We start from the raw sequence: 56924 nt of genomic DNA, 5'->3' as shown, positions 1-56924 counted from the left end.
ACTCGTCCACGATGCTGCGCCGCAACCTGCTGCACGCCCGGCGCTACCCGTCCCTGACGCTGAATCTGCTGCTCACGCCGGTCGTCCTGCTGCTGCTCTTCGTCTACGTCTTCGGCGACGTGATGAGCGCGGGCATCGGTGGCGGCGGCGCGGACCGCTCCGCGTACGTCGCCTACCTCGTGCCGGGCATCGTGCTGATGACGATCGGCGGCACCGTCGTCGGAACCGCGGTGTCCGTCTCCAACGACATGACCGAGGGCATCATCGGCCGCTTCCGCACCATGGCCATCCACCGCCCCTCCGTGCTCGTCGGGCATGTGGTGGGGAGCGTGGTGCAGTCACTCGTCAGTGTGATGTTCGTCGGCGCCGTCGCGGTGGCCGTCGGCTTCCGGTCCGTGGACGCCACGCCCCTCGAATGGCTGGCCGCGTTCGGGCTGCTCGCGCTCGTCGCCCTGGCGCTCACCTGGATCGCCGTCGGACTGGGCATGGTCAGCCCGAACGCCGAAGCCGCCGGCAACAACGCGCTGCCGCTCATCGTCCTGCCGTTCGTCTCCAGCGCCTTCGTCCCGGTGGACGCGATGCCGGGATGGTTCCGGCCGGTCGCCGAGTACCAGCCCTTCACCCCCGCCATCGAGACCCTGCGCGGGCTGCTGCTCGGCAGCGGGACCGGGCACAACGGGTGGCTCGCGGTCGCCTGGTGCCTGGGGCTGACCGTGCTCGGCTACTGCTGGTCGAAGGCCGTGTTCGAGCGCGATCCGCAGTAGCCGGACGACACCGCGGCCGCTCGCGCCGCTCCGCTTCCCCGGGCGGCGTACTCCGACATCACGTCGGCGTACGCCGCCCGTTCGCGTTGCCGGACCTACGGCAGCGCGTACCGTGGGACGCATTCCCGCCATGTCACACTTTGCTGGATCATTCCGCCCCAGGGGATGCCCCGATCGACAACAGCACAGGAGAGCACCATGGAACCCAGGCTGAACCTCCTCGCCGGCCCGGTGACAGCCCAGTTCGTCAAGCAACTGGTCGCGGCGTCGAAGACCCTCGCGGGCTCGACACTGCCGACCGCGACACGGCACCTCGTGAACATCCGCGCCAGCCAGATCAACGGCTGCAGCGGCTGCGTCGACATGCACACCAAGGAGGCCGCGCACGCCGGGGAGGACTCGACCCGCCTCCACCTGATCGCGGCCTGGCGCGACGCCACGGTCTTCACCGACGCCGAGCGCGCCGCCCTGGAGCTGACGGAGGACAGCACGCGCCTCGCCGACGGGCGCGGCGTGTCGGACGAGATCTGGGAGAACGCCGCCAAGCACTTCGACGAGGAGCAGCTGGCCGCCCTGGTGTGCACCATCGCTCTCATCAACGCGTTCAACCGCGGAAACGTCATGGTGCAGCAGCCCGCCGGTTCCTACCAGCCCGGCCGGCACCCGTAGCGCCACGAGCGGCCGCCGTGCAAGCGTGGCGTCCGTGACGACCAACGACTACGACCGCGTGCGGCTCGGTATCGAGGCCATGACCGCCTACGTGTCCGGAAACGACCTCATGGCGCAGTACATGGCCGACCGCCGTGTCTCCGACGGCAATCTCGACCAGGTCGCCGACGGCGCCACCGCCCTGTGCGCGCTGCTGTTGCAGCAGATGGGCCGCATGACCGGGCGGTCCGAGCAGGAGATCCTCCAGGAGGTCGCCCGGGGCCTCAGCCGCGCCGAACGGCAGGAGGAGTAGCCGGCGGTCGCACGGCCGACCGCGGGCCCCCCGGCCCGCGGCCGTTGGCGACGCTTCCCCAGGACGGTCCGTGGCCACGGGCCGCCTGCCCCGGTGACACGGCCGGGCGCTGCCCCTCCCCTTCCGTACGGTCTCCCCCGGCACACCGTTCGGCCCGTACGACCCGCTCGGCGCCACCGTCCGGCGGGGCAGCCGCCTGCCGGAGCGGTCCTTCTGGAACCACCGCTCCGCCTGGGACAGTCTTCTCTCCCGTGGCCAGCGTTCCGAATCAGGGTGTTCCAGGTGTACCGGGTGTCCCGTCGACGCACATGGTGGTGTGCGGCGACGACGGGCTCGCGCACCGGCTCGCGGCGGAGCTGCGGGGCGTGTACGGCGAACAGGTCACCCTCGTCGTACCACCCACCGCGGGCGGTGTCCCCCGGCCGGTCGCCGGGCGGGCCCGTGCCGCTTCCGCCGCCTTGCTCGACCGGATGAACGCCGCGCGCGGCCGGGCCGCCGGACGCCTGGGCGGCACCAGCGCCGAACCCGGCGCGAACGGGCGCGTCCTGGAGGCCGCCGAGCTGTCCGAGGCCGTCCTCGCCGAGGCGGGCGTCGACCGGGCCGCCGCGCTGGCCCTCGTGTGGGACGACGACGAGACCAACATCCGCGCCGCCCTCACCGCCCGCCGGCTCAACCCCCGTCTGCGGCTCGTCCTGCGCCTCTACAACCGCCGCCTGGGCCAGCACATCGAGGAACTCCTCGACCAGGCCGCCTCGCTGGCCTCCGGCAACGGGCCCGAGGCCGACGCGTCGACGACCGTCCTGTCCGACGCCGACACCGCCGCGCCCGCCCTCGCGGCCACCGCGCTCGCCGGCACCAGCAAGGTCGTCCAGACGGACGGTCTGCTGCTGCGCGCGGTGGAACGGCACCCGCCGCGCCCCGGCGAGGTCGCCGACCCCGGCCTGTGCACGCTGGCGCTGCTGTCCGCGACGAGCAACGACCCGGCCGGTGCGGACGGTTCGGAGAGCAGCGGCGAGCAGGGTCCTCAACTGCTGCCCGACGCGGCGGCCGTGGCGGCGGCGACCGGCCGCGGCACGGTGGTCCTGGAGCAGGTGTCGTACTCCGGCCCGCCCCTGCCGCCCACCCGCACCGGCGTGCCGCCCTTCGCCTCGCTGTTCTCGCGGCGGCTGCGCTGGTCACTGGCCGGGCTCGTGGCGTGTGTGGTCGCGCTCGCCGTCGCCCTGACGGTCGTCACCGGCGACCACCCCCTGCACGCGACGTACGAAACCCTGCTCGACCTCTTCGCCATCAACGAACCCGCCCTCAACCGGGACGCCGGCCGCCAGATCCTCCAGCTCCTCTCCGGACTCGTCGGACTGCTGCTGCTGCCCGTGCTGCTGGCGGCCGTACTGGAGGCGCTGGGCACCTTCCGGAGCGCCTCCGCCCTGCGGAAACCGCCACGCGGACTGGGCGGTCACGTCGTCCTGCTCGGCCTCGGGAAGATCGGCACGCGCGTGCTGACCCGGCTGCGGGAACTGCACATCCCCGTGGTGTGCGTCGAGGCCGACCCCGAGGCGCGCGGGATGGCCACCGCGCGGCGGCTTCGGGTGCCGGTGGTGCTCGGCGACGTCACGCAGGAGGGCGTACTGGAGTCCGCCAAGATCCATCGCGCGCATGCCCTGCTCGCCCTGACCAGCGCGGACACCACCAACCTGGAGGCCGTGCTGTACGCGCGCTCCCTGCGGGCCGACCTGCGGGTGGTGCTGCGGCTGTACGACGACGACTTCGCGACCGCCGTGTACCGCACCCTGCGCGCCGCGCACCCGCACGCGCTCACCCGCAGCCGCAGCGTGTCGCACCTGGCGGCGCCCGCCTTCGCCGGGGCGATGATGGGCCGGCAGATCCTGGGGGCGATCCCGGTGGAGCGGCGGGTGCTGCTGTTCGCGGCCGTGGAGGTGGCCGGGCTTGCGCAACTGGAGGGGCGGACCGTGGGCGAGGCCTTCCGGGCGGGCGCCTGGCGGGTGCTCGCGCTGGACGCGAACGCGCCCGACGAACGGCGGGACGACCTCGCGGGGGACGCGGCCGACGGCACCGGCCTGGCGCCGGTGTCCGGGCTGGTGTGGGACCTGCCCGACACCTACGTCCTGCAGAGCTCGGACCGCGTGGTCCTGGCCGCCACCCGGCGCGGTCTCGCGGAACTGCTCGGACGCCGGGGCGCACGCGACCGGGCCGGGCGCGGGACGGGGACGGGGACGTAGGAAACGCCCGTAGAGCGGCGAGCCCCGGCAACCGAGCACCGGACCCGGGCCGGTCACCCGCAACCGCCGAAAGCCGACGACCCGGCCGCCGGGACGTAGGAAACGCCCGTAGAGCGGCGGGCCCCGGCAAACGAGCACCGGACCCGGGCCGGTCGCCGCCAAACGCCCGAAGCCGGCGACCCGGCTGCCCCCATCCCGCCCGGTGTCGGCCCGCGTGCCGCCCCCGGCCACGGGATGTCCGGGTCAGCCCAGGTGCTTCGCCGCGAAGTCCAGCTCCAGCCCGACCTGCTTGATGCGCTCCTCCACCACCAGGGAGCCGTGGCCCGCGTCGTAGCGGTAGACCTCGTGCGGAGCACCCCGCTGTTCCAGGCGCTTGACGTAGTTCTCGATCTGGCGGATCGGGCAGCGCGGGTCGTTGACCCCGGCCGAGATGTAGACCGGCGCCTTGACGCGGTCGACGTAGGTGATCGGGGACGACGCCTCGAAGCGCTCGGGGACCTCCTCCGGGGTGCCGCCCAGCAGCGTGCGGTCCATGGCCTTCAGCGCTTCCATCTCGTCGTGGTACGCCGTGACGTAGTCCGCGACCGGCACCACCGCGATGCCCAGCGTCCACGCCTCCGGCTGCACACCGAGGCCGAGGAGGGTGAGGTAGCCGCCCCAGGAGCCGCCGGTGAGGACCAGGCGGTCCGGGTCGGCGAGGCCGGACTCGACGGCCCACTCGCGGACCGCGGCGATGTCCTCCAGCTCGATCAGGCCGACCCGGTGCTTCAGCGCGTCCGTCCAGGCGCGGCCGTAGCCCGTGGAGCCCCGGTAGTTGACGCGGACCACCGCGTACCCGTGGTCCACCCAGGCCGCCGGGGCCGCGGCGAAGGCATCGCTGTCGTGCCACGTCGGGCCGCCGTGGATGTCGAAGACCGTCGGCAGCGGTCCCGTCGCCCCCGCCGGCCTCTGGACCAGGGCGTGGATCCGCCCGCCCGGGCCTTCCACCCACACGTCCTCGACCGGCACCGAGCCCGGGGACTTCATGCCGGGCGGGTCGAGGACGACCCGGCCGCTCGTGGACCGCACCACGGGCGGCTGCGCGGCCGACGACCACAGGTACTCCACGCTGCCGTCGGGGCGGGCCGTCGCACCCGACACCGTGCCCGCCGGGGTGGGGATCTCGATCAGCTCGCGCTGGGCGAAGTCGTAGCGGAACAGCTCGCTGCGTGCCTCGAAGCTGTGCGCGACGAGCAGGCCCGAGCCGTCCGGATACCACTCGGCGCTGACGTCGCCGGGCAGCTCCAGCGCCAGGTCCGTCTCCTCGCCCGAGGCCACGTCCCACACCAGGGGCTCCCAGCGGCCCCGGCGCTGGTGGCCGATCAGCAGCCGGGTGTCGCCGTCGACCGGCGCGAAGCCCAGCACCTCGAGGCCCAGCTCGCGGGTGCCGCCGTCGGTGTCGTCCAGTTCGGCCACGCGCGTGCCGTCCGGGCGCATCACCCGCAGCGCGGAGTGCATGGCGTCGCCGTGCTCCGTGTGCTCGACGGCGATCAGCGTGCCGTCGTGCGAGAGGTCGCCGACGCCCGCCGACTCGCGGTGCCGGTAGATCTCCACCGGCGGCTCGCCCGCGCGCGCGAGGTGGATCGTCGTACCGTCCTCGTCCGTGGAGCGGCCCACCACCGCCGTACGGCCGTCCCTGCCGAGGGCCAGGCCCGCCGGGTACGACGCGTCGACGCCCGGCACGGCGCACTCGTCCTCGCCGCCCCCGAACGGCTGGCGGCGCCACACGCCGAACTCGTCACCGTCCTTGTCGTCGAACCACCAGATCCACCGGCCGTCGGGGGAGAGCACACCGTCCGTCGTGCCGTTCGGCCGGTCGGTCACCTGGCGCTGCACGCCCGTCGACCGGTCCCACGCGTACAGCTCGTACGTCCCTGTCGCGTTCGACACGAACAGGGAGCGGTCCGGGGCGTCCTCCGCCCAGTCGGGCAGCGACACCCGGGGCGCCCGGAACCGCTTCTCCCAGTTCGGCATGTCCTCGTCCTGCTGCTGATCCCGCGCCGCGGACCCGTTGCTCTCAGTCATGGCCCCATAGTGCCCGTCCCCGGTGACAATCCACGCCCGAGGTCCTCAGCCTGTGGACAAACTTGCACCGGTCCCCCACCGTGCCCCCGGCCGACCCCGCGCCGGGGAACCCGGACGGCCCCCGTACCGTTGACGGCGTGTACCGCTTCCTGCTGACGCCCCGCTGGTGGGGGATCAACGTCTTCGTGCTGCTCGCCATCCCCTTCTGCGTGTTCATGGGGTCCTGGCAGCTGGGCCGCTTCGAGGACCGCGTCCAGGAGGACCGGAGCGTCACGGACCGGGCCGCGGCCAACCGCGCGGAGGCGCCCGCCCCGCTCGACGCGCTGCTCCCGGTGGACAGGGCGACGTCGGGACGGCAGGCCACGGCGACCGGGCGGTACGCCGAGCAGTTGCTGGTCCCGGACCGCGACCTGGACGGCGAGCCCGGTTTCTACGTCCTGACGCTGCTGCGCACCGACACCGGCAAGGCCCTGCCCGTCGTACGGGGCTGGCTGCCCGGCGACGCCGACACGGACGCCGCGAGGGCCCCCGCCCCGCCGAAGGGCGAGGTCAGTGTCACCGGCGCGCTGCAGGCGTCCGAGACCCCCGGCGACAACGGCGTCGGTGCCCGCGGCGGACTGCCGGCCGGGCAGACCGGCGCGATCAGCGCGGCGTCCCTGGTGAACCTCGTGCCGTACGACGTGTACGACGCGTGGGTCACGCTGGCCCGCGCGGACGCCGGGATGACGGCCGTGCCCGCCGCCGCGCCGCACGGGACGGGGCTGGACCTGAAGGCGTTCCAGAACCTCGGGTACACCGCGGAGTGGTTCGCCTTCGCCGGGTTCGTGGTCTTCATGTGGTTCCGGCTGCTGCGGCGCGAGGCGGAGTTCCTGCGCGACGCGGAGCTCGGCCTCACCGGGACCGGGACCGGGTCGGCGGGCGGAACCGAGGGCGAGAGCAGGGCCGAGGGCGGGGCCGCGATCGGGGCCGAGGGCCCGGACGGGAGCGGGGACGCCGAGCGCGTCACCGCCTGAGAGCCCGGGGGCACCGCTCGTGCCCCCGCACCCGCCGTGTCCTACTCGGCCGCCAGCACGCCCGTCCAGTAAACCGTTCCGGCACAGGCGTTGGAGATCACCACCGAGGCCGCGGCGCCCGCGGCCGAGGTGTAGGCGACCGTGACGCTGCCGTCGGCCATGCCGTCCTCGGTGATCAGCTGGGCCGACGTGCCCGTGTCGCCTCCGGTGGACGTGCCCGACACCGGCTCGTCGGTCGGCGTCGGGTCCGGCGTCGGGTCCACGTCACCGCCGCTCGTGCCGCCGCTGCCGTTGCTGGGGCACGTCTCCGACGGCACCCAGGCGAACTTCACCTCGTACGCCGCCCCCGGCTCCAGCGCCAGCGCGGGTGCCTCCGCCGACGGGTCGGGCAGGCCCGCCGCCGCGTCCCCGGCCTGGTGGCGCTGCGTGCCCAGCTTGGCCTGGTCGGCCGCGCCGCCCGCCAGCGCCTCCACACCGCCGGGGCCGCCGACCGTGCAGGCCGCGGCGGAGACGTTGACGACGCGGAAGGTGCCCTGGACCCCTCCCGTGGAGGCGGGGGCCTCGCTGCTGCCGCTCGCGCCGAGCTGGTCGGGCGTGCACAGGCCGGCACCGCCGGCGGCGGTGCCGGCCGACGGGTCGGCGCCCTCGGTGGCACCCGTACCGGCGTCGGTGCCGCCGTTGTGCGTCTCGTCGGTCTTGCCGTCCTGGCCCGTGCCCTCGGTCTGGCCGGCGGACGTGCCGATGCCGCTGCCGCCGTTCGGGTCCTTGCCCTGGGTGGCGCCGCCCTGCATCTGGGAGGTGTGGCCGATGGCGGAGGGGTCGGCGTCGGAGCCGGTGGAGTTGGAGACGTGGACGAGCGCCGGGACCGCCGTACAGACGAACAGCGCGGCGGCCGCCATGCCCACGGCCGCCTGGCGCTTGCGGGCCCGCCGCGCGGGGACGGCCCGCCGCAGGAAGTCCAGGGTGCCGTCACGGGGTTCGACGTCCTGCACCACCTGGTGCAGCAACGTGCGCAGCGCCGCCTCGTCCGGGCCGAAGCCGTCGGACTCGTCGAGGCTTTCGGGCGCCCGGCCGGCGCTCGCGTGGCCGGCGGGTTCCCGCTTCGTCTCGGAGCCCGAGTCGGCGGGCTCCCGCTTCTCGAAGCCCGGCTCGTCGGGGCCCTGGTCGTCGGGGCCGTGGTTCACAGTTCCGTTCCCAGCGTGCGATTGCGTCGGATCGTGTCGATCATGCCCGGTCGGCCGCGTCGGCTCGTGCCGCTCCCGCGGCTCGCCCCGCGCGTCGTGGCCCTCGCTCATACCGGTGCCTCCATGGCCACCCGGAGCGCCGCGATGCCCCGCGAACCGTACGCCTTCACCGAGCCCAGGGAAATCCCGAGCGTCTCGGCGACCTGCGCCTCGGTCATGTCCGCGAAGTAACGCAGCACGAGCACCTCGCGCTGACGGCGTTGCAGGTTCTTCATGGCCTTGATCAGCGAGTCGCGCTCCAGCTGGTCGTAGGCACCCTCTTCCGCGCTGGCCATGTCGGGCATCGGCTTCGACAGGAGCTTCAGGCCGAGGATGCGCCGGCGCAGCGCCGAACGGGAGAGGTTGACGACCGTCTGGCGCAGGTACGCCAGGGTCTTCTGGGGGTCGCGGACGCGTTTGCGCGCGGAGTGGACGCGGATGAAGGCCTCCTGGACGACGTCCTCGCAGGAGGCCGTGTCGTCGAGGAGCAGCGCGGCGAGACCGAGCAGCGAACGGTAGTGCGTGCGGTACGTCTCGGTGAGGTGGTCGACGGTCGTGCCGGCGGCCGCGAGATCGTCGGCCCCCTCACGCTGGTTCGGGACGCGGGCGGGCCGCGCTGCGGGCATGGGCGCGATCACCGGCATGCCACCGGCCACGCCGGCCGTACGAGGCCGGACGGGCCGGGGGCGCAGGGCCGGGCCGCGGGACGCCGCCACTGAAAAGTCGAGTACCTCTGCCACGCCTGTTGGACACGCCCACCCCCATGAGGGTTGTACGCGCCGGGGGTCACGTTCCCGCGGACCGGCGCCGCGGGTTGCGTTCCCGCGGCGGACAGCACAGCTGACGGTGCATCGTATGCCCTCATGCGTCCCGCTCTTCCCCTATGTCCCATAAGAATCGGACGTCCCGTCGCCCGATCCGCGACGCCCCCACGCCGCGTCCCACGCGCCCCCGCACCCCGTCCGGACCGACCGCAAAGACGCTCCCCACCCTCCGCGCGGTTGCGGGGGGCGGGGAGGAAATCCTCGGATGCCGAAGGTGCACCGGACAAGGGGTCCGGATCATCGACCGGCTCACCTCGTGTGCACAGATCCTACAAACGTTTTTCGCCGGGACTCGCAGTTTTCCCGCCACCTCCCGAACAGGAGGGAAAGTCAGACGTCGAGTCGTACTCCGCTCCGGCGGGAGGGCCGGCCGTCGAGCGGCACTCCGCCCGGGTGGCGGCCGGCCCGCTAGGAGAGTTCGGCCGCCACCAGTTCGGCGATCTGCACGGTGTTCAGCGCGGCGCCCTTGCGGAGGTTGTCGCCGCAGACGAAGAGTTCCAGCGCGGTCGGGTCGTCGAGGGCCCGCCGGACCCGGCCCACCCACGTCGGATCGGTGCCGACGACATCGGCGGGCGTGGGGAACTCGCCCGCGGCCGGGTTGTCGAACAGGACGACGCCTGGGGCGGTGGCGAGGATCTCGCGGGCCCGGTCGACGGTGACCTCGTCCTCGAAGCGGGCGTGCACGGTCGCCGAGTGCGTGGTGATCACCGGCACCCGTACACAGGTGACGGCGACGGGCAGCCGGGGCAGGCCGAGGATCTTGCGGGACTCGTCCCGCACCTTCATCTCCTCCGAGGACCAGCCGTCCTCCCGCGCCTCACCGGCCCACGGCACGACGTTCAGCGCGACGGGCTCTGGGAAAGGCCCCGTGCCGTCGCCGACGGCCCGCCGTACGTCACCGGGGTTCGTCCCCAGCTCCGTGCCCGCGACCAGGGACAGCTGACTCCGCAGCGTCTCCACGCCGGCCCGCCCGGCACCGCTGACCGCCAGGTACGAGGAGACCACCAGCTCGCGCAGCCCGAACTCGGCGTGCAGCGCGCCCAGCGCCACGATCATGGACAGCGTCGTGCACTCGGGGCCGGCGATGATGCCGCGCGGCCGGCTGCGCGCCGCGTGGGCGTTGACCTCGGGCACGACGAGCGGCACGTCCGGGTCCATGCGGAACGCGCCGGAGGTGTCGACCACCACGACGCCCTTGGCGGCGGCGAGCGGCGCCCACCGCGCGGCGACCTCGCGGGGTACGTCGAACATGGCGACGTCGACCCCGTCGAAGGCCTCCTCGGTGAGTGCGACGACCTCGGTCTCCGCGCCGCGCACGGCCAGCTTGCGGCCGGCCGAGCGCGGCGAGGCGACGAGTCGGATCTCGCCCCAGATGTCGGCGTGCTGGGACAGGATCTGCAGCATGACCGCGCCGACGGTCCCGGTCGCCCCCACGACCGCGAGCGACGGTCGCCGTCCGGACCGCTCCATCAGCGGCCGGTGCCTCCGTAGACGACGGCCTCGTCGCTGTCGGAGTCCAGACCGAAGGCGGTGTGGACGGCGCGGACGGCCTCGGCGACGTCGTCCTTGCGCGTGACGACCGAGATGCGGATCTCGGAGGTGGAGATCAGCTCGATGTTCACGCTCGCGTCGGACAGCGCGGTGAAGAAGTCGGCGGTGACACCGGGGTTGGTCTTCATCCCGGCGCCGACCAGCGAGATCTTGCCGATCTGGTCGTCGTAGCGCAGCGAGTCGAAGCCGATGCCCGCGCGGTTCTTCTCCAGCGCGTCGATGGCCTTGCGGCCCTCCGCCTTGGGCAGCGTGAAGGAGATGTCCGTCAGGCCGGTGGCGGCCGCGGACACGTTCTGCACGACCATGTCGATGTTGATCTCGGCGTCGGCGATCGTGCGGAAGATCGCGGCGGCCTCGCCCGGCTTGTCCGGCACGCCGACGACGGTGATCTTGGCCTCGGAGGTGTCGTGTGCGACACCGGAGATGATGGCCTGCTCCACCTGCTTGTCCCCTTGCTTGATCGGCTCGCTGCTGACCCACGTGCCCTGCAGCCCGCTGAAGGACGAGCGGACGTGGATCGGGATGTTGTACCGGCGGGCGTACTCCACACAGCGGTGGAGGAGCACCTTGGAACCGGAGGCCGCCAGTTCGAGCATGTCCTCGAACGAGATCCAGTCGATTTTCCGGGCCTTCTTCACCACCCGCGGGTCGGCGGTGAACACGCCGTCGACGTCGGTGTAGATCTCGCAGACCTCGGCGTCGAGGGCCGCGGCCAGAGCGACCGCCGTGGTGTCGGAGCCGCCGCGGCCCAGCGTGGTGATGTCCTTGCTGTCCTGGCTGACGCCCTGGAACCCGGCGACGATGGCGATGTTGCCCTCGTCCACCGAGGCCCGGATGCGGCCCGGCGTCACATCGATGATCCGCGCCTTGTTGTGGACCGAGTCGGTGATGACACCAGCCTGGCTGCCCGTGAACGACTGGGCCTCGTGGCCCAGGTTCTTGATGGCCATGGCCAGCAGCGCCATGGAGATCCGCTCCCCGGCGGTCAGCAGCATGTCGAGCTCGCGTCCGGCAGGGATCGGGGAAACCTGCTCGGCGAGATCGATCAGCTCGTCCGTCGTGTCGCCCATCGCGGAGACCACGGCAACCACCTGGTTGCCGTTCTTCTTGGCTTCCACGATCCGCTTGGCGACGCGCTTGATGCCTTCGGCATCGGCTACGGAGGAACCTCCGTACTTCTGCACGACAAGGCCCACGTGCGCTCCTCGCTCAGTCCGTCTCGGTCCGCGCATACGTACCCGTACAGCGGTCGGCTCAGTTTATCGAGCGGCCGGAAACACCCCTGGTCCTACCGCATCGTGAGATGTCCCGCTCACGACACGATCACCCGGATGTTCCCGGACCGCTCCGGGAGGGCACCTGCCCGCCTCTGATCGGGGCACTCCGAAAAGTGGGCCAGGTCACCACGTACGGATGACACGTCACCCGTACGCCGACGGTTGTCACCGGGGCCGGCGTCACGGTGACGGTGTCACCGCGCCGGTGTCACTTGACGGTGCGCAGTCCCAGCGGGCCCGCGATCTCCTCCGCCATGACCCGGCCGGCCTCCGCCTCCAGCGCCTCGTCGCCGAGGTCCTCGTCGGTGTCCAGGCCGTCCAGCTCCTCCAGGGGCTGGTTCAGGCGGACGTGGGCGACCACCGACTGCAGCGCCCGCAGGGCGGCCGACGCCGTGGAGCCCCAGTTGGAGAAGTACGAGAACTGCCACCACCACAGGGCCTCCGTGGTGCGGCCGGCCCGGTAGTGGGCCATGCCGTGGCGCAGGTCGGTGATGACGTCGGTCAGGTCGTCGGAGATCCGGGCCGGTACGGGCGCCTTGCGCGGCTCGTACGGGTCGAAGACCTCGGAGTAGACGTCGATGGGCTCCAGCAGCCGGGCGAGGTTCTCGCGCAGTTCGTCCGCGTCCGGCTCCGGGCCCAGGTCGGGCTCGTAGCGCTCGTCCGGCACGATGTCCTCGTGCGCGCCGAGACGGCCGCCCGCGAGGAGCAGCTGGGAGACCTCGAGCAGCAGGAACGGGATGGCCGATTCCGGCTCGTCACCCTTCGCCACCTCCGTGACGGCCACCAGGAAGCTCTCCACCTGGTCGGCGATCTGGACCGCGAAGTCGTCCGGGTCGGGGCTGGTCGCGTGCAGTGTGGCGTCAGACATCTAGGAGTCGTCTCCCCTCGAAGGCACGGCCGAGGGTCACCTCGTCCGCGTATTCCAGGTCGCCGCCCACCGGGAGGCCGCTGGCCAGGCGGGTGACCTTGAGGCCCATCGGTTTGATCATGCGGGCGAGGTACGTGGCCGTGGCCTCGCCCTCCAGATTCGGGTCCGTGGCCAGGATCAGCTCCGTGACCGAGTCGTCCGCGAGGCGCGCCAGGAGTTCCCGGATGCGCAGATCGTCGGGGCCGACGCCGTCGATGGGGCTGATCGCGCCGCCCAGCACGTGGTAGTGGCCACGGAACTCACGGGTCCGCTCGATCGCCACGACGTCCTTGGGCTCCTCCACGATGCAGATGACGGACGGGTCGCGGCGCGTGTCGCGGCAGATTCCGCACAGCTCCTCCTGCGCGACGTTGCCGCAGGTCGCGCAGAAGCGGACCTTCGCCTTGACTTCCATCAGGGCGTGCGCGAGCCGCCGTACGTCCGTCGGTTCCGCCTGGAGGATGTGGAAGGCGATCCGCTGCGCGCTCTTGGGCCCGACGCCGGGCAGCCGCCCGAGCTCGTCGATGAGGTCCTGGACCACGCCTTCGTACAACGGACTGCCGCCCTTCCTGGGGTTCCTTCAGTTCATACGCTAGTTGGCCCGGCCTGTCCGAGAAAGGCGGGGAGGACCCCTCAGAAGGGGAGACCCGGGATGCCTCCGCCGCCCAGGCCCTGGGCCAGCGGGCCGAGCTTCTGCTGCTGGAGCGCCTGCGCGTTCTCGTTCGCGGCGTGTACGGCGGCCACCACGAGGTCGGCGAGCGTCTCCGCGGTCTCTTCCCTCGATCCGCCCTCGGGGTCGACGGCCTTCGGGTCGATCCGCAGTGCCCGCAGTTCGCCGGAGCCGGTGACGGTCGCCTGCACCAGGCCGCCGCCCGCCTGTCCCTCGACCTCTGTCCGCGCCAGTTCCTCCTGCGCCCGCTGCAGGTCCTGCTGCATCTTCTGGGCCTGCTGGAGCAGTTGCTGCATGTTGGGCTGGCCACCACCGGGGATCACGATCAGCTCCTCTTCGGGGCACGTGCGGCACGGGGCGTCCGCGCTTCCCGTCACGCTTCCGTTTCCCCGTCGCGCTTCCGTTGCTTTTCCGTTCGGCACGAGCCTACGTGGTCACCGAGGGCAGCGCCCCGACACTCTTTCGAGTGAAGGAAATCGAGCACCTATACCCGACCAAGCGGCATTTCCCAGAGTAAAAGTAGTGAAACCCACCGCATCGCCACCCATTGGGCGGTAGGAAGGTGGCCGTCGCAACGGCATCAGGTGTCACAGCAGCGCCATACGAGCGTCACGCACCGTGATCAGTAGGGAGAGCCGGGTGGGCAAGCCGGAGATACAGCCCGAGGATCCGCCTCACAACGACCGTGGCGAGGACACCGTCCGGATACGGCCGGGTGACCTCACCGGCCGGGCCTTCCCGCTCGGCGACTGGGAGGACCCGGCCCAGCGGCTGGACGAGCTGTACCGGTGGGTGGAGCGCGGCGCGCTGGACACGGCCGCCTGGTACCTCACCGACCGGGTGGGAAAGCGGCGCGGGGCCCGCGCCCTGCGCTGCGGCACCGCCGTGGGCGCGGTCGCCGGGGCCACGCTGCCGCTGATGGACCTGACCGGCGTACTGGGCGGGGTAGCGCCCTGGGGATATCTGGCGCTGCTGCTGGCGGTGGCGTGCGTCGCGGCCGACCGGTACTTCGGGGTGACGTCCGGCTGGACCAGGGACGTCGCGACCGCGCAGGCCGTGCAGCGACGGCTCCAGGGGCTCCAGTTCGACTGGGCCTCCGAGTGCGTACGGGAGGTCCTCGGCCCCACGGAGGGCACCGCGGGCGAGGCCGCCGAACGATGCCTGGGAGTGCTGCGGCGCTTCTCGGAGGACGTGACGGAGCTGGTGCGCACGGAGACCGCGGACTGGATGGTGCAGTTCCGCGCGGGGGCCGCGCCGCTCGGCATCCAGGCGGCCGTGCCCGGCGCGTCCCGATCGGAGCCGGGCACCGTCAGCGGCCGCTTCGGCCTCCCGACGGGGGCCGTGACCCGCCCGAACATGCCGCGCCAGCGCCCGCCGGAGCCGCGCTGAGGGCGGCGGGCGCGGCAGGGGGCATCCCCGGAGAACCCGGAGATGCCCCCGGGAGATCCAACGACGATTACGGAGCGTGTTTCACGTGAAACGTCCGGTCGGCCTGACGGCGGACCGGTGTCGTGACGGCCGGCATCGCGGCGACGGGTGTCGGGACGGCCGGTGCCGCCTCGAACAGTGGCCCTGAACAGTGCCGCCTCGAACGGTCGGCCGGTCACTCCTTCCGGTAGACGAGGCGCTCCCCGGTGCTCACGTTGACCCGCTCGAGCGTGCCGTCCGGCAGAAGGGTGACCTCGGTCTCGGAGCCCGGGGAGCACGCGGTACCGGGCCCGGTCCGCACGAGGGACGGCCCGATGGCCAGCGGTCCCTCGTCGCCGGGATCCTCGCTCAACTCGGCGACGAACACGCAGCGGTAGTCGCTGCCGCCGTCGGAGGGCCCTTCGGCGACGAGGGACAGGACCGTGTCCCCCACCTCACCCTGCTTGATGGTCAGCTCCCGGGTGTGACGGCCGGACGCGTTGTCGATGGTGGTGGTCCAGGTGCCGAGGTACGCCGCCGGGACCGCCCCGTCCGTGGACGCCGAGGGGGAGTCTTCGGTGGTCGGCTCGGGGTCCGGCTCCGAGGTGCCGGGATCGGCGGACTCGTGCTCGCCGGTGACGGCCGGGGAGGGCGCGGAGCTCCCGCCCGTCCCACCGTCCCCCCTGTTCATCAGCGCGTACATGGTGCCGCCCGCGGCGAGCGCGACGATCAGTGCGATGACGACGAGCAGCACCGTGGAGCGGCTGTTGCCGCCGTCGGCGGGAGCCTGCGGGTGGCCTCCGTAGGCGGGGCCGGCGGCCGCGTGCGGGTGGGGCGGGATGCCCGGGGCCGGGGTGCCGTACGGCGACGGCGCGGCTCCCGGACCGTGGCCACCCGGCCAGCCGGGAGCGGAGCCCGGGGCGTGCGCGGGCTGATGCGGGAAGCCGTAGGCGGGAGCGGGCCCCGGGCCGGGGGCGGACTGGTGGGGGAAGCCGTAGGCGGGGCCGGGGGGTGGGGCGCCGGGGGCGGGGGGCGCCGGCTGGACCGTCGCGCCGGGAGCGGGGCCGGGGCCGGGAGGCGCGGCGGCGGTGAGGCCCGGGGGCGTGGCACCGGGGGTGGGCGGGGGCGTGGAGGGCTGGGCGGCCGGGGCCGACGGGGGCGTCCGGCCTGCCCGTGCCGCCTGGCCCGCGGCCATCGTCGGCAGGTCGTTCAGCCGGCCTGGACCGGCCGCCGGCGAACCCGGGGCGGGCGGGCCCGGCGGGCGGGCCGGGCCCGCCGGAGCCCCGGCGGCATCCGCGCCGGACGTCTGCCGGGGGTCCCCTTCCCGCGCTGCGGCTTCCCGGCCGTCGGCCGTCTGCTCGGGCCGCGGCGCAGCGGCGCTCTCCGACCGCGCAGCCGGTACCGGACCCGCCGGGCCGACGGGAGCCACCGGACCTGCGGAACCCGCAGGACCCGCAGGAGCCACCGGACCCGCAGGACCGACCGGAGCCACCGGACCCGCAGGACCGACGGGACCGACGGGGCCCGACGGAACCACGGGCGCACCCGGCGCCGATGGCGCCGCAGCCCCGGCCCCCGCCGTCCCCGGTGGCGCCGGTGCCGTCGTCGTCGGGTCCTCCGTGTCCAGCAGCCGCACCGCGTGGCGCCCCAGTTGGGCGACCAGGGGGGCCGGGAGCCATGGGTCGCGCGAGCGGCCGTCGGTGACGGTGTCCTCCGCTCCGGTGCGTTCCAGGATGCCGTCCAGGGTGGGCCGGTCGCCCGGGTCCTTCTGAAGGCAGTCGCGGACCAGTTCGGCGATGCCCTCGGGCACCCCGTCCAGGTCGGGTTCCTCCTGGGCGATGCGGAACATCAGGGCGTGGACGCCGCTGTTGGCCGTGCCGAAGGGGAGCCTGCCGGTGGCGGCGTAGGCGAGGACCGAGCCGAGGCAGAAGATGTCGCACGCCGGTGTGATGCGGTCCCCGCGTACCTGCTCGGGGGCCATGAAGCCGGGCGAGCCCACCACGACGCCGGTACGGGTGAGGCCCGCGTCCGTGACGGTCTCCAGGGCCCGTGCTATCCCGAAGTCGATGACGCGCGGCCCGTCGATGGTCACGAGCACGTTGGACGGCTTGAGGTCGCGGTGGACGATCCCGGCGGCGTGGATGTCCTTCAGCGCGTGCGCGAGTCCGGCGGCGAGGATGCGCACCGAGCGTTCCGGCAGCGCGCCGTGGTCGCGGCCCACGATCCGCTCGAGGCTGGGCCCGGCGACGTACCCGGTGGCCACCCACGGCACCACGGCCTCGGTGTCCGCGTCGAGGACGGGCGCGGTCCAGAACCCGCCGACCTGCCGCGCGGCCCGTACCTCCTGCCGGAAGCGCGCCCGGAACTCCTCCTGGCGGGCCAGTTCCGCGCGCACCAGCTTGACGGCCACGGTGCGTCCCCGGTCCGACCGGGCCAGATAGACGTACCCCATGCCCCCCGCGCCGAGCCGCGCCAGCAACCGGTAGGCACCGATCCCCTGCGGATCTCCGGGTTCGAGCTTCTCCAACGCCCCGCCGCCTCCCCCTACACGAGCAACAGGCCGAGGATAGTGCCGATGTGGGGCGGCGCGCGGGTGGGGCGGCGGCCAGGTTTCGGGCCGCTCTGTCGACAACCTGTCGCGGAATCCCGCGCACCGCAGACAGGACGCCCATACCGCGCCCGTACGACGGACATCTACGCTCGCCCGCATGACTCCTCAGCCCAGCCCCGAGGCCGGCGCCGCCGTGAAGGCGGCGGACCGCGCGCACGTGTTCCACTCCTGGTCCGCACAGGAGCTCATCGACCCGCTCGCCGTCGCCGGCGCGGAGGGGTCGTACTTCTGGGACTACGACGGCAAGCGGTACCTGGACTTCAGCAGTGGACTCGTCTTCACGAACATCGGCTACCAGCACCCGAAGGTCGTCGCCGCGATCCAGGAGCAGGCGGGGCGGATGGCGACGTTCGCGCCCGCGTTCGCCGTCGAGGCGCGTTCCGAGGCCGCCCGGCTGATCGCGGAGCGGACGCCCGGCGACCTGGACAAGATCTTCTTCACGAACGGCGGCGCGGACGCCGTCGAGCACGCGGTGCGCATGGCCCGGCTGCACACGGGCCGCCCGAAGGTGCTGTCGGCGTACCGCTCGTACCACGGCGGCACCCAGCAGGCCGTGAACCTCACCGGTGACCCGCGCCGCTGGGCCTCCGACAGCGGTTCGGCCGGAGTCGTGCACTTCTGGGCGCCGTTCCTCTACCGCTCGCGTTTCTACGCCGAGACCGAGGAGCAGGAGTGCGCCCGGGCACTGGAGCACCTGGAGACGACGATCGCCTTCGAGGGCCCGGCGACCGTCGCCGCGATCGTCCTGGAGACCATCCCGGGCACGGCCGGGATCATGGTGCCGCCGCCCGGTTATCTGGCCGGGGTCCGCGAGATCTGCGACAAGTACGGCATCGTCTTCGTGCTGGACGAGGTGATGGCCGGGTTCGGGCGGACGGGTACGTGGTTCGCGGCCGACCTGTTCGGCGTCGTACCGGACCTGATGACCTTCGCGAAGGGCGTGAACTCCGGATACGTGCCGCTCGGCGGGGTGGCCATCTCGGGGAAGATCGCGGAGACGTTCGCGAAGCGCCCCTACCCCGGCGGTCTGACGTACTCCGGGCATCCGCTGGCGTGCGCGGCGGCCGTCGCGACGCTCAACGTGATGGCCGAGGAGGGGGTCGTCGAGAACGCGGCCCGCCTGGGCACCGACGTCCTCGGCCCCGCGCTGCGCGCTCTGGCGGACCGGCACCCGTGCGTGGGCGAAGTGCGCGGCACCGGCATGTTCTGGGCGCTGGAACTGGTGCGCGACCGGGAGACGCGGGAGCCGCTGGTGCCGTACAACGCGGCCGGAGAGGCGAACGCGGCGATGGCGGCGTTCGGCGCCGCCGCGAAGGCGGGCGGTGTGTGGCCCTTCGTGAACATGAACCGTACGCACGTGGTCCCGCCGTGCAACGTGACGGAGGCCGAGCTGAAGGACGGCCTCGCGGTGCTGGACGCGGCCCTGACGGTGGCCGACGAGTACACCGGATAGGAGAGCACCGGAGGTCAGCAAGCTGTCACCGGCCGATCGCGGGCACCTCGAACGCGTAAGGTGGCGTGCTCGAGAACATGACCATGTACGCGGATGTACGTGGACATGTACGTGGACAGGTGCGTGGACAGGTCCGCGCACGCCGCCGAACGCGACGGGAGAGAACCCCGAACATGCCCGGCCTCCGCGGCCCCGGTGCCGTGACGCGTAGCACCCTGCGGCAGCAGATCGCCGACGCGCTCCGTGACGAAGTGCTGGCGGGGCGGCTGAAACCCATGCAGGCCTTCACGGTCAAGGAGATCGCCGAGCAGTACGGCGTCTCCGCCACCCCGGTCCGCGAAGCGCTCGTGGACCTGGCGGCGCAGGGACTGCTGGAGGCCGACCACCACCGCGGGTTCCGGGTGCCGCTGTACTCGGCCGAGGACCTGCGCAACATGCTGGACGCCCGCCGCCTCGTCACCGAGGGCATCTTCCGGTCGATGGCCGAACGCACCGACCTGGACGCCTCGGCCGTGCCCCACATGGTCGCCGCGCTCGCCGTGGTCCGCCGACGCGGCGAGGAGGCGCAGCGCGCCGCCATGGCCGGTGACCTCACCGTCCTCGTCGGCTACGACCTGCGGTTCTGGCGCGAGCTCAGCACCCTGTTCGGCAATCCCTACCTCGGCGACTTCCTGCACCGGCTGCGCAGCCAGACCTGGGTCTGCGTGGTGCAGCAGCTGCGCCGGGCGCCCGACCTGCGCGGCCGGCTGTGGTCCGGCCACGCGGACCTCATCGACGCGATGGCACGCCTGGACACCCAGGGGGCGTACGAGATCATCAAGTCGTACAACAGTCACGCCCTGAAAGACCTCGCCCTGTTCGACACCCCGGAGTCCGAGCCCGACGCTCCCGCGCGGTGACGACGGCGGACGAGGACACGGCCCGGGCGGGGCGGGGACACGTGCGGGGGCGGGACGGCGCGCGGGGGCCCGGTGAGCGCCGGCGCGCGTCATCGGCAGCCGGGCGGGTAAGGAACGGGGCACGGGGGAACCACGCGAAGAAGCGGAACACGCGGAGGAACCGCCGCCGCCCGCACCGATACCCTGCCAGGACCCACGTCCCCGCGACCACGTGCTGTGCGCTGATGAGGAGCCCTCTTTGGCCTGTGACCTGTGGCTGGTACCGCTCGTCGACGTGTTGTGCCACACGCCCGACAACCCGTTCGCCGAAGAACTCGCGCAATACGACAAGGTGTTGACCGAGGCCGGGCTGCCGCCGGTGCCGGTGTACCAGTACATGCCGGGCCTGTCCGGTGACGTCGCCCCGGTGGCGGGCTTCGACTACGACGCGCTGCACTTCCTGCGCCGCGCCTACCTGCTCCAGGTGTGCGGGCTGCCGGTGACACCGGTGGACGAACTGGGCGGCGACTACGAGCAGTTGCTGGAGATGTTCGAGGCGACGGCCCAGCAGTCGCACCTGGTGTGGCACTACGACCACGCGGGCACGTACGTCCCCGTCGACTTTCCGCACCCTCTCGCCGACGACGAACTCCTCGCGGGCGGCGGCCCGTTGGGCTCGTCCCAGGCCCTGCTGAGGGAGCTGGAGGCGGTGGCGGCGTCCATCGGCATCGACCCGGCCAACCCGCCCCCCGCGCCCGACCCTCCGAAGTCCCCCACGGAACTGGAGGAACCGGCGGTCCCGGCCCCGCACGACCCGAGTCCCTTCGCCCGCGAACGTCACGTCTGGCTGAGCCTGCACGCGGCGGCGACCCGGAGCCTGGCCCAGGGTTCGATGATCGTCTTCAGCTGAGGGCGCGGACGGGGTCAGCGCAGCTCGGAGAGTCCCTTCTGCAGGTCGTCCGCGTTCATGACCGGGTTCACTTCGACCTCGGCGTTCATCTGGGTGAAGAAGGGCTCACCGGTCGGGGGCAGTTCCGAGCTGTCCTGCATGTCGAAGAACAGCAGCGCCGTCCGCCGTCCGCCGATCGGCCCGAAGTAGGCCGCCTCCGGCTGGATCCGCTCCAGGGTCTCCTTCATGAGCTCGGGCAGCTTCCCGCTGCGGATGAGCTCGTTCGCCTTCTCCGTGTCCATCGTCGCCTTGAGCATCACGCGCATCGCACTCACCTTCTCCGGTCGACGCACGCGGGGTAGGAATCTCAGCCTATGCCCGCCCGTCGCCGCCCGCGCGGGCAGCGGCGATGAACTCCGGTCAGGCCCCCGGCATGCTCGTCCTGGCCACCTCGGCGCGTTCGTCTTGCGAGCAGGGGCGGTGACGGAGGAGTGACGCCCCGCGGGACGGCCGGCGCCCGCACCGCACCGGCCGTCCCGCATCGGGCGCTCAGAGGAACGAGTTGATCTCGATCGTCTCGTCCCGGCCCGGCCCCACGCCGATCGCGGAGATCGGCGCGCCGGACAGGTCCTCCAGGGCCTTCACGTACGCCTGCGCGTTCTTCGGGAGGTCCGTGAAGGTCTTGGCCCGGCTGATGTCCTCCGTCCAGCCGGGCAGCATCTCGTAGACCGGCTTGGCGTGGTGGAAGTCGGTCTGGGAGTACGGGAGTTCCTCGACGCGCCTGCCGTCGATCTCGTACGCCACGCAGACCGGGATCTGTTCCCAGCCGGTCAGGACGTCCAGCTTCGTGAGGAAGAAGTCCGTCAGGCCGTTCACGCGGGTCGCGTAGCGGGCGATGACCGCGTCGAACCAGCCGCAGCGGCGGTCGCGGCCGGTCGTGACGCCCCGCTCGCCGCCGATGCGGCGCAGCGCCTCGCCGTCCTCGTCGAAGAGCTCCGTCGGGAACGGGCCCGCGCCGACGCGGGTCGTGTACGCCTTGAGGATGCCGATGACCCGGTTGATCTTCGTCGGCCCCACGCCGGCACCCGTGCAGGCGCCGCCCGCGGTCGGGTTCGAGGACGTGACGAAGGGATACGTGCCGTGGTCGATGTCCAGGAGCGTGCCCTGGCCGCCCTCGAAGAGGACCACCTTGTCCTGCTCCAGGGCCTGGTTCAGGACCAGGACCGTGTCGGCGACGTACGGCGCCAGCTTGTCCGCGTAGCCCAGCAGCTCCTCGACGACCTGGTCGACGGCGATCGCGCGCCGGTTGTAGAGCTTGGTGAGGACCTGGTTCTTGACGTCGAGCGCCGCCTCCACCTTCTGGGTGAGGATCGACTCGTCGTACAGGTCCTGGACGCGGATGCCGACGCGGTTGATCTTGTCCGCGTAGGTCGGGCCGATGCCGCGGCCGGTGGTCCCGATCTTGCGCTTGCCGAGGAAACGCTCCGTGATCTTGTCGACGGTCACGTTGTACGGCGTGATGATGTGCGCGTTTCCGCTGATCAGGAGCTTGGACGTGTCGACGCCACGCTCGTTCAGTCCGCTCAGCTCGGAGAACAGGACCGACGGGTCGACGACGACGCCGTTACCGATGACCGGCGTACAGCCGGGAGACAGGATTCCGGAAGGGAGCAGGTGCAGGGCGTACTTCTGGTCGCCCACGACCACCGTGTGGCCGGCGTTGTTGCCGCCCTGGTATCGCACCACATAGTCGACGGAGCCGCCGAGCAGGTCCGTCGCCTTTCCCTTGCCTTCGTCACCCCACTGAGCACCGAGCAGCACAAGTGCGGGCACGCGCGTACACCCCTTCCGGGCGGGGCATGTCCTGGGTCAGGGGCTTACGCGGAGGGTTTCCGCCGCGTGCCCCGCGGCCGTCGTTGGCCGCGACCGTCGGACCGGATGCCCCGGAATAGACGAAGCCCCTGGCGCAATAGCGCAAGGGGCTCTTGCACAAAGATGCTACCCGAGGAAGCGAGGCAGGACCGAGGTGGCGACTTTCGCGACGTCCGACCAGCTGCTCGTGGTCATCGACCCGGTGGCCCGTCGAACGGACGGAGAATCGGTACGGATCGCGAAAGACGTGCTCAGCGCGGGTGCGGCGGCGAAGGTGTGTCTGCCCGACGGGCCGGAGGATTTCGCCCGCGCCCTGTCCCGGCGCGGCTCGCGGAGGCCGGTCGTGATCGGTGACGACCGGACGCTCGTCCACGTGGTGGCGCTGCTGCACCGGCACCGGGAGCTGGCCGGATGCGCCCTGTCGATGGTGCCGGTCGGCCGCGAGCTGGGCCTGGCCCGGTCGCTGGGCGTGCCGGCGGGCACGGTGGCCGCGGCGCGGGCCGTGCTGGACGGCGCGGCGCGGCGGCGCGACCTTCTCGTGGACGACAGTGACGGGGTGGTGCTGGGCGCGGTCGGGATACCGCCGTTGTGGGACGGGCCGCCGGGCGACGACGACACCGACGCGTCGTCCGATCCGGCCCGGCCCTGGCTGCGTACCTGCCAGTCCCTCGTACGGACCCTGGTCCCGGCGCGTCCAACCCGGCTCGTGCACGCGCCCGTCCCGGGCCCGTCCCGGCTGCGGATCGAGGTCGACGGCAGCACCCTGGTGGACCTGGACCAGCCGGTGACGGGGATGTCCGTCCGGCCCGGCACCTCGGGGATGGCCGGGATCGAGGTGCGGCCGGTGTCGGTGGGCGCGAAGGCCTCCCCGGTGCTGGCGAAGGGCCGCACGGTCACGGTCTCGGGTGCGGACTTCCACTACCGGGCGGACGCGTCGGTCTCGGGGCCGGTCCGCCGCCGGACGTGGACGGTGCGGGAGGGAGCCTGGGCGCTGACTCTGCCGTCGGCGCCGTGAGGGGTCGGGGCGCTTCGGCGGGGTGGGCCGGCGGGCGGCGGGCCGGAGGAGAGCCGGTTCCCTTCCGGTCCCAGCCGCTCACAGGGAATCAGGAGGCGCTCACACCACCACCCGCAGCCCCTCCAGGCCTCTGATCACGAAGTTCGGCTTGCGCTTCGGCTCTGCGGCGAGGGCCAGGGTGGGGGCCCGTTCCAGCAGGGCACGCATCGAGGCGGCCAGTTCGATGCGGGCCAGGGGGGCGCCGATGCAGTAGTGGATACCGGCGCTGAAGGAGATGTGCGGGTTGTCGCGGCGGGCCAGGTCCAGCCCGGCGGGCTCGGTGAAGACGGCCGGGTCGTGGTTGGCGGAGCCGAACAGCAGGGCGATCTCGGCGCCGCGCGGCATGGTCGTCCCGTCGATCTCGATGTCGTCCAGCACCCAGCGCTCGAACAGCTGGAGCGGTGTGTCGTACCGCAACAGTTCCTCGATCGCCGAGGGTACGAGGGAGTGGTCGGCGCGCAGGGCGGCCAGGTGCCCGGGGTGCCGGAAGAGGGCGTGCCAGCCGTTCACGGTCGCGTTGACGGTGGCCTCGTGACCGGCGTTGAGCAGCAGTACGGCCGTCGAGATCAGCTCCTGCTCGGTGAGACTGTCGCCCTCGTCGTGGGCGGCGATCAGCCCGGACATCAGGTCGTCCCCGGGGCGCTCGCGCCGCTTTGCGATCAGCTCCCGCAGGTAGTCCGAGAACTCGGCCGAGGCGCGGACCGCCCGCGCCGCCGTCTCCTCGGACGGGTTCAGCTCGTACATCCCGCAGATGTCCGCCGACCAGGGCCGCAGGGGTGCCCGGTCCGCCTCCGGGATGCCCAGCATCTCCGCGATCACGGCGACGGGCAGCGGTTCGGCGACGTCCGTGAGCAGGTCGCCGCCGCCCGCCGCCACCAGCCGGTCCACCAGGTCGGCGGCGAGCCCCTCGACGTAGGGCCTGAGCCGTTCCACGGTGCGCGGCGTGAACGCCTTGGACACCAGGCGCCGGATGCGGGTGTGGTCCGGCGGTTCCAGGTCGAGCATGCCGTGGTCGTTGAGCGTGTGGAACGGCTCGTGCGCGGCCGGCGGCGGCGTCCGCCCGAAGTCCTCGTGCGTGAACCGGTGCCGGTAGGTGCGGCCGAGGCGCCGGTCGCGCAGCAGCGCCGAGACGTCCGCGTGGTGCGGTACGAGCCACTGGCCGGTGGGCTCGTAGGGGATCACCCGGCCCCGGGCCCGCAGTGCGGCGTAGCCGGGGCAGGGGTCGGCGACGAACGCGGGGTCCCAGGGGTCGAAGGCTGCCGTCATACCGGGACGCTAGCCCGGCCGGCCCGCCCCTGACCAGGGCCGCCGTCGTCGTCAGCGCGGCGTCACCAGCCGGGCCTCGTACGCGAACACCGCCGCCTGGGTGCGGTCCCGCAGCCCCAGCTTCACCAGGACGCGGCTCACATGGGTCTTGATGGTCGACTCCGCCACGACCAGCCGCGCGGCGATCTCCGCGTTGGACAGGCCCTGCGCGATGAGGACCAGTACCTCGGTCTCCCGCTCGGTCAGGTCGCCGTACGCCGCGTGCGCGGACGTCATCGGGTGCGGCGGCGCGTCGGACAGTTTCGAGAACTCGGTGATCAGCCGCCGGGTGACCGAGGGCGCGAGCAGGGCCTCGCCCGACGCCACCACCCGCACGCCGTCCGCGAGCTGCCGCGCCGAGGCGTCCTTCAGGAGGAAGCCGGACGCGCCCGCCCGCAGCGCCTGGTACACGTACTCGTCCAGGTCGAACGTGGTCAGCACCAGCACCTTCGCCGAGCCGTCGGCGGCGACGATCTCACGGGTCGCCTCGATGCCGTTCAGCTCGGGCATGCGGATGTCCATCAGCACCACGTCGGGGGCCAGCTCGCGGACCTTGGCGACCGCCTCCCGGCCGTTGACGGCCTCGCCGACGACCTCGATGTCCGGCATGGCGTTCAGCAGCACGGAGAAGCCCTCGCGCACCATCATCTGGTCGTCCGCGATCAGCACACGGATGGTCGTCCCCGTCATGCGTCACCCTCGCCCACCGTGCCGGCCGTGCCGGTGACCGGCAGGAACACGGCCACCTCGTATCCCCCGTCGTCGGTGGCGCCCGCCGTCATCTCGCCGCTCAGCATGGACACCCGCTCCCGCATGCCGGTGATGCCGTGGCCCGCGCCGTGCGAGGGCTTGATCAGGGAAGGCCGGGGCGGCGGCCCGTTGACGACGCGCAGGCCGAGCCCGCCCAGCACGTACCCGATCTCGACGCGGGCGCTCGCGCCGGGCGCGTGCCGCAGCGTGTTGCTGAGTGCCTCCTGCACGATGCGGTACGCCGACAGCTCCACGCCCTGCGGCAGTTCCCGCACCGCGCCGGTCACCACCTTCTCCACGGTGAGCCCCGCGTCCCGCACATTGGCCAGCAGCCTCTCCAGGTCGGCGAGCGTGGGCTGCGGCGCGTCCGGCGCCTCGTAGTCCTCGGCCCTTACGACACCGAGTACGCGCCGCAGCTCGGTCAGCGCCGCGACCGCGTTCTCCCGGATGGTGACGAAGGCCCGCTCCAGCTCGGGCGGCGGGTTCTCCACGCGGTACGGGGCGGCCTCCGCCTGGATGGCGACCACCGACATGTGGTGGGCGACCACGTCGTGCAGCTCGCGGGCGATGGTCGTCCGTTCCTCCAGCAGCGTGCGCCGGGAGCGTTCGTGCGCGGTGACCGTCTGCTGCGCGGTCACCTCCTGCCGGGCCTCGCGCCGGGTCTGCCGCACGGCGACCGCGAGCAGCGCGAGCGCCGACAGGACCAGCATCGGGGTGCTGTTGTCTGAGTAGCGCCCGCCACCGAGCATCACCTCGGCGAGGAAGCCGTAGCAGAGGGTCAGCGCCCACATCCAGGCCGCGGTACGGGGACGGGTGCGTATCGCCACGACGATCAGCACCGTCAGGTGGCAGAGGAACGCGCCCGGCGTCCACGGCCAGTCGCCCCAGGCGCCGTCCAGCACCGACACCACCGGGGTCATGGCCATGGAGAGCCAGAACGCGCCGACCGGCCGCACGAGCGTGGCCAGCACGGGCACCGCGCACAGCAGGCCCGTCAGCAGGGCGGGCAGACCCTCGTAGCCGCTGTTGCCGACGTAGCCGCCGTACAGGGCGATCAGCGCGGCGCCCACGACCGTCGCATGGGGCAGATGCGCGGCCCGCGCCCTGAGCCGCGCGGGCAGGTGGCGGGTCACCGGCCCGTCCGTCGCCATGGGCGGCAGCGGCCGGTAGGCGAAGGCGTCCTCGATCAGATCCTGCCGCAGCCCGCGCAGGGCACCCTGCGCGAGCCGGTACTCGGGGCTGCGCGCCCTCGTGTCGTCCATGTGCGTCGTCTCGGTCACGCTCACACGGTAGGGCGGGGCGGTACGGGGGTCGTCACCGTGGAGAGGGGTTCACCGGGGTCCGTCTCAGGTACTACGTGCGCGCTTGACCTCGTCGAGGAAGGCGGCGAAGGCCTCCCGGGGGAAGGAGAGTGTGGCACGGGCGGGGATCTTGGAGTCGCGGACGGCTATGCGAGTGGGGAGATCGGCTATTTCGACACACATGTCGCCGTCGCCGCCGTCTGAGTAGGTCGACTTGCGCCAAATCATCACATCTCCTTTCTCAGACGGTGAATAAAGTCCCGAGACGCATTGGGTTCCAACGAGGCGCTCCTCACTCTTTGGTACAGAGTTTGAAGGAGCAGCAGCTGAGGTCCGGTATCGATGTAGCGGTTCCCAGTCGGTGAATCACGCAGCCCAGTGTCCAGTTTGGGTACCGGGCCTCCCAGGTATGTCATCGAAGCCCCGGCACCAGCGAATCCGTCCTGATCAAAGGGGATGACTCGCACCAACACTCGTCCGGCCTCGATCTCCTCCAGAATCACATCCAGTTGTGAACGCAACGCCTGACGGTCGGCCACCCGGACACGCAACGGGAACTCGTGAACGATGGTTTCGTACGGCTTGGGCGATTCCCGGAACGCTGCGCGCCGCGCCATTCGATGCTCCACACGTGGGGCCACCTCGGACGGGGACAATTCAGGCCGCACATAAGTGAAGACCGCACGCGCATATTCGGGCGTCTGCAACAAACCGGGCACGTGATTGATCACCACCTCGCGCACGAACGTTGCATGGTGCTCCACCTCAGCCGTGTCCATGAACACCGGCGGCAGCACCCCTCGAAACTCCTCCCACCACCCCCGCGTGCGATCCGTAGCCATGGCCACCAGGGCGTCGATGTACGGCTCGTCCACGCAGCCGTAATGAGCCGCGAGCCGCCGCACGCGCTTCTCGCTGACGCCCGCCAGGCCGGCCTCCATCTGACTCATCTGGGCCGACGTCGAATTCAGCAGGCCCGCAACCTCACGAGCTTTCAGCCCAGCCGCTTCGCGTAGCCGTCGCAGCTCGGTGCCCAGTCGCACCTGCCGTGCCGTGGGCTGACTCCTCGGCGCCATGGCCCTCCTCAACAGCCCTGTTGCCCTACCCCGTTCGAGCCTCAGATTACGGCACGGCTTGCGTGAGCAAAAATTTATGCTCTACCTTCAGTGCTGCACCGCACACGCTGCGCAACCCCGGGGCACCGGAAGCGCACCGCGTCGTCGTGTCCTGACGACGCGGCAATGACACCGAACCGCCCCTCCCGCACCCCCACTTCCTCAGAAGCGGAGCCCCCGCATGCCCGAAACCGGAGCCCCCGGAGCGCCCTGGGAGTACTCCCTCCACATCCCGAACGACGCCCGTGCCGTGACCGTCAGCCGTCGCACCCTCCGGCTGGTCCTCACCCTGCACGGCCTGACCGGGCTGGTGGACACCGCCGAGCTGCTGGCCGCCGAGCTGGTGTCCAACGCCGTACTGCACACGAAGGGGCCCGCCGCCCTGCGGGTCCGCTGGTCCCCGCCGGGCACGCTCCGCATCGGGGCCTGGGACGCCGACCCCGAGCCCCCGGAGGCGTTCCCCGGCGAACTGGGGCAGCGGACGGCCGACGACGAGGGCGGTCGGGGACTGTTCCTGGTCAGGTCGTGTTCGGACCTCTGGGGCTGGCAGCCGCTGTCCCGGTTCGGCCACCGGGGCAAGTACGTCTGGTGCGAGCTGGCCGCAGGCTGAAACGACGACGGAGAGACGCATCATCATGCTCAAGCCCGACCCCGCCGTGCTCTACCTCCGCGTGGAACCCGGCCGCGCACCCGGACCCGCCGAGGACGAGGCGCGTGCCTTCGCCGACCAGCGCGGGCTGACGGTCGCCGAGGTCGTCACGGACCCGTACGGCGAACCCGACCCCGGCAGGCGTGCCGGATGGCAGCGCGTCCGGGACATGGCCGCGCGCGGTGAGATCGGCACCGTCGTCGTCCGGTTGCCGTCCTGCATCGCCCCGGACCGGTCGCACGAGGTGCGGTACCGCGAGATGCGGTGGCTGCTCGACCGGGGCGTGCGGGTGAGGTTCTCGTGGCCCGCGCTGACCCTGCCCGACGGCGGGGCCGCGTGAGGGCGATCACCACGCGAGCTGGGCGATCTCCTCCGCCACCACCGCGCACGCGTCCGCCGCCGGGTCGATGAGGGGGAAGTGGCCGACGCCCTCCAGCAGGGTCAGGCCGACCACCTCGCCCGCCTTTGCCGCAGCGTCCGCGTACGCCTCGGCCACCGCCTGCGGTACGTCGATGTCCTCGCGGCCCTGGACCAGCGTCGTCGCGATGCCGGTCGGCAGGAGCAGCGCCGGGTCGGCGTACGGACGGCGCTCCTCGAACGTGCCGTCCGCACCGAGGAGTTGACGCGCCGCGCCCCCGCACACGTTCAGCGAGTCGGCGACCGTGAAGTCGGCGATCGGGGCGAGCGCGACCACACCGCGCAGCGGCGCGGGCCGGTCCAGGTACCACGGGGCGTCGGCGGGCAGCAGGTGCCGGGCCGCCACCCACAGGGCGAGGTGACCGCCCGCCGAATGGCCGGTGACGACGATCCGGCGCGAGTCGGCCTCCGGCAGCGCCTCCCGCACCAGTCGGGGCAGCGCGTCCAGCGCGACGGCGACGTCGTCGAAGGTGTCGGGCCAGCGGCCGGCCGCCCCGCCCTCCACCTCCGTACCCTGCCCGGACGCGGGGTCCGCACCCCGCCGGTACTCCACGCTCGCCACCGCGAAGCCCCGGTGCGCCAGGAACGCGGCGAAGGGGCTGACGTGCTTGCGGTCGTACGGTGTCCGCCAGGCCCCGCCGTGCAGGACGGCGACCAGGGGGGCCGGGCCGCCGGGGCCCGCCTCGCGGCGCGGGGCGTAGAAGTCGATCACCTGGTCGGGGTGGTCGCCGTACGCGACGCTGACGTCGGGGTCGACCGCCGGGTGCGAGAAGGCCGACTTCTCCTCGGCGGCGGCCCTGGCAGCGGCGCGCTCCGGTTCTGCTGCGGCGCTCGGCATGCTCAACCTCTCAGCTGTGAAACGGATTTGGCGGACCAGGAGACAGAATCGGCCGTTGGCCGGGACGGTACCAGGCCGGTGACGTGCGCGGAGACGCGGATGTCACGCTGGGTGAGGCCCATCGGTCCTGTTGTCGCGTCGCGCCGACCCCGATCGGCGCGACGCGACGTCACCGGCGACCCGAACCCGGCCGCCCCCGGCCGTCTCAGCCGCCTCCCTCCGCCAGCACCTCCCCCAGCGTCCGGGCCGCCCGCTCCGCCTCCGCGAAACCGACGTACAGCGGGGTGAAGCCGAAGCGCAGCACGTCCGGCGGGCGGAAGTCGCCGACCACGCCCCGCTCGATCAGCCGCCGCATGGCCTCGCCCGCGCCCGCGCAGCGCAGCCCGATCTGACTGCCGCGCTCCGCGTGATCGAGCGGTGTCACGCACTCCACCCGCCCCTCGGGGACGTACGCCGCCACGCACCGGAGGAAGAAGTCCGTCAGGGCGAGGGACTTGGCGCGCACCGCCTCGACCGGAACGCCGTCCCAGACTTCGAGGGCGGCCTCCAGGGCGAGCATGGACAGGATGTCCGGCGTGCCGACCCGGCCGCGCCGCGCGCCGGACACCGCCTCGTAGTCGGGGCGCATCCCGAAGGGCTCGGCGTGCGAGGTCCAGCCGGGCAGCGGCGAGTCGAAGCGGTCCTGGAGGCCGTGGCGCACGTACAGGAAGGCCGGGGAACCCGGCCCGCCGTTGAGGTACTTGTACGTGCAGCCCACCGCCAGGTCCACGCCGTGCTCGTCCAGGCCCACCGGCAGGGCGCCCGCGCTGTGGCACAGGTCCCACACGGCGTACGCTCCCGCCCCGTGCACGGCGGCCGTCAGCGCCGGCAGGTCGTGCAGCCGGCCGGTGCGGTAGTCGACGTGGTTCAGCAGGACGGCCGCCGTACGCCCGCTCAGCGCCGCCGGCACCTCGGACGGGGTCACGGCCCGCAGCGTGCGGCCGGTCAGCCGGGCCGCCGACTCGGCGATGTACCCGTCCGTCGGGAACGTCGACGCGTCCACCAGGATCTCGTCCCGGTCGTCACCCGCGAGGCGCACCGCGCCCACGACGGCCTTGAAGACGTTCACGCTGGTCGAGTCGCCGACCACGATCTGTCCCGGCGCGGCGCCGACGAGCGGGGCGAGCAGGTCGCCGATGCGCTCCGGCGCCGTCCACCAGCCGCCCACCTCCCAGGACCGGATGCGCTGCTCGCCCCACTGGCGGCGGACGACGTCCGCGACCCGGTCGGGCACGGCGGCCGGCAGCGCGCCCAGCGAGTTGCCGTCGAGGTACACGGTGTCGTCCAGGACGAAACGGGCGCGCAGGGCGGCCAGTTCGTCGGCCGCGTCGCGTTCCTTGGCTTCCGGAGCGAGGTCAGTCACGGGCTCAGTCACGGGCTCAAACATACGACCGGGCCGTCCACAGTTCCGGGAACACGTTCTTCTGGGCCCGCTTCTCCAGCCAGGCGACCCCGGCGGAACCGCCCGTACCGGCCTTGGCTCCCATCGCGCGGCGCGTGGCCACCAGGTGGTCGTTGCGCCAGCGCCACACCAGCTCCGCGACGTTGGTCAGCGCCTCGCCGAGACGGGCGACGTCCGCGTCCGGGTCACCGGAGTAGACGGCCGTCCAGGCCGCCTCCACCTCGGGCGACGCCTCGTACCGCTGCGTCACGTCGCGCTGGAGCACGGCGTCGGGGATGTCGAACCCGCGGCGGGCCAGCAGCCGTACGGCCTCGTCGTACAGGCACGGCTCGTGCAGCGCCTTCTCCAGCTCCGCGTGGGCGCGCGGCGCACCCCGGTGCGGGACCAGCATGGACGCCGACTTGTCGCCGAGCAGGAACTCCAGGCGGCGGTACATCGCCGACTGGAAGCCGGAACCCTCGCCGAGGGAGGAGCGGTACGCGTTGAACTGGGCCGGCGTGAGCTGCGCCAGTGGCGTCCAGGACGCGTTCAGCGCCTCCAGCTCGCGGACGGAACGCTTCAGCGCGGCGATCGCCGTGGGCACGTCGTCATGGCGCAGGGCGTCCGCGGCGGTCTCCCACTCGTGGACGATCACGGTGAACCACAGCTCCATGACCTGGCTGGTGACCAGGAAGACCATCTCTCCGGGATCGTCGGAGAGGAGGTGCTGGAGGTGCGTGAGCACGTCGGCCCTGACGTAGTCCTCGTACGGTGTCGTACCGGCGAAGTCGAGATGCGGGGTCTCGGGCTCCTGACCCTGGTCGGCACCGTGGGCCGGGTCAGTCTGGTGAGCCTGGTGGGACATCGCTGTCTCCTGATGTGTACTCCGGGTAGCGGTCCGCCCCTGCCGATCCCGGCACGGGGGCCCCGGTCCCCACTCGCATACTCCGCAATGGTCCCCCACGAGAGCAAGGCCCGCCTGATCGCCACAGGCGGGCCCCTTCGGTACGCAGACGTACGGATACGTACGGTGACCCGCTCAGCCCAGGGTCTGGGCGGCCGCCGGCGAGGAGTCCTTCAGGAACTGGGCGCAGCGCTGGTACTCCTCCTGCTCCCCGATCGCCTGCGCGGCGCGGGCGAGGGCGTGCAGGGCGCGCAGGAAGCCGCGGTTCGGCTCGTGCTCCCAGGGCACCGGGCCGTGGCCCTTCCAGCCGCTGCGGCGCAGGGAGTCCAGGCCGCGGTGGTAGCCCGTCCGGGCGTAGGCGTACGACTCCACGGCGCTGCCGCGCTCGAAGGCCTCGTCGGCCAGACGCGCCCAGGCCAGGGAGGACGTCGGGTACTTCGCGGCGACGTCGGCGGGCGACGTGCCGGTGGCGAGCAGCTCGCGGGGCTCCGGGTCGTCGGGCAGGTGCGTCGGGGGCGGTCCCCCGAGGAGGTTCTCGTGAATGGACATTCCTCCAGTGTCCCGCAGTCGCCGGGCGGGCATGCGGAAGGCCCGGCAGCAACTCGGCTGCCGGGCCCCACGGGCGCCGCGTACGGGCCCTACTTGATCTTCGTGCCGGTGGAGCGCAGGTGCCCGCAGGCCTCCGTGACGCGTGCCGCCATCGACGCCTCGGCGAGCTTGCCCCAGGTGCGCGGGTCGTAGGTCTTCTTGTTGCCGACCTCGCCGTCGACCTTCAGGACGCCGTCGTAGTTGCGCAGGACGTGGTCCACGACCGGGCGGGTGAAGGCGTACTGGGTGTCCGTGTCGATGTTCATCTTCACCACGCCGTTCTCCAGCGCGGTGGCGATCTCCTCGGCGGTGGAGCCGGAGCCACCGTGGAAGACGAAGTCGAACGGCTGGGAGCCGGCCGGCTTGCCGTACTTGGCGGCGATGCCCTCGTTGAGCTTCTTCAGCAGCTCGGGGCGCAGCACGACGTTGCCCGGCTTGTACACGCCGTGCACGTTGCCGAAGGAGGCGGCCAGCAGGTAGCGGCCCTTCTCGCCGAGGCCGAGGGCCTCCACCGTGCGGACGGCGTCGTCGACGGTCGTGTAGAGGGAGTCGTTGATCTCGTGGGAGACGCCGTCCTCCTCGCCGCCGGTCGGGGTGATCTCCACCTCGAGGATGATCCTGGCGGCGCGGGCGCGCTCCAGCAGCTCCTGCGCGATCGACAGGTTGTCGGCGAGGGTCTCCGCGGAGCCGTCCCACATGTGGGACTGGAACAGCGGGTTGCGGCCGGCCTTGACGCGCTCCTCGGAGACCGCGAGCAGCGGACGTACGTAGCCGTCGAGCTTGTCCTTCGGGCAGTGGTCCGTGTGCAGCGCGACGGTGATGCCGTACTTCTCGGCGACGATGTGCGCGAACTCGGCGAGCGCGACCGCGCCCGTCACCATGTCCTTGTTGTGCTGGCCGCCCAGGAACTCGGCACCGCCGGTCGAGATCTGGATGATGCCGTCGCTCTCCGCCTCCGCGAAACCGCGCAGGGCCGCGTGCAGGGTCTGCGAGGAGGTGACGTTGATGGCCGGGTAGGCGAACTTGCCTGCCTTCGCCCGGTCCAGCATCTCGTTGTAGACCTCGGGAGTTGCGATGGGCATCTGTCCGCTCCTTGGTTGTGCGGGTTGCGTTCTGCGTACTTACGGCCCTGGCCTAGAACCTTGGGTGCGACGTCATCGTCGGCCCCATCCTTCCAGACCGGCCCCGGTGCGCCGCGGCACCGTCCGCGGGCTGGTCGCGGCCGTCGGCCGTCGGTCGCCGGGCGTCGGTCGCCGGGCGCCGGGCGCCGGTCGCCGGTCGCCGGTCGCCGGTCGCCGGTCGCCGGTCGCCGGTCGCCGGTCAGTCCAGGCCGAGGTCGTCCTTGGAATACGCGAAGAGATACGGCACGCCCGCGCCGTCCTGGATCTTCTCGGCGGCGCCGGTCGCCCGGTCGACGATCGTCGCGACCGCCACGACCTCCGCGCCCGCCTCCCGGACCGCCTCCACCGCGGTGAGCGGCGAGCCGCCCGTGGTGGAGGTGTCCTCCACCACCAGGACGCGGCGGCCCGCGATGTCCGGGCCCTCCACACGGCGCTGCAGCCCGTGCGCCTTGGCGGCCTTGCGCACCACGAACGCGTCCAGCCTCCGGCCGCGCGCGGCGGCGGCGTGCAGCATGGCGGCGGCCACCGGGTCGGCACCCATCGTGAGCCCGCCGACCGCGTCGAACTCCAGGTCCGCGGTGAGGTCCAGCAGCACCCGGCCGACGAGCGGGGCGGCCTCGCCGTCGAGGGTGACGCGGCGCAGGTCGACGTAGTAGTCGGCCTCCAGGCCCGAGGAGAGGGTCACCCTGCCGTGCACCACGGCCTTGTCCTTGATCTGCCCCAGCAGCGCGCCGCGTACGTCGTCCGTCTTGTCCGTCATGCCTGTCAGCTTAGAGGCGGCGCCAGCTCCAGGTCGTGGCGGCCTCCAGCGGCTCCAGCGGGGTGACCAGGCGCGGGAGGGTGTTGAGCCCGTCCGGCGGGCCGGTCTGCGGCTCCACGCACACGGCCTCGCGCTGCTCGTCGTAGATCACGACCCACTCCTCGCGGCTGGCCACCCTCAGCTCCAGCAGGCCGGGCCAGGTGAGGGTGACGTCGACGCCGCCGGGCATGCCGAAGCAGTCGTCCCACGGGCCGGGTTTCGGGTCGAGGCGGTTGCCGGTGGGCAGGTGGTCGGCGCCGCGTTCCTCCTGCCAGGCCGCGTCGAAGCCGATCCGCGCGTCCTGGCCGCCGAGGCTCCGGTTGAACCACGGGTGCCAGCCGATCTGCGCCGGGAACGACGTCTCGTACGTCTCCACCGCCATGGTCAGCGTCAGCGCGTCCTCGCCGAGCTCCACGACCTGCGTCACGCGGCCGGAGTAGGGCCAGGGGTCCACCAGGTCGTACGTGATCACCGCCTCGGTGCCGCTCGCGCGGGCCGTGCGCCAGGCGCCGTCGCGTGCGGTGCCGTGGATGGCGTGCGGCGGGGCGCTGAGCGGGAGCCGGTGGACGACGGCGCCGTCCCGGAAGCGGCCCTCGCGGACCCGGCCGCACCAGGGGACCATCGGGAAGCAGCCGTAGCGGTCGCCCTGCCTCAGCAGCTCGGTGCCGCCGATGCGGAGCCCGCCGATCCGCCCGCCGTTGCCCGGCAGGACGGTCACCTCCGCGTCACCCGCGGTCAGCGTGATGGGTTCGTTACTCACGTGACGACCCTACTGGGGCGATCAAGAGGGCGTTCCCGGACCGCGGGCGGGCGGGTCCGTCCGCCGGTCACGCCGGGGGCTCGCCTCACCGGCGTCTGCGCAGCGCCCTTCCGACCACGATCGCCGAGGCCAGGACGACGGCCGCCACCGGGGCCGCCCAGCGCAGCGGGGTCTGCGCCGCGAGGCCCTGCGGGGCGGGCACGGGCGCGTACCGGCCGCGCGGCGGGGCGTGGTCCACTTCCTCGGCGCTGCGGCCGATCATCGTCCGCCGCGCGTGGGCGGCCTCGGCGATGTCCTCACCGTCGATGCGCCTCGCCGCCACGGGATCGTCGTCGGCGTGGGGGTCCAGGGACGAGGGCGGCACCTCGGCGTCGAAGACGGAGGCGGCCTCGTCGGCGTCGGCGTCGGCGTCGGCGTCGGCGTCGGCGTCGGCGTCGGCGTCGGCGTCGGCGGATTCGACATCGGCCGCTTCGGTGCCGGGGGCCGGCGCGGCGGCGTCGGCCGGTTCCGTAGCGGCGGGGTCGGTGGTGGTGCCGGGGGTCGGCGCGTCGGCGGGGTCGGTGGTGGTGCCGGCGGCCGAGGCGTCGGCGGGCGGCACGTCGGCCGTCGGCTCGCCCGCTTCACCCCGTTCCCCGTCCGGCGCCACTTCCGGAGCTTCTTCCGGCTCCCCTTCCGGAGCTTCTTCCGGCGCCTCTTCCTGCGTTTCTTCCGCCACGGCGCCGAGGTTCTCCGCGAAGCGGTCCAGCAGGCGCAGGGCGGCCGAGGCCACCGCGTCCCGCGGCCACTCCGTGAGACGCCCGTCGGCGGTGGCCGTGCCCGTGAAGGTGAGGGTGCTGGCGCCGTCGGTGTCGCGGACGCGGACCGTGAGGGAGAGCGCCGCCGTGCCGGGGCCGCGGGACTCGGTGGCGTCGCCCGCGACGGCGTACGAACCGTCGTCCTGTCCGGTGACGCGTACGACGCCGCGGTAGGTGATGGAGTGGCCGCCGATGCGCAGCTTCAGCCGCCCGGTGACGGGCTCGGCTCCGGCGTCCTGCTGGAGCCCGGGGACCGCCCGGGCCACCCGCGCGGGATCGGCCAGCGCCGCTCTGAGCCGCTCGGCCGGAAACGGAACGAACACCTCGTGCTCCATGTCGACGGAGCCTACCCAGTCGGCGGCGAACTGCACCCGTGCGCCGCCGCGGAAGTCCCGCCCCGCCCCTCGGGCGGGCAGCCGGCCGCCCCGGTCCGTCCCCCGTCCGGGTCACTGCGCGTACCGCGGGTGCGTCAGGGTGGAGGGCGGCAGGTCAGGGAGGCGGGTCCGGGACGCGGCGCGGGCCGCCGCGCGCAGCGACCGGGGTGTGAGGGTGCGCGGGCGGGGCCCGTGGGGGCCGAGGCGCAGGAGCGGGCGATCGCGGCCGGCGAGCAGAAGCCCCCAGTCGTCGTGCGCGTCGGCGTCACCGGTGGCGGCGCGGTCGGGACCGGCGGTGAAGCGGGCGTCGCGGCCGCTCACCAGGTACGGCACGGTCCGCAGCCCGGCGGCACGGACCGTCGCCTCCACCGTCCAGAACACCTTCGGCTGCGCGGACAGCGGCCCGGCGTGCACGACCAGCCGCCCGGAGCCGGTCAGCGACCGCCGGGCGAGCCCGTAGAACTCCTGGGTGTACAGCCTCGCGCTCGCCGTGATGCCCGGGTCGGGCAGGTCCGAGATCACCACGTCGTACGTCCCCGCCGGTGCCGACCGCAGCCACTTGAAGGCGTCGGCGGTGGTGACGTGCAGGCGGGGGTCGTCGTAGACGTGGTCGTTGAGGCGGCTGAGGGCCGGGTCGTGGGAGGCCAGCCGGACGACCCCGGGGTCGAGCTCGACGATGTCGAGGCGGCGTACGCCCGGATGGCGCAGTACCTCCCGGGCGGCCATTCCGTCGCCGCCGCCGAGGACGAGCACGCGCGCGTGGGGGCCGGCGGCCAGGGCGGGGTGGACGAGGGCCTCGTGGTAGCGGCGTTCGTCCTCGCCGCTGATGCGCAGCCGCCCGTCGACGAAGAGGTCGAAGGGCCGCCCGCACGGGCCGCCGGTGAGGACGAGTTCCTGGACGTCGGTCTGCAGTGCGACGCGGACGTGCCCGCCGAACACGGCCTGCCGGGCGGCCTGTTCGAAGTCGTCCACGAGGACGGTCGCGGCGGCGAGGAGGGCGAGGACGGTGAGGTCGACGATCAGCAGCGTCCAGCGGGCCCGGCGGGTCAGGTCCCGGTGGAACAGGCCGAGCACGAGGGCTCCCCCGGCGACGACGTTGACCGCGCCGGTGGCCAGTACGGCCGTCAACTGCCCCAGGAACGGCAGCAGGAAGAAGGGGAACGCCAGTCCGCCGACGAGCGCGCCCACGTAGTCGGCGGCGAACAGCTCGGCGACGGCGCCGCCCGCGTCCTGCCGTCGGATGCGCTGCATGAGCTCCATCAGCAGCGGGACCTCGGCGCCGATCGGCAGGCCGATGGCGAGGGAGAACGCGACCAGCAGCCAGCGGGGCCCGTCGGCCCACGGCCCGCCCCAGTCGCCGGTCCAGGCGAAGACGGCGTACAGGGCCATCGCGCTGGTCCCGCCGACGAGGGCGAGTACGGCCTCGACGGTGGCGAAGCCCACGGCGGCCTGCCGGCACAGCCGTTTGGCGGCGAGGGCGCCGATGCCCATCGCGAAGACCATGACGGACAGGACGACGGACGCCTGGGTGACCGTGTCACCCATCAGGTAGGAGGCGAGGGCGACGAGTTCCAGCTCGTACACGAGGCCGCAGGCCGCGCAGACGAACACGCACGCGAGGACGAGGAACCGTCCCGTGGCCGGCCGGACGGGCAGCCGGGCCGCGGGGCCGCACACCGCTTCGGACGACGTCCCCGACTCACCGGGCCCGGTGGCTCCGTCCCGCGGACCCTCGCGCGGTCCCTCACGCGGTCCGTCGCCCGGTCCGCCACGTGTTCCGTCGCACGCTCCGTCGGGCATCCCGTGCCTCCTGGGAGGGATGCCGGGCGTTGCCCGTGTTGACGGATCGATCACGCTGTGACGTTACGTGACTCGCCGGGTGCACTGCGTCACCCACACGAGTGTAAATAGCACCGGCGGCGCGGCCGACGCGCGGCCGGTCCCGGGACAGCGGGCCGGTCCGGCCGCGCGAAGCCGTCCCCACGCCGGGTGAATCAGACGGCGGACGGGCTGCGCACCCCCCTCGCGCGCCCCCGGCCGACGACACGCGAGGGCTCCCCCGCGGCACCCGCCGGGGGCGCGGGTCTCACGCCCACACGCGTGCGGGTGGTGACCAGTTGGCCGTCCTGCGGGTAGGCGTGCCAGGTGCGCCAGGTGATCTGCCCCTGGTGGCGGTGCACGAGCATCGCGGTGAAGGCGTGCGGGCTGCCGGGGAAGACGCCGGCCAGCCCGTGCGGGTGGTCGGAGACCAGGGCCAGCAACTCCTGGGCGCGGCCCGCGAACGCGCCGGGCGCCAGCAGTTCCACGCGGGCGGCGAACTCGTACTCCCAGTCGCCCACCCGCTTGGCGACGCCCAGCGGCAGGGGTGTGCTGCGGCCCGCGATACAGGCCACGGTCTCCGAGCAGGCGCCCCGGTCGTGCTCCAGCAGGACCTGGTGGGACGCGCCGAGAAGTCGCAACTGGACGTTGGCCCTGTCCATTCGGACGTCGAGCGTGGCCAGCGCCGGGAGGGGCTCGCGGCCCAGGGCCCAGGCGAGGTCGGCCGCGCGCGTATCGGTGTAGGAGGTGCTGAGGTTCGTGAGCATGGAATGGCTCCGCTGACACACGTGAAATGGATGCAGGTACGGCGCATCCCCGGTCACACCGGGGATCGGCCCGGTTCAGCCCGATCGGCCGGTCGGAATGGCACCCGTGGACGGCACTTGGGGCTGCGGTGGCGTTTTAGAGGCAATCACGAACTGTGGCGGTGCCACCGCGTTTTTACCCAACTTCGAGTCGGTTTCCATCCAGCGATGGGCTATTGGGATCAGATGTTCCCATAGGGCGCATGCGTTCGATGTGAAGGCGTGGGCCGGAGCGAGAGAGCGTCCGCCGGGAGAGGTTCCCGGCGGACGCCCGGCCCGGGACGCGGCCCGGAAGGGCCCCGCCCCGCCGGGGCCCCGGTGAAAAGGACCCCGCCGATCGAATGCGTCCCCCCGCCGAAGCTCAGCTGCCCCGTGTCAGCCGCCTCCGCCGCCGCATCCGCCCCCGCCCCCACAGGACGACCCGCCTCCGCACGACGAGCCACCCCCGCACGACGAGCCGCCCGACGAGCCGCACGACGAGCCGCCCGACGAGCCGCACGAACCGCTGCTCCCCCCGTCGCCGGCCCACCAGCTCGAGTCGCCGCCGCCGGCGGCGGCGACGCCGCCGGCCCCGTGACGGCCCCGCGAACGGCCCCGTGACGGCGACGTCGCCGCCCGGCGGACCGCGGCCACGATCAGCGCGACCACCGCGCACACGAAGACAACCCCCAGGATGATGCCGATAGCCATGGCGTCACCCTCCTTCCGTTTCCCCCGAAGCGGCCCCCCGTGGGCGCCTCGCTGTGTTGCGTGACACAGGGATGCCCGCGTCGAATCAGGGTCAAAGCAGAGTTGAGGAACTCCAGAGCTTCGGCGCAGGATGGCCCGTATGACCTCCAGCGCGCGACCTCTCCTCAACCGCAGGCTCGCCGAGTTCGGGACGACGATCTTCGCCGAGATGTCCGCCCTCGCCCTGCGCACCGGGGCGATCAACCTCGGTCAGGGCTTCCCCGACACCGACGGCCCCGAGGAGATCAGGGAGGCCGCCGTGCGGGCCCTGCGGGACGGGCGGGGCAACCAGTACCCGCCGGGTCCCGGCGTCCCCGAGCTGCGTACCGCGATCGCCGCGCACCAGCAGCGGCGGTACGGGCTGGCGTACGACCCGGACACGGAGGTGCTGGTCACGGCCGGGGCGACCGAGGCGATCGCCGCCTCGCTGCTCGCGCTGCTCGAGCCGGGTGACGAGGTGATCGCGTTCGAGCCGTACTACGACTCCTACGCCGCGTCCATCGCCATGGCGGGCGGCACGCGCGTGCCCGTCACGCTGCGCCCGGACGGCGACTGTTTCCGGCTGGATCTCGACGAACTGCGCGCCGCCGTCACCGACCGCACCCGGCTGCTGCTGATCAACACCCCGCACAACCCGACGGGCACCGTCCTCACCCGCGCGGAGCTCGCCGCCGTCGCGGAGCTGGCGGTGGAGCGGGACCTGCTGGTGGTGACGGACGAGGTGTACGAGCACCTGGTCTTCGACGGCGCCGAGCACGTGCCGCTCGCCTCCTTCCCCGGCATGCGCGAGCGGACGGTGAACATCAGTTCGAGCGGTAAGACGTTTTCGTTCACCGGGTGGAAAGTCGGCTGGATCACGGGCTCGCCCGCCCTGGTCACCGCGGTGCGGTCCGCCAAGCAGTTCCTGACGTACGTCTCGGCGGGGCCGCTCCAGTACGCCGTCGCCGAGGCACTGGCCCTTCCCGAGTCGTACTTCACCGGGTTCCGCGAGGACATGCGCGTCAAGCGGGACCTGCTGGCGGCGGGGCTCGCGGACGCCGGGTTCCGGGTCTTCAAGCCGTCCGGGACCTACTTCGTCACGACCGACATCCGGCCCCTCGGCGAGAGCGACGGCTTCGCCTTCTGCCGCGCCCTGCCCGAACGCGCCGGAGTCGTCGCCGTCCCGAACGCCGTGTTCTACGACCACCGGGAGGCGGGCGCGCCGTTCGTGCGGTTCGCCTTCTGCAAGCGCACCGAGGTACTCCAGAAGGCCGCCAAGCGGCTGGCCGGCCTCTGAGCCCCGTCGGGCCCCTGCGAGCCCCCTCCGAGCCCGTCAGCGCCCTTCCGGGGCCCTGACAGCCGGAAGCCCGGCCCCGGGCGCCCGACCGTGGTGGTCGGCGCCCCGGCCGGGCTCCTGAAGGGCCAGAGGCGGTTACTCGCCGCCTTCGGTGCCCTCGCCGCTCTCGGGCTTGCCGGTCTCGCCGGTCTCCGGCTCCAGGCCGAGCTGTTCCACGAGCCACTTGTCGAACTCGATGGCGGCCCGCACCCAGCTGACCGTCGAGGAGACGTAGTGCTCCAGGGCCACGCCCATGCCGATCAGCATCTGGGCCTCGCCGATGAGGCGGACCGTGCCGTCGTCGTGGGTGTGCGTGTAGACCTTGGGCCACAGGGTGCGGCGGTTCCAGTCGTCGATCAGCTCCATCAGCTGGGGCTTCTCGTCGATCTTGTGGGGCCGGTCGTAGAACGTCCGCACCGAGAAGACCTGCTGCTCCCCCTCACCGCGGAACATGAAGTACGTACGGAACTGCTCCCACGGCGCCGCGAGGTCACCCTCTTCGTCGACGACGTACTTCAGCTCCATCTGCTCGAGGAGCTGCTTCACGAGGTCCTGATCCGGCACGACGGGGCCCGCCGGTCCTTGGGGCTGCGGCTCGGGCTGGCCCCCGAAGTTCGGAATCGAGGACGGGTCGATGCTCACCGTGATTTTCCCTTCGTACGGATCTCGCCATCCTCCCTCATGCGGGGAGGGGGGTGGCAAGCCCCGCCGGGGCCTGTCAGCCCTCGGCGGACACGATCCGGCCGGAACGGCGCAACAGGCGTCACGCCCGCCGGGCCACCGGGCCGACGGTCAGGCCGTCCCCCGCGCGGTCCACCCGCACCGTGTCGCCGTCCGTGATCCCGCCGGACAGGATCTCCTTGGCGAGGCGGTCACCGATCGCGGTCTGGACGAGGCGGCGCAGCGGGCGCGCCCCGTACGCCGGGTCCATGCCCTCGTCGGCGAGCCAGGTCAGCGCCCCGTCGGTGACCTCCAGGGCGAGGCGGCGCTCGGCGAGCCGCCGGGTGAGCGCGTCGATCTGGAGGCGGGCGATCCGGCTCAGCTCGTCCTTGGTCAGCGCCGAGAAGACCACCAGGTCGTCCAGGCGGTTGAGGAACTCCGGTTTGAAGGAGACCCGGACCACCTCGAGGACCTGTTCCCGCTTCTCCGTCTCGCTGCTGATGGGGTCGACCAGGAACTGGCTGCCGAGGTTGGACGTGAGCACCAGGATCGTGTTGCGGAAGTCGACGGTGCGGCCCTGGCCGTCCGTCAGCCGCCCGTCGTCCAGCACCTGCAGAAGGATGTCGAAGACCTCGGGGTGGGCCTTCTCCACCTCGTCCAGCAGGACCACGCTGTACGGGCGGCGGCGCACCGCCTCGGTCAGCTGGCCGCCCTCCTCGTAGCCGACGTAGCCGGGCGGGGCGCCCACCAGGCGGGCCACGCTGTGCTTCTCGCCGTACTCCGACATGTCGATGCGGACCATGGCCCGCTCGTCGTCGAAGAGGAAGTCGGCGAGGGCCTTGGCCAGCTCCGTCTTGCCGACGCCCGTGGGGCCCAGGAAGAGGAACGAGCCGGTCGGACGGTCGGGGTCGGCGATCCCGGCCCGTGCGCGCCGCACCGCGTCCGACACCGCCCGCACGGCCTCGGTCTGGCCGATGAGCCGCTTGCCGACCTCCTCCTCCATGCGGAGCAGCTTGTGCGTCTCGCCCTCCAGGAGCCGGCCCGCGGGGATGCCGGTCCAGGAGGCGACGACGTCCGCGATGTCGTCGGAGCCGACCTCCTCCTTGACCATGGTGTCGCGGGCGACCTCCTCCTCGGCCTCGGAGGCGGCGGCCAGGTCGCGTTCCAGGGCGGGGATCTCGCCGTAGAGCAGTTTGGAGGCGGTGTCGAAGTCGCCGTCGCGCTGGGCGCGTTCGGCCTGGCCGCGCAGCTCGTCCAGCTTCTCCTTCAGCTCGCCGACCCGGTTGAGGGACTGCTTCTCCTTCTCCCAGCGGGCGGTCAGGCCGCGCAGCTCCTCCTCCTTGTCGGCGAGGTCGCGGCGCAGTCGCTCCAGGCGCTCCTTGGAGGCCCTGTCGGTCTCCTTGCTGAGGGCGAGTTCCTCCATGCGCAGCCGGTCGACGGCGCGCTGGAGTTCGTCGATCTCGACGGGCGAGGAGTCGATCTCCATGCGGAGGCGGGAGGCGGCCTCGTCGACGAGGTCGATGGCCTTGTCGGGCAGGAAGCGTGAGGTGATGTACCGGTCGGACAGGGTGGCCGCCGCGACCAGTGCCGCGTCGGCGATCTGCACCTTGTGGTGGGCCTCGTAGCGGCCCTTGAGACCGCGCAGGATGGCGATGGTGTCCTCGACGGACGGCTCGGCGACCAGCACCTGCTGGAAGCGCCGCTCCAGCGCCGGGTCCTTCTCGATGCGCTCGCGGTACTCGTCCAGCGTGGTGGCGCCGACCATGCGCAGCTCGCCGCGGGCGAGCATCGGCTTGAGCATGTTGCCCGCGTCCATCGCCGAGTCGCCGCCGGCGCCCGCGCCGACGACCGTGTGCAGCTCGTCGATGAACGTGATGATCTGGCCGTCGGAGGCCCTGATCTCGGCGAGGACGGTCTTCAGCCGCTCCTCGAACTCGCCCCGGTACTTGGCCCCCGCGACCATCGCGCCCAGGTCCAGCGCGACGAGCCGCTTGTTCTTCAGGGACTCGGGCACGTCGCCCTTCACGATCCGCTGGGCGAGGCCCTCCACGACGGCGGTCTTGCCGACGCCCGGCTCACCGATCAGGACCGGGTTGTTCTTCGTCCGGCGGGACAGCACCTGTACGACGCGGCGGATCTCGGTGTCGCGGCCGATGACCGGGTCGAGCCCGCCCTCGCGCGCGGCGGCCGTGAGGTCGGTGCCGAACTTCTCCAGCGCCTTGTACTGCCCCTCGGGGTCCGCGGTCGTCACGCGGCGCCCTCCCCTCGCCCCCTGGAAGGCGGTCAGCAGCTTCGGCGCCGTCGCGCCCTGCCCGGAGAGTACGTCACCGGCCGCGCCGCCCTTCGCGGCGATGCCGACGAGGAGGTGCTCGGTGGACAGGTACTCGTCGCCGAGTTCCCGCGCGCGGGCCTGCGCGTCGGCGATCACGGCGAGCAGTTCCCGGTTCGGCTGGGGCGGCGCGACGGTCGACCCCGTCACGCTGGGCAGGGCGGCGAGGATCTTCTCCGCGCCGGCGCGCACGACCGCCTGGTCGGCGTCGACGGCGGCCAGCAGGTCGGTGATGTTCTCGTTCTCCCGCCCCTGGAGCAGAGCGAGCAGCAGGTGAGCCGGGGTGAGGTCGGGGTGTCCCTCGGTCACGGCGCGGCTGCTCGCCGCGTTGATCGCGTCCCGGCTCCGGTTGGTCAGCTCGGCGTCCACGTGTCGGTCCCTCCTCCTGTGCGTCAGCCGTGGATACGTGCATACACGTCTGCCCGGCCCGCGTTCCGTACTGCTGACAGAGCAAGCGTACGCAAAGTTGAGCCCGTTCCGCTCAAGTAGGAGGTTCCTGCCCGGCAGGAGCGCAAAAAAACAGCGGCGTCACCGTGTTCAGGTCACGGTGACGCCGCTGCGGGGGGAAGCACCTGAGCGATTTAATACGACGGGGGAATCGCGTCAGGCACTGCGGGGGGTGGCCGAGATGGTCCTGGTCCTGGAGTCGGTGGGCTCCGACTGGGCCAGCTGGTGGTCACGCTGGTCGAGATTCACAAAGATCATTCCGTACCGGATGGCACACCGCACGGGCTGTGGAGCGCCCCGTGGCCGACGAAGACACCGGTACGCCCGCACGTCGTCGTCGTCGTCCCGCGTGACGACGACCGGCTCACCGAACACGGTCACCATCAGCGAGTCACCGCTGTGAGGAATGGCGGTGGCCAGATCGATGAAGTGCCAGCCGGAGCGGTAGGCGGTGGCCATCTCGCGTCGGAAGGACCGGTCGTCGGGCGGTGTGGTCATCTCGATCAGTCCCACCTGGTGTCGAGAGGGCTGTCCTGCGTTTCACCGCCGGTCGTCTCGACAGTCACGGACTGAGCAGCTCCCGCCTTGTGCACGTCGCTCTTCGCACCGGAGAGGCCAGCCAGCGTTCCGAAGGCCACAACGGCGGAGAAGGCGGCAACAAGTACCGAGCGAAGCATTCTCTTACTCATAGTCGGCTTCGTCCTCACTTGAAGGTCCCCTCTTCCCCCGTCGGATAAGACGATGGCTCATTCAGGCACGTAATGGCCACACGATCGGTGCATCATGTTCCTGCACGTTCAGGACCCTGGGGGGTGGAGATTTGGAAACAAACCGGAACAAAGATACACATCCCCATGCGGTAACCGAGCTGTGTGAGGAGGGTAGCCGTCTCTATGCGAAGGCTTTGCGCACAGGTCGTATCCAGCGGGCCGACGTCCAACCCGCCCCGTGCCTGATGGAGTTCGCCCTGCTCCACCCGGATCCCGACGACGCGAACTGGCTGCGGCCGGTGCCCCCCACGGTGGCACTCGCGCAGCGGCTGCACCCCATCGAACGCGAGATCACCGAGCACCGCCGGCAGTCCGTCCGCCTCAGCGAGCTCTTCGAACCGTTCCTCGCCCTCAGCACACAGGAGACCGCACCCACCCACTCCATCACCGTCCTGGAGGGCCTCGACCGCATCAACGCCGCCCTCGACCTCGCCACCGCCCAGTGCCGGACCGAGGTCCTCACCGTCCAGCCCAGCGGCCGCCGCAGCCCGGAGAACCGGCTCCTGGAGGCCGTCGAGCGCGACAAGCCGCTCATCGAACGCGGCGTGCGCATCCGCACCCTCTACCAGCACACCGCCCGGTACCTGCCCGACCGGATCGCCTACGTCGACCGGTTCGCCGAGGGCAAGGTCGAGTACCGCACCATCGACGAACTCGTCGAACGCCTCATCATCTGCGACGAGACCGTCGCCTTCATCCCCGTCCGCGAGGACCGCCAGGTCGCCCTGGAACTGCGCCACCCGGGCCTGGTGCGCTACCTGGTGAAGGTCTTCGAGTTCATGTGGGGCCGTGCCGTCCCCCTCCAGGCCGGCACCCCCTACGAGACCGACCCCGACGGCATCACCGACATCCAGCACTCCATCGCCAAACTCCTCGTCGAGGGCCACGTCGACGAGGCCATAGCCCGCCGCCTCGGCATGAACGTCCGCACCTGCCGGGCCCACATAGCCAAGCTGGCCTCCGCCCTCGGCAGCGGCAGCAGGGCCCAGCTCGGATACCTCATCGCCCAGTCCGGGATACTCGACAAGAATCACTGATCCCGGGGCGATCCCCCGGCCAGGAGGGAGCTACCGAGTGACGTCGGCGCCCCACCCGGAGCACGGCGTGGAAGACCTGTGCTCCGCAGGAACAGAGCTGTACGAAAGAGCCCTGCGGGAGGGGCACATACCGGCCGGGGACACGCACCGCGCGCCCTGCCTCGTCGACTTCGGCCTGCTGCACCCGGCCGTCGACGACCTGAGCAGGATGGAGCCCGTCGCGCCGGCCGTCGCCCTGCACCGGCTGCTGCGGCGCTCCCAGGAGCGGATGGCGGACGAACGGCGGCGCGAGGAACGGCTCGCGGAGACGTTCGCCCGGCTCATGCGGATCAGCGGCAGCGGCCCCGCCGGCACGGACAGCCCCGCCATCCGCATCCTCAGCGGCACGGCCCGCATCAACCGGGCCATCACCGAGGCGATGGCCGACCCCACGCACGAACTGCTGTGCATCCAGCCCAACGCCCACTACACCGGCCGCCGCGGCGAGGCCGCCCAGGCCCTGTCCCTCGACCGCGACCAGGCCCTGCTCGACCGGGGCGGCCGCATCCGCACCCTCTACCAGCACACCCAGCGCCACGTGCCCATGGTCCGGGCCCGCTACGAGCGGCTGCGCGGCGACGCCGAGGCCCGCACCCTGGACGAGATCCCCGACCGGCTCATCCTCGTGGACCGCGACGTGGCCTTCCTGCCCGCCGACAAGGAGAGCCTGATCGCCCTGGAGGTGCGCCACCCCGCGCTGGTGTCCTACCTCGCCACCGCCTTCGACCGGCTGTGGCGCCTGGCGACGCCGATGTACCCGCAGGACGTCCAGCAGCCCACCCTCAACGGCATCACCGCCCGGCAGCGCACGATCGCCGCGCTGCTCGTGGAGGGCCACACCGACGCCGTCATCGCCGAACGCCTCGGCATGAACGTCCGTACGGCGCGCGTCCACATCGCCAAGCTCGCCGCCACCCTCGGCAGCGAGAGCCGCGCCCAGCTCGGTTACCTCATCGGCCGGTCCGGGATCCTCGACCAGCAGGGCACGGCCGGCTGACACGGCGGCCGGCACGGGCCGGACCTGCCGGCTCGGAGGACAGCGCCGCGCGCGCGGCCGGCCCCGCGCGCGGCGGTCAGCGCGTCGTCGCCGAGCCCTGCCCCGGGATCCGGACCGCGGACGGCGCCCTGGGCGGGCCGTCCAGGCCCACCTGGGCGATGCGCACCCCGAGCTGCGTACGGCTCGCCGCGCCCAGCGTCTCCGACAGGCGCGCGATGTGCGCCCGGCACGTCCGCACGCTGATGCCGAGCCGCTCCGCGATGACCGCGTCCTGATGGCCCTCCGCGAGCAGCGCGGCGATCGACCGCTCCCGGTGCGAGATGCCCTCGATGCCGGTGTCGGGCAGCGGCGCCGTCAACGGCAGCGCGAGGCGCCACAGCCGCTCGAAGACCGTGCCCAGATACTCCACCAGCGCCGGGTGCCGCAGCTCCAGCGCCATGGTGCGGTCGGAGTTGGCGGGGATGAACGCGACCGTCCGGTCGAACAGGATGAGCCGGTCGATCACCTCGTCCAGGGTGCGCGCCTGGACCGTGTCGCCCATCAGCTCCAGGTAGTTGAGCAGCCCCTGGCCGTGCCGTGCCACGTGCGTGTACAGGTCGCGCATCCGGACGCCGCGGGCGCGCAGCTCCATCGCCCGGTGCAGGCCCTCGGTGAGTTCGTGCTCGGGCCGGATGCCGCCGGGCTGCACGGTCAGCACCTCCGCCGTACAGGCCTGGGTCGCCGCGTCCATGGCCCCCTGGATGCGGGACAGCCCGTCCAGGACACGGATCGCGGTGCCCTCCCCGGCGAACGGTGACGACGCGGGCCTGCCACCCAGACCGGCGTACCACTCGACGGCGGCCACCACCGAGCCCACCCGTCGCTCGCTGGAGCGGACCTCGTCGTAGACGCCGCGCAGCAGGCGGGTCATGACCTCCTGGGGCGCGGTGGGCACCAGCCAGTCCATGTCGTCCGGGTCGGGGTGCAGCAGGCCCAGGTCGAGGAGGCAGGGCAGCGGCTGCGCGTCGCGGCGCGGCACCCGGCCGCGCCGCACGGCCCGGGAGTACACGCGGTCCCCGGCCTCGCACAGGCGGTCAGCACCGTGTGGATGCTCGTCCGTCCCGTGCCCGGCCATCGCCCGTCCCAACCCCCGGTTGCGCTCTTCCGCAGCGCCACTATGCGCGCACCGAACGTGGTCCGCAACACTGCTCTTTCCGCGCCGAGCGCCACAAAGCGCGGGTTGATGGGGATATTTCGTGGCCTCAGGAAGGTGGCGTTGCAGCAAGCTGGCGGGTGGCTCCGGGGCGAGCCCGGTCCGTGCCCGTGCCGCCGGGGCTCAGGACTCGAGGTCGATCGCGGCGCAGGCGGTCTCGTACTTGGCGGTGCAGATGTCCGACGCCTCGTAGATGCCGTCCGCGACGACGGTGTCGGCGACGTTCTCCTTCGTCAGCGCGACCACGGGGACGAGCTGCGCGGGAATGTTCTTGTGGGTGGGGCTGTCGACGTTGTCCCGGGTGAGCGCGTCGAACTGGATGTCCTTGCCCTGGACCCGGGCCACGGCCATCTCGGCGGCGTTCTCGGCCTCCTGCGGGTAGGGCTTGTAGACGCTCATGTACTGCTCGCCGGCCACGATCCGCTGCACGGCGGACAGTTCGGCGTCCTGTCCGGTGACCGGCGGTAGATCGGTCACGCCCGCGTCCTCCAGCGCCTCGATGACGCCGCCCGCCATGCCGTCGTTCGCGGAGTAGACGGCCGCGATGCGGTCCGCGCCGATCGCGTTGATGGCCTTCTTCATGTTCGCGCGGGCGTTCTCCGGCTTCCAGTCCTTGGTGTCGTAGGACTTGGCGATCCGGACCTTGCCGGTCAGCTCGGCGAGCGCGCCCTTCTTGAACTGCCGGGCGTTCGGGTCGGTGGGCGAGCCGTTCATCATGACGATCCGAGTCGCGCTGCCGGAGCGGCCGCCGAGGGCCTCCAGCAGCGAGCGGCCCTGCACCTCGCCGACGAGTTCGTTGTCGAAGGAGATGTACGCGTCGATGGGGCCCTCGGCCAGCCGGTCGTAGGCGATGACCGGGATGCCCGCCCTCTTGGCCTTCGCGACGCCCTCCGCGACGGCGTGCGCGTCGACCGCGTCCAGCACGATGGCGTCGGCCCCGCCCTCGATCATCTCCTCGAGCTGGCCCTCCTGCTTCTTGGCGTCCGCCTCCGCGTTGGCGTACAGGACGCGGCCCCGGTCCCGGGTCAGGGCGGCGACCTTCTTCTTGAAGATGGGGTAGTCGAACTGTTCGTAGCGCGTGTTCGCCTTCTCCGGCAGCAGCAGGCCGACGGTGATGTCGTTGCCCTTCACCTGCGCCTCGTCACCGCTTTCCGCACCGCCCAGCACACCGCAGGCGGCCAGCGAAAGGGTCAACGTGGACCCGGCCACGGATATGGCGATACGACGCATACGGCTGCTCACTTCTGGTGTTCCGGACGCGGGAGCAGCTTTGCTACCCGAGTGACTGAAAAGCCAACGCGTCAGCCACCCCCACCGTCAACCCCGATCCACTTAACGAGATGGCAACACCACCCTCCGTGCCGGATGTGAAGACGCAGCGACACAATCTGCAACGCCTCTCCACCACTCGCCGAGCCAACGGAACCCCGGGCGCGTGCGTTACCCGTACATCCACCCCATTCGACGCGAGTCGTGATCGCCAACGACGCCGGGACCCGACCTGCGGCCCATCGAATGTCGTTCATATGACCGAACAGACTCGGCCACCCGTCGAAGGGCATGAAAAAGGACCCCGGAGGACAAGCCTCCGGGGTCCTTCACCATCCGGTCAGTCCGAGGACTGCTGCCGCTTCGGGCGCCACACCACCAGCGCGCTGGTCTGCTGGACCTCCTGGTACGGCACCAAGTCGCGCCGGTACGACGCGTGCACCGCGGCCTCGCGCTGCCGCATCGTCGCCGCGGCGCCCTCCAGCGCCGACTGCAGCTCCTGGACACGGGCCTGAAGCGCCGCGACCTGGTTCTCCAGTTCGATGATGCGCTTGATACCCGCCAGGTTGATGCCCTCGTCCTGCGACAACTGCTGCACCTGGCGGAGCAGCTCGATGTCCCGGGCCGAGTAGCGGCGGCCCCGGCCCGCGGTGCGGTCCGGGGACACCAGCCCCAGACGGTCGTACTGACGCAGCGTCTGCGGGTGCAGGCCGGAGAGCTGGGCCGCCACCGAGATGACGTAGACAGGGGTGTCCTCGGTCAGCTCGTACGGGTTGCGTCGACGGCCGTCCATCTCACTCAAGCTCCCTTCGCGGCCTGGAACAGCTCCGCCCGCGGATCCTCACCCGCGGTCGCCTCGCGATACGTCTCCAGCGCCTCACGAGCCTTCCCCGTCAGGTCCGTCGGAACACTCACCTCCACGGTGACCAACAGGTCTCCGCGGCTGCCGTCCTTGCGGACCGCGCCCTTGCCCCGGGCGCGCATCGTGCGCCCGTTGGGGGTGCCCGGGGGCAGTTTCAGCGTCACCGCGGGACCGCCCAGGGTCGGGACCCGGACCTCGCCGCCGAGGGCGGCCTCGACGAACGTGACCGGCACGGTCACGGTGAGGTTGTCGTCCCTGCGGCCGAACACCGGGTGGGAGTCGACGTGCACCACCACGTACAGATCGCCCGCCGGGCCGCCCCGCTCGCCCGGCGCGCCCTTGCCGCGCAGCCTGATCCGCTGCCCGTCGGCGACCCCGGCCGGGATGCGCACCTGCATGGTGCGCGAGGACTTGGCGCGCCCGCTGCCCTTGCAGATCTCGCAGGCGTCCTCGGCGATCAGGCCGCGGCCCTTGCAGTCCGGGCAGGGATCGGTGAGCGAGAAGCCGCCGCCCGAGCCCCGCGCGACCTGGCCGGTGCCGACGCAGGTCGGGCACACGCGCGGCGTGCCGTTCTTGTCGCCGGTGCCCGAGCAGGCCTTGCAGGGCGACTGCGAGGACATCCGCAGCGGGACCGTCGCGCCCTCGATCGCCTCGGTGAAGCTGAGGGTGACCTCGGACTCCACGTCCTGCCCGCGCCGCGGCTGGGACCGCGTCGTGGTCGGGCCGCCCCGGTTGAACAGGCCGCCGAACACGTCACCGATGCCGCCGCCGAAACCGCCGGGCTGGCCGCCCGGTCCGCCCTGGCCGCCGAACAGGTCACCCAGGTCGAAGTTGAAGGAGCCGCCCGCGCCGGCGCCCGGCCCGGGGCGGAAACCGCCGCCCGCGAACAGGGCGCGTGCCTCGTCGTACTCCTTGCGCTTCTTGGGGTCGCCGAGGATGTCGTTCGCCTCGGAGATCTCCTTGAAGCGCTCCTCCGCCCTGGTGTTTCCCTTGTTGGCGTCCGGGTGGTACTCGCGGGCGAGCTTCCGGTACGCCTTCTTGATCTCGGCCTCGGTGGCGTCCTTGGGGACGCCGAGGACCTTGTAGTAGTCCTTCTCGATGAAGTCCTTGGTGCTCATCCCCGACGTCCCTCCTCCCCGGCCTCTGTCGTCACGTCAGCCCTCGTCCGGGCCACCGCTCTCCTTGTCGTCCGACTGCTCGGCCGCCGCCTCGGCCGGCTCGGCCGCCGCGGCCTCGTCGGCGGACTTGACGGTCTGCGCGCCCGGCTGCGGCTCGGCCACCGCCACCCGCGCGGGGCGGATGGTGCGCTCGCCGATGCGGTACCCGGGCTGCAGGATCGCCACGCACGTCGTCTCGGTGACGTCCGGCGCGTACGAGTGCATCAGCGCCTCGTGGATCGTCGGGTCGAAGGGCTCGCCCTCCTTGCCGAACTGCTGCAGGCCCATCTTCCCCGCGACGTTCTCCAGCGACTCGGCGACGGACTTGAAGCCGCCCACCAGCTCGCCGTGCTCCCGCGCGCGGCCGATGTCGTCCAGCACGGGCAGGAGCTCGGTCAGGAGGTTCGCCGCGGCGATCTCCCGGACCGCGATCCGGTCGCGCTCGACCCGGCGGCGGTAGTTCTGGAACTCGGCCTGGAGCCGCTGGAGGTCCGCGGTGCGCTCACCGAGCGCGGAACGCGCCTGGTCGAGCTGGGCCACCAGGGCCGCCGTCTGGCCCGTGTCCCCGGCCGGGGCCGCCCCCTCCTGAGGGGAGGGGGCGGCCTGCGGCTCGGCGTCGTCGGAGGTGGCGCCGGAGGGGACGTCGGGCTGCTGCTCGTCGAAGCCCGGGGTCTCCTCCGTCACGCGGCACCGTCCTTCCGCTCGTCGTCGACGATCTCCGCGTCCACGACGTCGTCCTCGGCCCTGGCCTGGCCGGCACCCGCGTCCTCGGTGCCGCCCGCGGCCGCGCCCTGGGCGTCGGCGTACATGGCCTGGCCCAGCTTCTGCGAGATGGCGGCGACCTTCTCGGTGGCAGTGCGGATCTCGGCGGTGTCCTCGCCCTTGAGCTTCTCCTTCAGCTCGGCGATGGACTCCTCGACCTCCGTCTTGACGTCGCCGGGGACCTTGTCCTCGTTGTCCTTGAGGAACTTCTCCGTCTGGTAGACGAGCTGCTCGCCCTGGTTGCGGGTCTCGGCGGCCTCCCGGCGGCGGTGGTCCTCCTCCGCGTACTGCTCGGCCTCCTGGCGCATCCGGTCGACCTCGTCCTTCGGCAGCGAGGAGCCGCCGGTGACGGTCATCTTCTGCTCCTTGCCGGTGCCGAGGTCCTTCGCCGTGACGTGCATGATGCCGTTGGCGTCGATGTCGAAGGACACCTCGATCTGCGGGACGCCGCGCGGCGCCGGGGGCAGACCGGTCAGCTCGAACATCCCGAGCTTCTTGTTGTACGCCGCGATCTCGCGCTCGCCCTGGTAGACCTGGATCTGCACGGAGGGCTGGTTGTCCTCGGCGGTGGTGAAGATCTCGGACCGCTTGGTCGGGATCGTCGTGTTCCGCTCGATGAGCTTGGTCATGATGCCGCCCTTGGTCTCGATGCCGAGGGACAGCGGGGTGACGTCGAGGAGCAGGACGTCCTTGACCTCGCCCTTGAGGACACCGGCCTGCAGGGCGGCGCCGATGGCGACGACCTCGTCCGGGTTGACGCCCTTGTTGGCCTCGTTGCCGCCGGTCAGGTTCTTGACCAGCTCGGCGACGGCGGGCATACGGGTGGAACCGCCGACGAGGACGACGTGGTCGATCTCGCTGAGCTGGATGCCCGCGTCCTTGATGACGTTGTGGAACGGCGTCTTGCAGCGCTCCAGCAGGTCCGCGGTCAGCTGCTGGAACTGCGCGCGGGTGAGCTTCTCGTCGAGGTGCAGCGGGCCCTCGGCGGACGCCGTGATGTAGGGCAGGTTGATCGAGGTCTCGGTGGACGAGGACAGCTCGATCTTGGCCTTCTCGGCGGCCTCACGGAGGCGCTGCAGGGCCATCTTGTCCTTGGCGAGGTCCACGCCGTGACCGGACTTGAACTGCTGCACCAGGTAGTCGACGACGCGCTGGTCCCAGTCGTCACCACCGAGGTGGTTGTCACCGTTGGTGGCCTTCACCTCGACGACGCCGTCGCCGATCTCCAGCAGCGAGACGTCGAAGGTGCCGCCACCGAGGTCGAAGACGAGGATCGTCTGGTCGTCCTTGTCGAGGCCGTACGCCAGGGCGGCGGCCGTCGGCTCGTTGACGATGCGCAGCACGTTCAGGCCGGCGATCTCGCCGGCCTCCTTGGTGGCCTGGCGCTCCGAGTCGTTGAAGTACGCCGGGACGGTGATGACCGCGTCGGTCACCTTCTCGCCCAGGTACGCCTCGGCGTCACGCTTCAGCTTCTGCAGCACGAAGGCGCTGATCTGCTGCGGGTTGAAGGGCTTCCCGTCCAGCTCGATCTTCCAGTCGGTGCCCATGTGACGCTTCACGGACCGGATGGTCCGGTCCACGTTGGTGACCGCCTGACGCTTCGCGACCTCGCCGACGAGCACCTCACCGTTCTTCGCGAAGGCGACGACGGACGGCGTGGTCCTGGCGCCCTCGGCGTTGGTGATGACGGTGGGCTCGCCGCCCTCCAGAACGCTGACGACGGAGTTAGTCGTGCCCAGGTCGATGCCGACCGCACGTGCCATGGTGATTTCCTCCAGCTGACTTGAGTGGAACAGGCTCAAGTGTGCACGAGGCTCACCGTGCGGTCAACAGACCTGAGTCGAACGGGCTCAACTCTTATCCATTCCTTACACGCAACTGCGCTCTGACCTGCGAAGACGTCACGCGAGGGCGCCGCCGGGGCCCGTAGACCGGAACCCGCAAGAGTGCCAGGACGACGATCGCGACCACCGCGGCCACCCAGAGCACCCGCCCTTCGCCGGCCGCACCGATCTGCACCAGCACCCCGGCCAGCACCCCGGCCCCGGCGCCGAGGCCCAGCAGCACGGTCGCACCCTGCGGGGTCAGCCCGAGCTTGCGCAGCCGGTGGACGAGATGGTCGGGGCCGCGCCGCAGCAGGGACCGCCCGGCCAGCCGCCGGGACAGCAGCACCAGCACGGCGTCGGCCGAGGCGACCGCGGTGAGCGCGAACAGCACCCCGGCGCTCGGTACGAGGCCCTGCCCGGCCCGCGTCACGACCAGCGCCCCGGCAAGCAGGAAACCGACGAACAGGGCGCCGCCCGCGCCGAGTCCGGCCCGCGCGGGCGGCCAGTTGTGCATGAGGAACCCGGTCAGGGACGCCGCCAGCACACTCAGCAGCATCGCGAGCCCGTCCATCACCTCGGAGGCGGCGCACGCCCCCGCCCCGAAGGCGGCGAGCATCCCGACCGCGCCGACCGGACCATCGGCGTGATCCAGCCCCTTGAAGGCGACGGCGACAAACACGATCCAGCCAACGGCGAGCACCCCGCCCACGAACCCGGTCTCCGCGTACGGCACCACGGGCACCGCCGCGACAGCGGTGCCGCCGAGCAGGAGACGGGTGCCGAGCCGCCACAGGTCCGCGACGAGTCCCAGCGCGGCGACAGCCACCGCGGAGACCAGCAGCCGGTCGATCCCGTCCCCGAGCGGCGCGAGCCCGGTCCAGTCGCCCAGACAGGCGACCAGTCCGGTGGCCAGGACGACGGCCGCCCCGCCGGACAGCGGAACGGGGCGCTGCCTGCGCCGATCGACGACACCGAGGCGCAGCACGGGGACACGCAGGAGTGCGGTCAGCACGGCGGAGAGGGCCAGGGCCAGGGCTGCGGCAACGATTGCGTAGAGCACGATGTCAAAGCTAAGCCGAATGTCATGATTTACGACGAAAGGCATGATGCGGTGGGCGTGGCGCGGGCGCCACCCGGTCGGGGCTGCCTCAGCGACGCAGATCACCGCACACCTGGCTACAGTGCGACGAAGGATCGGGGTAGCCTCGAACGGACCGAACAAGTTACCGCTTAGTAACGGCGTTCTTCAGCCACTCCACAGCCGCTCGGCACCTCGCCGAAAAAGACCCCTCGACCACCCGCTCGAGGGATCCCCCGAGATCCCCGAGATTCACCCGTCGAACCACCCCTCGCAGGCCCGAGGAGCCCCCTCATGCAACTCGCCGCGATCATCGTGTCGCTGGTCCTGACCGTGGTCGGCGTCGCGCTGCTCGCGCGCGCCATCGGTCAGTTCGTCCGGTACTTCAAGCTGGGCCAGCCGGTCCCGGCCGGCACGCGCACGGACAATCCCTACCAGCGCAGTGTGACCCTGGCCCGGGAGTTCCTCGGCCACACCCGGATGAACCGCTGGGGCATCGTCGGCATCGCCCACTGGTTCGTCGCGGTCGGCTTCCTGACGCTGCCCCCGACGTTGGCCCAGGCGTTCGGCCAGCTGTTCCGGGCCGACTGGGTGCTGCCGGTCGTCGGCGGCTTCCTGCCGTTCGAGCTCTACATCGAGTTCATCGGCGTGATGACGACCCTCGGCATCGCCGTGCTCATCACGATCCGCCTGCTGAGCCTTCCGTCACGCCCCGGCCGCAAGTCCCGCTTCGCCGGCTCCAAGGCGGGCCAGGCGTACTTCGTCGAGTACGTCATCCTCACCATCGGCCTCGCCATCTACGTCCTGCGCGGCCTCGAGGGCGCGCTGCACCACGTCGAGCACTACGAGGTCGGCTACTTCGCCTCGTACCCGCTGGTCCTGGCCTTCAAGGGCCTCGGCGTCACGACGCTGCAGAACCTGGTCTACCTGTTCGCGACGATCAAGATCTCCACGTCGTTCATCTGGATGATCGTGGTGTCGCTGAACACGAACATGGGTGTGGCGTGGCATCGGTTTTTGGGGTTTCCGAATATTTGGCTG

General features: G+C 72.1%; 52 protein-coding genes and 1 pseudogene (1 of these 53 running past the window's edge). 16 read left to right on the top strand and 37 right to left on the bottom strand.

Going from position 1 to position 56924, the window contains the following annotated elements; all coding sequences use genetic code 11:
• The 4 genes from ABZ354_RS13850 to ABZ354_RS13835 all read left to right on the top strand — a co-directional run.
• Positions 1-764: the 3' portion of an ABC transporter permease gene (locus tag ABZ354_RS13850; protein ID WP_358656325.1), read on the top strand. It extends 28 nt beyond the left edge of the window; the window shows 764 of its 792 coding nt (coding positions 29-792); its start codon lies beyond the left edge, outside the window; its stop codon occupies positions 762-764.
• Between the two features lie 198 nt (positions 765-962).
• Positions 963-1433 carry a carboxymuconolactone decarboxylase family protein gene (locus ABZ354_RS13845; RefSeq protein ID WP_358656323.1) on the top strand — a complete coding sequence of 157 codons (471 nt, stop codon included), beginning with the start codon at positions 963-965 and terminating at the stop codon, positions 1431-1433.
• Positions 1434-1467: 34 nt separating this feature from the next.
• The gene (locus ABZ354_RS13840; RefSeq protein ID WP_358656321.1) at positions 1468-1725 is read left to right on the top strand and encodes a hypothetical protein; all 258 of its coding nucleotides are present in this window, start codon (positions 1468-1470) and stop codon (positions 1723-1725) included.
• A 308-nt stretch (positions 1726-2033) separates the two neighbouring features.
• Positions 2034-3962: an NAD-binding protein gene (locus tag ABZ354_RS13835; RefSeq protein WP_358656319.1), complete on the top strand. Its 1929-nt coding sequence runs from the start codon at positions 2034-2036 to the stop codon at positions 3960-3962.
• A 243-nt stretch (positions 3963-4205) separates the two neighbouring features.
• Here ABZ354_RS13835 and ABZ354_RS13830 read toward each other — a convergent pair whose 3' ends face one another.
• Positions 4206-6026 (bottom strand): prolyl oligopeptidase family serine peptidase, encoded by a 1821-nt coding sequence (locus tag ABZ354_RS13830; RefSeq protein WP_358656317.1) that lies wholly within the window; start codon positions 6024-6026, stop codon positions 4206-4208.
• Positions 6027-6163: 137 nt separating this feature from the next.
• On the opposite strand from ABZ354_RS13830, the gene ABZ354_RS13825 reads away from it, so the two are divergent.
• The gene (locus ABZ354_RS13825; RefSeq protein WP_358656315.1) at positions 6164-7039 is read left to right on the top strand and encodes an SURF1 family protein; all 876 of its coding nucleotides are present in this window, start codon (positions 6164-6166) and stop codon (positions 7037-7039) included.
• 41 nt (positions 7040-7080) lie between these two features.
• On the opposite strand, the gene ABZ354_RS13820 is transcribed toward ABZ354_RS13825, so the two are convergent.
• The 7 genes from ABZ354_RS13820 to ABZ354_RS13790 all read right to left on the bottom strand — a co-directional run bounded on the left by ABZ354_RS13820 (position 7081) and on the right by ABZ354_RS13790 (position 13814).
• Complete coding sequence (locus tag ABZ354_RS13820; RefSeq protein WP_358656313.1) at positions 7081-8223, bottom strand: hypothetical protein; 1143 nt, start codon at positions 8221-8223, stop codon at positions 7081-7083.
• 107 nt (positions 8224-8330) lie between these two features.
• Positions 8331-9002, bottom strand: a complete 672-nt coding sequence (locus ABZ354_RS13815; RefSeq protein WP_358656311.1) for a SigE family RNA polymerase sigma factor — start codon at positions 9000-9002, stop codon at positions 8331-8333.
• A gap of 492 nt (positions 9003-9494) precedes the next feature.
• On the bottom strand, positions 9495-10556 hold the full coding sequence (locus tag ABZ354_RS13810; protein ID WP_358656309.1) for an aspartate-semialdehyde dehydrogenase: 1062 nt from the start codon (positions 10554-10556) through the stop codon (positions 9495-9497).
• On the bottom strand, positions 10556-11833 hold the full coding sequence (locus ABZ354_RS13805) for an aspartate kinase (protein ID WP_358656307.1): 1278 nt from the start codon (positions 11831-11833) through the stop codon (positions 10556-10558). The genes ABZ354_RS13810 and ABZ354_RS13805 overlap by 1 nt, the downstream gene beginning before the upstream one ends.
• A 289-nt stretch (positions 11834-12122) precedes the next feature.
• Positions 12123-12782, bottom strand: a complete 660-nt coding sequence (locus ABZ354_RS13800; RefSeq protein ID WP_358656305.1) for a DUF5063 domain-containing protein — start codon at positions 12780-12782, stop codon at positions 12123-12125.
• Entirely contained in the window at positions 12775-13374 is a 600-nt protein-coding gene (gene recR, locus ABZ354_RS13795; RefSeq protein WP_358656303.1) for a recombination mediator RecR, read from the bottom strand. The genes ABZ354_RS13800 and recR overlap by 8 nt, the downstream gene beginning before the upstream one ends.
• A gap of 80 nt (positions 13375-13454) precedes the next feature.
• Positions 13455-13814 carry a YbaB/EbfC family nucleoid-associated protein gene (locus tag ABZ354_RS13790; RefSeq protein ID WP_358656570.1) on the bottom strand — a complete coding sequence of 120 codons (360 nt, stop codon included), beginning with the start codon at positions 13812-13814 and terminating at the stop codon, positions 13455-13457.
• A 316-nt stretch (positions 13815-14130) separates the two neighbouring features.
• Here ABZ354_RS13790 and ABZ354_RS13785 point away from each other — a divergent pair, with 316 nt between their 5' ends.
• Complete coding sequence (locus ABZ354_RS13785) at positions 14131-14880, top strand: SLATT domain-containing protein (RefSeq protein ID WP_358656568.1); 750 nt, start codon at positions 14131-14133, stop codon at positions 14878-14880.
• Positions 14881-15094: 214 nt separating this feature from the next.
• On the opposite strand, the gene ABZ354_RS13780 is transcribed toward ABZ354_RS13785, so the two are convergent.
• Positions 15095-17425, bottom strand: coding sequence for a protein kinase (locus tag ABZ354_RS13780; RefSeq protein WP_358656301.1), 2331 nt, complete (start codon positions 17423-17425; stop codon positions 15095-15097).
• Between the two features lie 181 nt (positions 17426-17606).
• Between ABZ354_RS13780 and ABZ354_RS13775 the strand changes: the two genes are divergently transcribed.
• The 3 genes from ABZ354_RS13775 to ABZ354_RS13765 all read left to right on the top strand — a co-directional run bounded on the left by ABZ354_RS13775 (position 17607) and on the right by ABZ354_RS13765 (position 20750).
• Positions 17607-18962 carry an aspartate aminotransferase family protein gene (locus tag ABZ354_RS13775; RefSeq protein WP_358656299.1) on the top strand — a complete coding sequence of 452 codons (1356 nt, stop codon included), beginning with the start codon at positions 17607-17609 and terminating at the stop codon, positions 18960-18962.
• A 173-nt stretch (positions 18963-19135) separates the two neighbouring features.
• Entirely contained in the window at positions 19136-19861 is a 726-nt protein-coding gene (locus tag ABZ354_RS13770) for a GntR family transcriptional regulator (protein ID WP_358656297.1), read from the top strand.
• A 238-nt stretch (positions 19862-20099) separates the two neighbouring features.
• Positions 20100-20750 carry a hypothetical protein gene (locus ABZ354_RS13765; protein WP_358656295.1) on the top strand — a complete coding sequence of 217 codons (651 nt, stop codon included), beginning with the start codon at positions 20100-20102 and terminating at the stop codon, positions 20748-20750.
• A gap of 14 nt (positions 20751-20764) precedes the next feature.
• Here ABZ354_RS13765 and ABZ354_RS13760 read toward each other — a convergent pair whose 3' ends face one another.
• Positions 20765-21055, bottom strand: a complete 291-nt coding sequence (locus tag ABZ354_RS13760; protein WP_358656293.1) for a hypothetical protein — start codon at positions 21053-21055, stop codon at positions 20765-20767.
• Positions 21056-21278: 223 nt separating this feature from the next.
• Positions 21279-22562 (bottom strand): adenylosuccinate synthase, encoded by a 1284-nt coding sequence (locus tag ABZ354_RS13755; protein WP_358656291.1) that lies wholly within the window; start codon positions 22560-22562, stop codon positions 21279-21281.
• Between the two features lie 193 nt (positions 22563-22755).
• Here ABZ354_RS13755 and ABZ354_RS13750 point away from each other — a divergent pair, with 193 nt between their 5' ends.
• Positions 22756-23616 (top strand): diacylglycerol kinase family protein, encoded by an 861-nt coding sequence (locus tag ABZ354_RS13750; RefSeq protein WP_358656289.1) that lies wholly within the window; start codon positions 22756-22758, stop codon positions 23614-23616.
• A gap of 99 nt (positions 23617-23715) precedes the next feature.
• Here ABZ354_RS13750 and ABZ354_RS13745 read toward each other — a convergent pair whose 3' ends face one another.
• The 5 genes from ABZ354_RS13745 to ABZ354_RS13725 form a co-directional block, all read right to left on the bottom strand.
• The gene (locus tag ABZ354_RS13745; RefSeq protein ID WP_358656287.1) at positions 23716-24921 is read right to left on the bottom strand and encodes a cytochrome P450; all 1206 of its coding nucleotides are present in this window, start codon (positions 24919-24921) and stop codon (positions 23716-23718) included.
• A 51-nt stretch (positions 24922-24972) separates the two neighbouring features.
• Positions 24973-25650, bottom strand: a complete 678-nt coding sequence (locus ABZ354_RS13740) for a response regulator transcription factor (protein ID WP_358656285.1) — start codon at positions 25648-25650, stop codon at positions 24973-24975.
• Positions 25647-26972: a histidine kinase gene (locus tag ABZ354_RS13735; protein WP_358656566.1), complete on the bottom strand. Its 1326-nt coding sequence runs from the start codon at positions 26970-26972 to the stop codon at positions 25647-25649. The genes ABZ354_RS13740 and ABZ354_RS13735 overlap by 4 nt, the downstream gene beginning before the upstream one ends.
• Positions 26973-27056: 84 nt before the next feature.
• The gene (locus ABZ354_RS13730) at positions 27057-27239 is read right to left on the bottom strand and encodes a DUF397 domain-containing protein (RefSeq protein WP_358656283.1); all 183 of its coding nucleotides are present in this window, start codon (positions 27237-27239) and stop codon (positions 27057-27059) included.
• On the bottom strand, positions 27239-28087 hold the full coding sequence (locus ABZ354_RS13725) for a helix-turn-helix transcriptional regulator (protein ID WP_358656281.1): 849 nt from the start codon (positions 28085-28087) through the stop codon (positions 27239-27241). The genes ABZ354_RS13730 and ABZ354_RS13725 overlap by 1 nt, the downstream gene beginning before the upstream one ends.
• Before the next feature lie 220 nt (positions 28088-28307).
• Here ABZ354_RS13725 and ABZ354_RS13720 point away from each other — a divergent pair, with 220 nt between their 5' ends.
• Together ABZ354_RS13720 and ABZ354_RS13715 are read left to right on the top strand one after the other, a co-directional pair.
• On the top strand, positions 28308-28736 hold the full coding sequence (locus ABZ354_RS13720) for an ATP-binding protein (protein WP_358656278.1): 429 nt from the start codon (positions 28308-28310) through the stop codon (positions 28734-28736).
• A 25-nt stretch (positions 28737-28761) separates the two neighbouring features.
• Positions 28762-29115, top strand: coding sequence for a hypothetical protein (locus ABZ354_RS13715; RefSeq protein ID WP_358656276.1), 354 nt, complete (start codon positions 28762-28764; stop codon positions 29113-29115).
• Between the two features lie 6 nt (positions 29116-29121).
• On the opposite strand, the gene ABZ354_RS13710 is transcribed toward ABZ354_RS13715, so the two are convergent.
• The 10 genes from ABZ354_RS13710 to ABZ354_RS13665 form a co-directional block, all read right to left on the bottom strand.
• Positions 29122-30030 (bottom strand): alpha/beta hydrolase, encoded by a 909-nt coding sequence (locus tag ABZ354_RS13710; protein ID WP_358656274.1) that lies wholly within the window; start codon positions 30028-30030, stop codon positions 29122-29124.
• 205 nt (positions 30031-30235) lie between these two features.
• Positions 30236-31432: a kynureninase gene (gene kynU / locus ABZ354_RS13705; RefSeq protein ID WP_358656564.1), complete on the bottom strand. Its 1197-nt coding sequence runs from the start codon at positions 31430-31432 to the stop codon at positions 30236-30238.
• Between the two features lie 16 nt (positions 31433-31448).
• Positions 31449-32315, bottom strand: a complete 867-nt coding sequence (locus tag ABZ354_RS13700; RefSeq protein ID WP_358656272.1) for a tryptophan 2,3-dioxygenase family protein — start codon at positions 32313-32315, stop codon at positions 31449-31451.
• Between the two features lie 174 nt (positions 32316-32489).
• Complete coding sequence (locus tag ABZ354_RS13695) at positions 32490-32903, bottom strand: DUF3151 domain-containing protein (protein ID WP_358656270.1); 414 nt, start codon at positions 32901-32903, stop codon at positions 32490-32492.
• Positions 32904-32992: 89 nt separating this feature from the next.
• Entirely contained in the window at positions 32993-34024 is a 1032-nt protein-coding gene (fbaA, locus tag ABZ354_RS13690) for a class II fructose-bisphosphate aldolase (protein WP_358656268.1), read from the bottom strand.
• Positions 34025-34262: 238 nt separating this feature from the next.
• The gene (gene pyrE, locus ABZ354_RS13685; RefSeq protein WP_358656266.1) at positions 34263-34823 is read right to left on the bottom strand and encodes an orotate phosphoribosyltransferase; all 561 of its coding nucleotides are present in this window, start codon (positions 34821-34823) and stop codon (positions 34263-34265) included.
• Positions 34824-34833: 10 nt separating this feature from the next.
• The gene (locus ABZ354_RS13680) at positions 34834-35622 is read right to left on the bottom strand and encodes an aldose 1-epimerase (protein WP_358656264.1); all 789 of its coding nucleotides are present in this window, start codon (positions 35620-35622) and stop codon (positions 34834-34836) included.
• Positions 35623-35707: 85 nt separating this feature from the next.
• The gene (locus tag ABZ354_RS13675) at positions 35708-36751 is read right to left on the bottom strand and encodes an SRPBCC family protein (RefSeq protein ID WP_358656262.1); all 1044 of its coding nucleotides are present in this window, start codon (positions 36749-36751) and stop codon (positions 35708-35710) included.
• 111 nt (positions 36752-36862) lie between these two features.
• Positions 36863-38590, bottom strand: coding sequence for a polyamine aminopropyltransferase (locus ABZ354_RS13670; protein ID WP_358656260.1), 1728 nt, complete (start codon positions 38588-38590; stop codon positions 36863-36865).
• Between the two features lie 194 nt (positions 38591-38784).
• The gene (locus tag ABZ354_RS13665; RefSeq protein ID WP_358656258.1) at positions 38785-39375 is read right to left on the bottom strand and encodes a DUF2617 family protein; all 591 of its coding nucleotides are present in this window, start codon (positions 39373-39375) and stop codon (positions 38785-38787) included.
• A gap of 859 nt (positions 39376-40234) precedes the next feature.
• On the opposite strand from ABZ354_RS13665, the gene ABZ354_RS13660 reads away from it, so the two are divergent.
• On the top strand, positions 40235-41419 hold the full coding sequence (locus tag ABZ354_RS13660) for a pyridoxal phosphate-dependent aminotransferase (RefSeq protein WP_358656256.1): 1185 nt from the start codon (positions 40235-40237) through the stop codon (positions 41417-41419).
• Positions 41420-41554: 135 nt separating this feature from the next.
• On the opposite strand, the gene ABZ354_RS13655 is transcribed toward ABZ354_RS13660, so the two are convergent.
• The 4 genes from ABZ354_RS13655 to ABZ354_RS13640 form a co-directional block, all read right to left on the bottom strand.
• Positions 41555-42100, bottom strand: coding sequence for a YbjN domain-containing protein (locus ABZ354_RS13655; RefSeq protein WP_358656254.1), 546 nt, complete (start codon positions 42098-42100; stop codon positions 41555-41557).
• A 121-nt stretch (positions 42101-42221) separates the two neighbouring features.
• Entirely contained in the window at positions 42222-44816 is a 2595-nt protein-coding gene (clpB, locus tag ABZ354_RS13650; protein WP_358656252.1) for an ATP-dependent chaperone ClpB, read from the bottom strand.
• 234 nt (positions 44817-45050) lie between these two features.
• Complete coding sequence (locus tag ABZ354_RS13645; protein WP_358656250.1) at positions 45051-45392, bottom strand: hypothetical protein; 342 nt, start codon at positions 45390-45392, stop codon at positions 45051-45053.
• 5 nt (positions 45393-45397) lie between these two features.
• Positions 45398-45583, bottom strand: a complete 186-nt coding sequence (locus ABZ354_RS13640) for a hypothetical protein (protein ID WP_358656248.1) — start codon at positions 45581-45583, stop codon at positions 45398-45400.
• Positions 45584-45714: 131 nt separating this feature from the next.
• Between ABZ354_RS13640 and ABZ354_RS13635 the strand changes: the two genes are divergently transcribed.
• Both ABZ354_RS13635 and ABZ354_RS13630 read left to right on the top strand, forming a co-directional pair.
• The gene (locus tag ABZ354_RS13635) at positions 45715-46701 is read left to right on the top strand and encodes a helix-turn-helix transcriptional regulator (protein WP_358656246.1); all 987 of its coding nucleotides are present in this window, start codon (positions 45715-45717) and stop codon (positions 46699-46701) included.
• A gap of 37 nt (positions 46702-46738) precedes the next feature.
• Entirely contained in the window at positions 46739-47737 is a 999-nt protein-coding gene (locus ABZ354_RS13630) for a helix-turn-helix transcriptional regulator (RefSeq protein WP_358656244.1), read from the top strand.
• A 76-nt stretch (positions 47738-47813) separates the two neighbouring features.
• On the opposite strand, the gene ABZ354_RS13625 is transcribed toward ABZ354_RS13630, so the two are convergent.
• The 7 genes from ABZ354_RS13625 to ABZ354_RS13595 form a co-directional block, all read right to left on the bottom strand.
• Positions 47814-48851 (bottom strand): helix-turn-helix transcriptional regulator, encoded by a 1038-nt coding sequence (locus ABZ354_RS13625; RefSeq protein ID WP_358656242.1) that lies wholly within the window; start codon positions 48849-48851, stop codon positions 47814-47816.
• Positions 48852-49052: 201 nt separating this feature from the next.
• The gene (locus ABZ354_RS13620; protein ID WP_358656240.1) at positions 49053-50171 is read right to left on the bottom strand and encodes a substrate-binding domain-containing protein; all 1119 of its coding nucleotides are present in this window, start codon (positions 50169-50171) and stop codon (positions 49053-49055) included.
• Between the two features lie 367 nt (positions 50172-50538).
• Positions 50539-50991: a helix-turn-helix domain-containing protein gene (locus ABZ354_RS13615; RefSeq protein ID WP_358656238.1), complete on the bottom strand. Its 453-nt coding sequence runs from the start codon at positions 50989-50991 to the stop codon at positions 50539-50541.
• Between the two features lie 5 nt (positions 50992-50996).
• Positions 50997-52178 (bottom strand): molecular chaperone DnaJ, encoded by a 1182-nt coding sequence (dnaJ, locus tag ABZ354_RS13610; RefSeq protein ID WP_358656236.1) that lies wholly within the window; start codon positions 52176-52178, stop codon positions 50997-50999.
• 36 nt (positions 52179-52214) lie between these two features.
• Positions 52215-52901, bottom strand: a complete 687-nt coding sequence (gene grpE / locus ABZ354_RS13605; RefSeq protein WP_358656234.1) for a nucleotide exchange factor GrpE — start codon at positions 52899-52901, stop codon at positions 52215-52217.
• Positions 52898-54742 (bottom strand): molecular chaperone DnaK, encoded by a 1845-nt coding sequence (gene dnaK / locus ABZ354_RS13600; protein ID WP_358656232.1) that lies wholly within the window; start codon positions 54740-54742, stop codon positions 52898-52900. The genes grpE and dnaK overlap by 4 nt, the downstream gene beginning before the upstream one ends.
• A 94-nt stretch (positions 54743-54836) precedes the next feature.
• Positions 54837-55865: an MraY family glycosyltransferase gene (locus ABZ354_RS13595; protein WP_358656230.1), complete on the bottom strand. Its 1029-nt coding sequence runs from the start codon at positions 55863-55865 to the stop codon at positions 54837-54839.
• Positions 55866-56177: 312 nt separating this feature from the next.
• Between ABZ354_RS13595 and ABZ354_RS13590 the strand changes: the two are divergent.
• Positions 56178-56924: pseudogene (locus ABZ354_RS13590) on the top strand (Fe-S oxidoreductase); the annotation flags it as partial.

The organism is Streptomyces sp. NPDC005925 (assembly GCF_040638805.1).
Taxonomy (GTDB): Bacteria; Actinomycetota; Actinomycetes; order Streptomycetales; family Streptomycetaceae; genus Streptomyces.
The sequence above is the reverse complement of the archived record's forward strand: the minus strand, read 5'-3'. Positions and strand labels throughout refer to the sequence as shown.

Coding starts and splice junctions, on each gene's coding strand:
- ABZ354_RS13845 (WP_358656323.1), top strand. CDS start 963: ATGGAACCCAGGCTGAACCTCCTCGCCGGCCCGGTGACAGCCCAGTTC.
- ABZ354_RS13835 (WP_358656319.1), top strand. CDS start 2,034: ATGGTGGTGTGCGGCGACGACGGGCTCGCGCACCGGCTCGCGGCGGAG.
- ABZ354_RS13830 (WP_358656317.1), bottom strand. CDS start 6,026: ATGACTGAGAGCAACGGGTCCGCGGCGCGGGATCAGCAGCAGGACGAG.
- ABZ354_RS13810 (WP_358656309.1), bottom strand. CDS start 10,556: ATGGAGCGGTCCGGACGGCGACCGTCGCTCGCGGTCGTGGGGGCGACC.
- ABZ354_RS13800 (WP_358656305.1), bottom strand. CDS start 12,782: ATGTCTGACGCCACACTGCACGCGACCAGCCCCGACCCGGACGACTTC.
- ABZ354_RS13775 (WP_358656299.1), top strand. CDS start 17,607: ATGACTCCTCAGCCCAGCCCCGAGGCCGGCGCCGCCGTGAAGGCGGCG.
- ABZ354_RS13770 (WP_358656297.1), top strand. CDS start 19,136: ATGCCCGGCCTCCGCGGCCCCGGTGCCGTGACGCGTAGCACCCTGCGG.
- ABZ354_RS13760 (WP_358656293.1), bottom strand. CDS start 21,055: ATGCGCGTGATGCTCAAGGCGACGATGGACACGGAGAAGGCGAACGAG.
- ABZ354_RS13745 (WP_358656287.1), bottom strand. CDS start 24,921: ATGACGGCAGCCTTCGACCCCTGGGACCCCGCGTTCGTCGCCGACCCC.
- ABZ354_RS13740 (WP_358656285.1), bottom strand. CDS start 25,650: ATGACGGGGACGACCATCCGTGTGCTGATCGCGGACGACCAGATGATG.
- ABZ354_RS13735 (WP_358656566.1), bottom strand. CDS start 26,972: ATGGACGACACGAGGGCGCGCAGCCCCGAGTACCGGCTCGCGCAGGGT.
- ABZ354_RS13730 (WP_358656283.1), bottom strand. CDS start 27,239: ATGATTTGGCGCAAGTCGACCTACTCAGACGGCGGCGACGGCGACATG.
- ABZ354_RS13725 (WP_358656281.1), bottom strand. CDS start 28,087: ATGGCGCCGAGGAGTCAGCCCACGGCACGGCAGGTGCGACTGGGCACC.
- ABZ354_RS13720 (WP_358656278.1), top strand. CDS start 28,308: ATGCCCGAAACCGGAGCCCCCGGAGCGCCCTGGGAGTACTCCCTCCAC.
- ABZ354_RS13715 (WP_358656276.1), top strand. CDS start 28,762: ATGCTCAAGCCCGACCCCGCCGTGCTCTACCTCCGCGTGGAACCCGGC.
- ABZ354_RS13710 (WP_358656274.1), bottom strand. CDS start 30,030: ATGCCGAGCGCCGCAGCAGAACCGGAGCGCGCCGCTGCCAGGGCCGCC.
- ABZ354_RS13700 (WP_358656272.1), bottom strand. CDS start 32,315: ATGTCCCACCAGGCTCACCAGACTGACCCGGCCCACGGTGCCGACCAG.
- ABZ354_RS13695 (WP_358656270.1), bottom strand. CDS start 32,903: ATGTCCATTCACGAGAACCTCCTCGGGGGACCGCCCCCGACGCACCTG.
- fbaA (WP_358656268.1), bottom strand. CDS start 34,024: ATGCCCATCGCAACTCCCGAGGTCTACAACGAGATGCTGGACCGGGCG.
- pyrE (WP_358656266.1), bottom strand. CDS start 34,823: ATGACGGACAAGACGGACGACGTACGCGGCGCGCTGCTGGGGCAGATC.
- ABZ354_RS13675 (WP_358656262.1), bottom strand. CDS start 36,751: ATGGAGCACGAGGTGTTCGTTCCGTTTCCGGCCGAGCGGCTCAGAGCG.
- ABZ354_RS13670 (WP_358656260.1), bottom strand. CDS start 38,590: ATGCCCGACGGAGCGTGCGACGGAACACGTGGCGGACCGGGCGACGGA.
- ABZ354_RS13665 (WP_358656258.1), bottom strand. CDS start 39,375: ATGCTCACGAACCTCAGCACCTCCTACACCGATACGCGCGCGGCCGAC.
- ABZ354_RS13660 (WP_358656256.1), top strand. CDS start 40,235: ATGGCCCGTATGACCTCCAGCGCGCGACCTCTCCTCAACCGCAGGCTC.
- ABZ354_RS13645 (WP_358656250.1), bottom strand. CDS start 45,392: ATGACCACACCGCCCGACGACCGGTCCTTCCGACGCGAGATGGCCACC.
- ABZ354_RS13640 (WP_358656248.1), bottom strand. CDS start 45,583: ATGAGTAAGAGAATGCTTCGCTCGGTACTTGTTGCCGCCTTCTCCGCC.
- ABZ354_RS13625 (WP_358656242.1), bottom strand. CDS start 48,851: ATGGCCGGGCACGGGACGGACGAGCATCCACACGGTGCTGACCGCCTG.
- ABZ354_RS13615 (WP_358656238.1), bottom strand. CDS start 50,991: ATGGACGGCCGTCGACGCAACCCGTACGAGCTGACCGAGGACACCCCT.
- dnaJ (WP_358656236.1), bottom strand. CDS start 52,178: ATGAGCACCAAGGACTTCATCGAGAAGGACTACTACAAGGTCCTCGGC.
- dnaK (WP_358656232.1), bottom strand. CDS start 54,742: ATGGCACGTGCGGTCGGCATCGACCTGGGCACGACTAACTCCGTCGTC.